Below are 57,671 nucleotides of genomic sequence, written 5' to 3'. Positions count from 1 at the left end.
TGAAAGGATCCTTGCTCCAGCCCCCCTCATCGAACGGCACCGTATCGGTGTGACCCGCCAGCAGCAGACCGCCCTCCCCCTGACCGATCGTCGCCACCAGATTGAACTTGCCCGGCAGATCGGGGAGTGCCGTCACCTCGCACTGAAAACCGAGCTGACCGAACCAGTCGGCCAGCAGCCGGATCACCGCCTCGTTGCTCTGATCCCACTTGGGATCCGTGCTGCTGATAGAGGGGATCGCAATAATATTCTTGTAGAGTGAAAAAAAATTCAGATTGGCCATCCGCTCCTCCTTGCTTCCCCAAAACGTTTCTGTTAGAAAATACAAATGCAATGCGAATGCATGAATATTCTGCCTTTTTGCCAGGATAAGCAGCTCGCCAACAAAGGCTTCTAGTTGTAAGGGAAAGTTAATGTTCTGTCACCTGATCTATAACCGACGACACACACCCGCCTGAATTGCCCCTCCGCACTTGTGCACAGGGGCGATCGAACACCCTTGTGCACCGCAGCACCACGCTGTGAATCTCGAACTCTGATTTGGAATATTCAAACATGCTCAACACCGTTATCGTCGGTGCCAGTGGCTACGCGGGAGCCGAACTGGCTGCACTGGTACAGAACCATCCACAACTCAAACTGTTCGGCCTCTATGTCTCCGCCGGCAGTCAGGATGCCCACAAGCGCTTCTCATCCCTGCATCCCCAGTGGGTCGGCGCCCTCGATCAGCCGCTGCTGCCACTGGACGAGGATGGCATGACCCGGATCCTGACCCAGGCTGATCTGGTGCTGCTGGCCACCGCCCACGAGGTGAGCGCCGAGCTCGCCCCCAAGTTTCTCGCCAAGGGGCTGCCGGTGTTCGATCTCTCCGGCGCCTTCCGGGTCAAGGATCAGGGCTTTTACGACAGCTTCTACGGCTTCACCCACCAGAGCGAACAGTGGCTGGATCAGGCCGCCTACGGTCTGGCCGAGTGGAATGCCGATGCCATCGCCAGCGCCCAGCTGATCGCCGTGCCCGGTTGCTACCCGACCGCCTCCCTCTGCGCTCTCAAGCCGCTGCAGCAGGATGGCCTGATTGCCAAAGGGTGGCAGCCCATCATCAACGCCGTCTCCGGGGTCTCCGGTGCCGGGCGCAAGGCAGCCATCAACACCAGCTTCTGCGAAGTGAGCCTCAATCCCTACGGCACCTTCAATCACAGACACCAGCCGGAGATCAGCCATCACCTCGGCAAGGAGGTGCTGTTCCAGCCCCACCTTGGCAACTATGTGCGCGGCATTCTGGCCACCATCTATGTACAGCTGGCGGACGGCGTCACCCCCACTCAGGTGGATCAGGCATTCCTCAAGGCTTATGAAGGCAAGCCGCTGGTGCGCCTCACCGGCCAGATGCCCTCTATTCGCGGTGTGGCAAACACCCCTTACTGCGACATCGCCTGGCAACAGCAGGGCAACATGCTGGTGGTGGTCTCGGCCATCGACAACCTGCTCAAGGGCGCGGCCTCGCAAGCCATGCAGTGCATAAATATCAAATTTGGTTTTGAACCGGCCACCGGCCTGATTTAAGGACTTAGGAAGGATCTCGAACATGGACAAACAGACGTTGGTAATCAAGCTGGGCGGCGCCCTTATCGAGAACGACGAGGCGCTGACCGCCCTGTTCGCCACCCTCAAAACCTTTCTCGACGATCAGCACCGTCCGCTGGTGCTGGTACACGGCGGTGGCTGTCTGGTGGATGACCTGCTCAAGGGGCTGGGTCTCACCTCCACCAAGAAGAATGGCCTGCGGGTAACCCCGTTCGAACAGATCCCCTTCATTGCCGGGGCGCTGGCGGGCACTGCCAACAAGCAGATGATGGCCAAGGCGATCGCCACCGGCATTCCGGCGGTGGGGCTCTGTCTGGCAGATGGCGGCCTGTGTCAGGTGACCCAGCTCGACCCGGATCTCGGCGCGGTCGGCGAGTGCAAGCCGGGCAACCCGGCACTGGTGGCGGGCATCCTCGGTCAGGGCTTCCTGCCGGTGGTGAGCTCCATCGGCATCACAGCCGAGGGGCAGCTGATGAACGTCAACGCGGATCAGGCGGCCACCGCCATTGCCGAGGCGCTCGGTGCCGATCTGGTGATGCTCTCCGATGTGAGCGGTATCCTCGATGGCAAGGGCAAGCTGGTGCCCCAGCTCGACAAGCTGACCGCACTGGATTTGATGGAGAAAGGGGTGATCCGCGATGGCATGGCGGTCAAGGTAGAAGCGGCCCTGCACGCAGCACAGACCCTCGGCAAGCCGGTCTGTGTCGCCAGCTGGCGTTACCCGGATCAGCTGCTCAAACTGCTGGCTGGCGGCGCGGTCGGCACCCAGGTAGCTATTTGATCTCCACCGGAACAAGGAACATCCGATGCAACATCTTCTGAAAGACAGTGATCTGAACAAAGCCCAGATTGAAGCGCTGATTGCGCTGGGCAAAGCAGTGAAAGCCGACCCGAAGAAGTACAGCCAAGCGCTGGCCGGCAAGAGCGTGGTCACCCTGTTCGAGAAGCCCTCCCTGCGTACCCGGGTCACCTTCGACATCGGCATCGCCAAACTGGGCGGCCACAGCGTCTATCTGGATCAGCAGAACGGCGCGCTGGGCAAGCGGGAGTCGGTGAAAGATTTCGCCGCCAACCTGTCGCGCTGGTGTGATGCCATCGTCGCCCGGGTGTTCGATCACCAGACCTTGGTCGACCTGGCGGAGCACGGCTCAGTGCCGGTGGTGAACAGTCTGTGCAACCTCTACCACCCCTGTCAGGGGCTGGCCGACTTTATGACCATTGCCGAGCACTACGACGACCTGTCGAAGGTGAAGCTTGCCTACCTCGGTGATGGCAACAACGTCAGCCACTCTCTGCTGCTGCTGGGGGCCACCCTGGGCACCGATGTCACCCTGATCTGCCCGAAAGGCCACGGCCCGGATACCCAGATCTTCCTGCAAGCGCAGGCGCTGGCAGCCAAGTCGGGGGCGACCATCCACATCAGCGATGACGTGGCAGATATCGAAGGGTTCGATGTGGCCTACACCGACACCTGGGTCTCCATGGGTGACAACACCCCGATGGAGCAGGTCAAAGACCTCTTTATGCCTTACCAGATCAATCAGGCCCTGCTCGACCGCACCGGCATTGCACATGTGCTGCACTGCCAGCCGGCCCACCGCGAGCTGGAGATCACCTCGCAGGTGATGGATGGCCCCACCTCCCTCATCATGGACGAGGCCGAAAACCGGATGCATATCCAGAACGCCGTGTTGCTGACCCTTCTCGGCAACAAGTAACGCGGCACTCAACCTGAATCACGACACCTTTATTGAATCATCATCGAATCATCATGGAGAGAAGTAAAATGAGCGGAATCAACAAGATCGTACTGGCTTACTCGGGTGGACTGGATACCTCGGCCATCATTCCCTGGCTGAAAGAGCACTATGACGCCGAAATCATCGCCTTCGTGGCCGACGTCGGTCAGGAGCGTGACGATCTGGAAGGGATCGAGCAAAAAGCCATCGCCTCCGGCGCTACCAAGTGCATCATCAAGGATCTGCGCGAAGAGTTCGTCAAAGAGTACGTCTATCCGACCCTGAAGACCGGCGCCGTCTATGAAGGCACCTATCTGCTGGGCACCTCCATGGCCCGTCCGGTGATCGCCAAGGCGATGGTCGAAGCGGCACTGGCGGAAGGGGCCGATGCCATCTCCCACGGCTGCACCGGCAAGGGTAACGATCAGGTGCGTTTCGAAGGTGCGGTCGCCGCGCTGGCACCCCAGCTGAAAGTGATCGCCCCGTGGCGGATCTGGGACATGCGCTCCCGGGAAGATCTGCTCTCCTATCTGGAGACCCGCAACATCCCCTGCAAGGCGACTCTGAAGAAGATCTACAGCCGCGATGCCAACGCCTGGCACATCTCCACCGAGGGTGGCGAGCTGGAGAGCACCTGGAACGAGCCCTCCGAAGCGGTCTGGCAGTGGACCGTACCGGCCGAGCAGGCACCGGACCAGCCGGAGTACGTCAAGCTGACCGTGGCGCAGGGTGAAGTGGTGGCCGTTGACGACCAGCCGCTCAGCCCGCACCAGATCCTGATGACCCTGAACGAGCGTGCCGGCAAGCACGGCGTGGGCCGCATCGACATCACCGAAAACCGGATGGTGGGCATGAAGTCCCGCGGCTGCTACGAAACCCCGGGCGGTACCGTGATGGTCGCTGCGCTGCGCGCCGTGGAAGAGCTGGTACTGGATCGCCCGACCCGCGCCTGGCGGGAGAAGCTGGGTGCCGAGTTCTCCCATCTGGTCTATGACGGTCGCTGGTTCACCCCGCTGTGCAAGGCGATCCTCGCCTCTGCCAACGCCATCGCCGAAGATCTGGACGGTGAAGTGGTGCTGAAGATGTACAAGGGTCAGGTCACCGCGGTGCAGAAGAAGTCGCCGAACAGCCTCTACTCCGAAGACTTCGCCACTTTCGGGGCCGATGAAGTGTATGACCAGAGTCATGCCGAAGGCTTTATCCGTCTCTACACCCTGGCCAGCCGGATCCGCGCCATGAAGGAGCAGCATCAAGCTATCGGTGGTGATCACACCCACGGCTAAGCAAGCGAGATAACCCGTTGATTCCGTTGAGGGGGCATGGCCCCCTCTTCTACAAGCCGATGATGGCCCCTGAGCCATCATCGGCGGGTGTGACAAGAGCGGCAGCGCCCCGGCCGCTTCTGTGAGATAACAGGCTCGCAGAAAAACAGGGCACGATTTCAAGCTCGGTGGCCAGGGCGCCGCCGACAACGCATTCAAGGAGAGCAGTATGGCACTTTGGGGTGGACGCTTCAGTCAGGGAGCCGATAGCCGGTTCAAGCAGTTCAACGATTCGCTGCGGTTCGATTACCGCTTGGCGGAGCAGGATATTCAGGGCTCCATGGCCTGGGCCAAAGCGCTGGTCAAGGTGGGGGTCTTGACTGCCGATGAGCAGGCCAAGTTGCAGCAGGCGATGGAGGTGCTGCTCGCCTCGGTGCAGCAGGATCCCCGGCAGATCCTGAGCTCGGACGCCGAAGATATCCACTCCTGGGTCGAGAGCCAACTGATTGCCGCCGTCGGCGATCTCGGCAAGAAACTGCACACCGGCCGCTCGCGCAACGATCAGGTCGCCACCGATCTGAAACTCTGGTGCAAGGCGCAGGGCGAGCTGCTGCTCGGCTCCATCACCGCCCTGCAGCAGGGGCTGATCGCCTCTGCCCGTGCCAATCAGGCCGCCGTGCTGCCCGGTTACACCCACCTGCAGCGGGCCCAGCCGGTCACCTACGCCCACTGGGCGCTGGCCTATGTGGAGATGCTGGAGCGGGACTACTCCCGGCTACAGGATGCCCTCAAGCGCCTCGACACCAGCCCCCTCGGCTGCGGCGCGCTGGCGGGCAACGCCTATGCCATCGACCGTGAAGCGCTGGCGCTCGACATGGGCTTTAGTGGCGCCACCCGCAACAGTCTGGATTCGGTCTCCGATCGGGATCACGTGGTGGAACTGATGCACGTGGCGTCCCTTTCCATGACCCACCTGTCGCGCTTTGCCGAAGACCTCATCTTCTACAACACCGGCGAGGCGGGCTTTGTCGAGCTCTCCGACGCGGTCACTTCCGGCTCCTCCCTGATGCCGCAGAAGAAGAACCCGGATGCGCTGGAGCTTATTCGCGGCAAGACCGGTCGGGTGGTCGGCGCTCAGATGGGCATGCTGATGAGCCTCAAGGCGCTGCCGCTGGCCTACAACAAGGACATGCAGGAAGACAAGGAAGGGCTGTTCGATGCCCTCGATACCTGGCACGACTGCCTCGACATGGCGGCGCTGGTGCTGATCGATCTGAAGGTCAACAGCGAGCGCACCATGGCGGCGGCCCAGGGCGGCTACGCCAACGCCACCGAGCTGGCGGACTATCTGGTGGCCAAAGGGATTCCATTCCGTGAGGCACACCATATCGTCGGCGAAACCGTGGTATTCGCCATCAGCGTGGGCCGCCCGCTGGAGGAGCTCTCCATCGGCGAGTTCCAGCGCTTCAGCCCGGTGATCGAGTTCGACGTCTACCCCAATCTGGAACTGGAAGCGACCCTGGCCAAGCGGGTCGCCAAAGGCGGCGTTGCCCGCGAGCAGGTAGAAGCGGCCCTCACTGCCGCAGAACAGTGGCTGGCCAAGCGGGTGGGTTAATCCACGGTAATAGTCATCAGAAATAGAAAGAAAAACGGCAACCTCGGTTGCCGTTTTTTTTGCTCACCGCCGTTCAGGCGCTGGCATTCAGCAGTTTGCCAACTCCCTCCCCCTTGCCATTGGGCAGGGTCTGTTTAAAGGCACCGAGCAGCTGGTCGAGGTTGAGATGGCTGGCACCGAGGGAATCCTTGAGGGTATCGAGCTCGCTTTGCAGGGCATCGAGGCGGGTGCTCTGGGTACCGCTCGCCAGCTGGTTGCGGGCGCTGTCGATGGCTGCGGGAAGGGATTGGCCACCATTCTCCTGCCCCAGAGTCTGCATCAGCTCCCCCATAAAATGGTTGATGGCCGAGCGGTTCTGCTCGCTGTCGGCATCCTTGATACCAAGTCGCTGGAACACCCCCTGGACGGTCGGGGCAAGGTGCTCCTCCTGTACGGCAGGCTGCACGGGCTGGGGTTTGCTACTGCTGCCAAGCAGCTGGCTGCCCAGCTTGAGGGCGATCGAGGCAAGGGGAAGCAGGCTGCTGATCATGATATCTCTCCGCGACAACGACCCTTGATGGTGTTGCCAGGAGGAGTGCATAAGCGGGGCCAGAATTTAGTGCACAGCGCAGGGCAAAACCAACCCATTGAGCCACCGAGTGATTTGAATCGCCGCCTTGTGTTCGGGCATTGCAACTGAAGTCATAACAAGAGAGCCGGGCGGCCAGCGGCTGCCGCTGTAGATCGAAGCGGCAAAGGAGCATTGCCGCAGCAAACCGGAGGCGGCAGGGCTCCACTTCGCTATATGCCGGTACATGCCCGCCATCCCCTCGATCACGTCATTTTTCATTCATGAAACTTATGGCTATTAAGATCATGTAAATTTTCTTATCTAACATGTTCGCGCAAGATGGCTCTCAAACCGGATTTGCCGTCACCGCTATGCTGGCCGGCAGCCGCCTTCTCCCTGCCTTTTTCGTTTATGGAGTCGCTATGTCCCTGATCACCCCGCATATCTCCCCCGAAGTCAGCCAGTTGGCTCCCGGCTTTCGCGCTTTGAGCATCACGGTGCAGGCCGCCGCCGTGGTCGACCCGAACGTGGGCGCGCGCGCCCTTGATAAAGCCTGCAGCACCATGCTGACCGCCGATGTGCCGTGGGCAGAGGCGCATCTCGCCGCCTGGGGCGATCTGTTCAGAAAGTTCGGCGCCAAGCCGCAGCGGACTCCCTGTTCCGCCGAGGCTCTGAGAAAGCGGGTCGCCCGCGATGGCAACCTGCCGGCCATCGACCCCGTGGTCGATCTCTACAACGCCATCAGCATCCGCTATGCCATTCCGGTGGGGGGCGAAAACCTGCTCGCCTATGAGGGGTTGCCGCGACTGGTGGTGGCCGATGGCTGCGAGCTGTTCGATACCATGAAGGGAGGCGAGCCGACCCACGAACCGGTGGAGCCCGGCGAGGTGGTCTGGCGGGATGACAAGGGGGTCACCTGTCGGCGCTGGAACTGGCGGCAGGGTGTGCGCACCAGATTGAGTATCGATTCGGACCAGATGTGGTTCATTCTGGAGAGCCTGCCCGAGATGCCGCTGGCTGCGCTGCATGAGGCGGGGGAAAAACTGATTGCCGGGCTGCGGGAGATGATGCCGGAGGCGGTGATCGCGCAGAACCTGATCGGCCATAACGAATAGGCGATTTTCGTCAGCAGGATACAGAGAGGGGCGCCGCAGCGCCCCTCTCTCATTTCACTCTGCTCAGCCCAGCAGCATATAAAGCTGGTGCGCTGCCACCCCGGCGCACAGGCCGCCGACCGTGTGGGCGACAATGGCGCGGGAGGTGAGATGGCGATAGCCGAGAGCATCGAGCATGGCGGTGTGGGTGCTCAAAAAGCCGCTCCAGCACATCCCCATGGCGGTAAACACCGCGACCTCGTTGCCGGTGATCCACCCCTTGGCAATAAAGGGGGGCACCAGCGACATGGCGGCACCGACCGCGCCGAGCGAGGTAGCCGGGAAGGCGACCAGCTCCGGCTGCTGGAAGCCAAACAGCAGGTCAAACAGCCAGCTTACCTTGGCAGCCAGCACCGGCAGCAGGGCAACCCCCTGGAACGCTTCGCCGGTATAGCCCTTCTCCCCCGGGCCGAAGGTCAGCAGCATGACGAAGGTGCTGATGATCAGCACCCCCGGGATCACCGCCATCCCCAGCTCCACGCCAGATTTGCCGCCATCGAGCAGAGAGTTGAGGATCCGCAGCCAGCCGGGAGCCGCCTCTTTGGTCACTCCCACCTTGGGGCCGTTGCCCGCAGGCTGGTCATCGATCAGCACTTCCCCCACCAGTGGGCGAATCATCCGCTGCATCAGTCGGGTAGAGACCACCGAGCCCACCAGAGCACCGAGCAGCCCGATCAGCGCCGCGCTGGCGGTGGATTCACCGCTCGGCAGTTGCAGGGTGGCCATAAAGGTGACCACGATCAGCCCCATGCCGAAGGCGGTGCCGAAGTTGGTCAGCGACACTAGCTGCCAGGGGGTGAAGCCCTTGCGAAAGCGGCTGTCCTTGGCGAGGCTGATCACCGCCGGGTTGTCGGAGAAGAAGGTCATCAGGGCCGCCAGCGCGGTGCGACCGGGCAGGCGAAACACCGGCTTCATCAGGGGGGCCAGCAGCACCTCCAGCAGGCGGATCACCCCGAACTCGCTCAAGAGCTGGCTCAGGGCACCGGAGAGCACCGTGATCCCCATAATAAAGAGCACGGTATTGAGCAGCAGCTGGTGGGCGGTATTGAACAGAGTGTTGACCATGGCAGAGAGGCCCATCTGGCTGCCGAGGTAACCGAACAGGCTGCCAAGAATAAGCAGCACCAGCACGGGTTCCATCCAGTTCCTAATGGCGGCAAGTCGCCCCTTTGACTCTATAACTACATGATTTTCCATATCTATCCTGCGGTTCATCTGTGCGTGTGTGGTTGTTTTTATGGTTAAAAAATGGCTGCGCCAAATAGAAAAAAGCCCTTGTCTTGCGACAAGGGCTTTTTGAATTGGCTCCTCCTACTGGACTTGAACCAGTGACATACGGATTAACAGTCCGCCGTTCTACCGACTGAACTAAGGAGGAATTGTAATTGGTGCCCAGAGACGGAATCGAACCGCCGACACGGGGATTTTCAATCCCCTGCTCTACCGACTGAGCTATCTGGGCAAATGGTGCCGGCTACCGGAATCGAACTGGTGACCTACTGATTACAAGTCAGTTGCTCTACCTACTGAGCTAAGCCGGCACACTTTAAACCATTGTGCATGAACAAATTTTTTATTTCATGGCACCAAAATTGGTGCCCAGAGACGGAATCGAACCGCCGACACGGGGATTTTCAATCCCCTGCTCTACCGACTGAGCTATCTGGGCGTGGGCGCTATTAAACGGATTTTAAGGCGGATGGTCAACGGGAAATTTCACTTTTTGTCTCGTTCGTCTCTTTTTTGCGCAACATCGTCCATTTCTGCCACTTCTTCGGCACAGGCCGCGCCTTTTCGCCCCCAGACTCTGGGTTCCTCCCCCTTGAGCAGGCGGGAGATGTTCTCGTGATGGCGGATCAGGATAAGGCAGGAGAGCAACGAGACTGGCAGGGTGTATTCGGGTTTGAGCAGGTAGGTAAAGAGCGGCGTCAGCAGCACGGTAATGATGGAGGCCAGCGAGGAGTAGCCGCTCACCAGCAGCACCAGCAGCCAGGTGCCAATCACGGCGCCCCCCATGGTAAAGCCGATGGGCATCATGGTCCCCAGTGCCGTGGCGACTCCTTTGCCACCACGAAAATGAAAGAAGATGGGGTACATATGGCCGAGGCAGGCGGCGACCCCGATAAAGCCGAGGTAGACGGGTTTGATCTGCAGATACCAGGCGAGATAGACGGGCACAGTGCCCTTGAGTACATCGAGCAGCAGCACCACCAGCGCCGCCATCCGGCCACCGAGGCGCAGCACATTGGTTGCCCCCGGATTGTGGGAGCCATGATCCCGCGGGTCGGGCAGACCGGTGCAGCGAGAGACCAGCACAGCACTGGATAGTGAACCACCCAGGTAAGCCAGAATAATCATCAAAATCGTCAGGGCCGTCATCTTGGTCGTTTTTACCACGATATGAATGGGGTATGATGCGGGCCACATACGCTGGCATGGGCCCATGCCCACCCAGAGCGCCTCGGCAAGCCTGTTGCCCGGCCAGCATCCCTGCGCTGTCATCACAGCCCATCAAGAGTAAAGAAGAAGTACAGTCATGGACAAGGTGTTTATTCGCGGACTCGAAGTTTTGACCACCATCGGTGTATATGAGTGGGAGAAGGGCATTCGCCAAAAGCTCCGTTTTGACCTCGAGATGGGGTTCGACAACCGCCCCGCCGCCGCAACCGACGACATCAATCTGGCACTGGATTATGCCGACCTCTCCAACAAGATCTGCGAGCATGTCACCGGCAAGGTAGTCGAGCTGGTCGAGACCATGGCCGAGCAGGTCGCCATGCTGGTACTCGCCGACGAGCGGGTTCAGTGGGTCAAGGTCACCCTCACCAAGCCGGGCGCCGTACCCAATGCCGCCGGTGTCGGCGTCGAGATCCTGCGCCACCGCACCCCGGCGGCGAGCAGCAACTGATGACTACTATCTATATCAGCCTTGGTTCCAACATCGAGCGGGAGCGCCATATCCGCGCCGGGCTCGATGCATTGCACGCTGCCTTCGGCGAGCTGCGGGTCTCCCGGGTGTTCGAGAGTGAGGCGGTAGGCTTCAATGGCCGTCCTTTCTACAACCTTGTTGCCGCTGCCGAGACCGATCTGCCGCTGGTTACCGTCTGCCAGCTACTGCGCGAGATGGAGTTCGCCCACGGTCGCGAGCCGGATGCCAAGAAGTTCGCCCCGCGCACGCTGGATCTCGACCTGCTGCTCTATGGCGATCTGGTCTGCGAGACGCCGCTGGTGCTGCCGCGCGGCGAGATCCTCACCAACGCCTTCGTGCTCTGGCCGCTGGCCGAGCTGGCCCCCGGACTGCGCCACCCCATCGATGGCAGCACCATGGGCGAGCTGTGGGAGTGCTACGACAAGGCCTCCCAGCAACTCAACCCCATTCCCTTTCACTGGGAAGCGCGGGAGCTGCAGCACTACTGATCGACAAGGGCACCTCGCGGTGCCCTTCTCGTTGATGTGACTTCTTATCCTGTTCTTTCTTATCCTCTGGCCTGAGCCGAAGTCGTGCCCCCGTCTCGCGCCAGTTGGGCGAAGATCAGTGCCGCCAGCATGGAGAGCAGTCCGACACAGAGGTAGGTAAGGTGGAATCCTGCCAGCCACTGGCCGTTGGCGGCTGAGGTGCCCGCCGAGAAGAGCCCCAGCAGGCTGGCGGCAATCGCCACCCCCAAACTCATGGAGAGCTGCATCACCACCGAGAGCAGGCCGTTGCCGCTACTGGCCAGGGTCGGGCTGAGATCTTGCAGCGTGAGAGTGTTCATGGCGGAGAACTGCAGCGAGTTGATAGCGCCGAAGATCGCCAGCCAGCCCAGCAGCACGCCATAGGGAAGCTGGTTGTCGATAAAGTAGAAGCTGGCGATCATGGCGCCGAGCAAGAGGGTGTTGCCAATCAGGATGCGGCGATAACCCACTCTGGGGATGAGTTTGTTCACCAGCGTCTTGGTCAGCATGGCGCCCAGCACCGTCGGGATCATGGTCATCCCCGCCTTGCTCGGGGAGAAGCCGAGCCCCAGTTGCAGAAAGAGCGGGGTGAGGAACGGCATGGCACCGCTGCCGAGTCGGGCAAACAGGTTGCCCCAGACCCCGATGGCGAAGGTGGCGGTCTTGAACAGATTCAGGCTGAAGAGCGGCTGCTCCGCATTGGCGGCATAGAGCCAGTAGCTCGCCATCGCCGCCAGCCCGAAGATCAACGCAAACAGTGCCCAGCCGGTGGAGATGCTGTGCTCCCCCAGCCCCTGCAAACCGACCGATACCAGCACCATGCCGAGGCTGAACAGCACGAAGCCCTGCCAGTCAAAACGGGCGGTCGCCTGACGCAGATCGGGCATGAAGTACCAGCTCGCCATAAAGCCGATCACCCCCACCGGCAGGTTAATCAGAAAGACCCAGTGCCAGCTCGCCACCTCGACCAGCCAGCCACCGAGCGCTGGCCCCATCAGCGGACCGAGCAGCCCCGGAATGGTGACGAACGACATCACCCGCAGCAGCTCCCGCTTGTCATAGACCCGCAGTACAGCCAGTCGTCCCACCGGCATCAGCAGCGCACCGCCAATCCCCTGCAGCACCCGGGCAGCCACCAGCATCGAGAGCGAACCTGAGGCGGCGCAGGCCAGCGAACCGAGGGTGAACAGCGAGATCGCCGCCAGATAGATGCGACGGGTACCGAACCTGTCCGCCAGCCAGCCGGAGGCCGGGATGAGCAGGGCCACCGTCAGCATGTAGGCGATCACCACCGACTGCATCTGCAGCGGGCTCTCCCCCAGCGTCTCGGCCATGCTGGGCAGGGCGGTATTGAGAATGGTGCCATCCAGCGACTGCATGAAAAAGCCGACTGCCGCCAGCATGGGCAGCCACTTGCGCTGGGCCGGGGTCACCCCGAGTGAAACTTCCGCCATAACAGACCACCTCCACTTCAGGAATAAAAAGACCCGCTCTCGTTGTTACGGGCGGGTCATGTCAGACATCAGGCATCCGGCTGGCCAAGCATGGCCTTGAGCTGCTCTTCGAGGCTGGGCTCGGGAGCCTTGAGCGTATCAAGGAACAGCCGCTCTATCCCCGCCTTGTCCTGAGTTTTCACGATAAACACCAGTCGGGACTGGGCCTTGCCCTCCGGCCACTCACCCAGTGCCTGCAGCGGATAGAGCTGGCCGTGGACGCCGTGGATCACCACCGGCTGGCTCTCTCCTTCCAGCTGCAAGATCCCCTTGAGGCGCAGCAGGGCATCGCCGTATTGGGCCTGCACCGCATCGATGGCGGCCAGCAGACGAGAGGGCTTGAGCGGCTCGCCGATGCGCAAAGAGAAACTTTCGATGTTGCCGTGCTCGAAGTGGGTGGGCGCCGCTGTGCCCACCTTGGCGGCGAACGGCTGCATCTTTGGTTGTATCGGTGACGCCAGCCCCTGCCTGGGGGATTCGGTACGCAGCCAGGCCAGCAGCTGGCGTACATCACGCCCAGCCGCTTCGTTGTAGGCACCGAGCTTCTCCAGCACCTTGGGCGAAAGCTCGCCATTGGTCACCAGCTGGAGCGGCGCCGCCGGATTGAGGGCCGCCAGTTGGGCTTCGACCCGAGCCAGCTGCTCGCCATCCACCAGATCGCCCTTGCTCACCACCAGCAGATCCGCCAGCGCCACCTGTTTCACCGCCTCATACTGGGCCGCCAACTGCTGCTCGATATGACCGGCATCCACCACGGTGACGGTGCCATCGAAGCGGTAGCGCTGGGCGATAAAGCCCTCTTCCCTCAACGTGAACAGCACGGGGGCCGGATCGGCGAGGCCAGTGGTCTCGATAATCAGCCGCTTGAACGGTTTGATCTTGCGCTGGATGGCCTTCATAAACAGCCCCTGCAGCGCCTCCACCAGAGAGCCCTGCACCGAGCAGCAGATGCAGCCGGAGTCGAGCAGCATCACCTGCTCATCTACCTGCTGCACCAGATGGTGATCCAGCCCCACCGAGCCGAACTCGTTGATCAGCACCGCGCACTCGCCGAGTTCCGGCTGCTTGACCCAGTGGTTGAGCAAGGTGGTCTTGCCGCTGCCGAGAAAGCCGGTCAGCAGGGTCACTGGGATACGGGTATCTTGCATATCGGTCATGTCGAGTCCTTACCGGTTGGCAAACAGGTCGCTGAGCCAGCGGTTTTCAAAGCGGCCGTGGGGGTCGAGTTCACGCTGCAAGGCCACGAAGTCGTTCCAGCGCGGCAGCAGGGCCGGAAAGTCGTAAAGATCCATCGCCAGATGCTTGCCGAAGTGGGGAATGCCGCCGAGCGGCACCAGCAGTTGCTGCAGCTCGCGCATCTGCTCCATGGAGCCGTTGACGAAGGTGCCGTCCGCCGCCAGATAGACCAGGAAACCGATCCAGCAGACCGGCTGGCCGTAAGCGGCACTGAGCCACGCCTCGGAAGAGCCGGTGCAGCGCAGGATAAAGGGGTAGTGCAACACGCCGGGATTGGCCTGCTGCCACGCTTGCAGGGTCTCCAGCGCCTCGTTCATGCGATGCAGCGGCACCGCCACTTCACAGTTGATCTGGGGCGCCGGGATCCCCTTGCAGAGGATCTGATAGACGTTGCCCACCAGATCGGAGGCATCCTTGAAGCGGCGCACCGTCTCGAAGTGCTCACCGGCCAGCGCCTCATCCTTGGTATCTTTCGCCATCTTCTGCAGGGTGGCATCTATGGTGGCGTTCATGCGGGCGTCGATATCGCCATCCAGCAGCAGCGGCTCGCTGCCACCGGCGCGGTAGCGGGCCACCTCGTCATCGGAGGCGGGATCCACCAGCCAGATGTGGCTCTCGCCGGTCCAGGCAAACCACCAGCTCTTCACGAAGCCGTGCTCGCGGTTGAGCCGCTCGTTGTGCTCCAGGAGGAAGGGGTAATCGGTGGTGAACTTGGTGCAGCGCATGATGCGATTCGGGACTGTGCGCAGGGTGACGTCTAGCAGGATGCCGAGCATCCCCATCCCCATCACGAAGGCGCCGAAACGCGGGTCGGTGCGATCAACCCGGATGATCTCGCCATTGGCCAGCATCACCGTCATCGCCTCTACTGCATCGCACAGGGCAGACTGGTGCAGTCCCTGACCGTGGGTGCCGGTGCTGAGCGCGCCGCCCAGGGTCTGGATACCGATAACCCCGGGGGAAGCAGGCAGCATCCGCTCCATAGCGATCAGCTCGGCATAAACGATATCGAGCGGCGTCCCCGCCTGATAGGTCACGGTATCGGCGGTTTTCGCCAGCTGACCGCGCAGGTGGTGCAAGTCCACCAGCAGCGCCCGACTGCCCTCGGCATAGACGCTGTGAATGGGCTCAAAAGAGAGGCCGGAACCGATAAGGCGCAGCTTGCGCTCGGGGTGTTCCCGCAGCAGCGCCTGCAGCTCGTCGCGGGTTTTCGGGCGCCACACCTGATCCAGCGCCCCGAGGGGATTGGTTCTCGACCAGTTGAACAGCACCTCCCGATTACCAATCGCCTTGATGCTGTGAAATGCCTGGAACTGAACCGTCATACCGCGCCTCATCTCTTGCTGACGTCAAAATGAGCGACGATTCTACCGAAAAGCGGGCGCCAAGGCATGGAAAACAAGACCCTGCCAATCTGGTGGAATTGGCATCCATCACGCTATCACCACATTGTCAGAATCATTTGGTACTGGTCGGCGAGTCTCTCAGACCGTACCCGGGATATCGCCCGCCAGCGCGGTGGCCGACTCTTCCTGCTCCTTTGGCAACAGCTCGTCACAGAACTGGCGCAGCGGCATGGGACGGGCAAACAGGAAGCCCTGCAGATAATCGACCCCCTTGCTTCTGAGGTAGTCAGCCTGCCTGCTGGTTTCTACCCCCTCAGCAACCAGCGCCAACCCGAGGCGAGTCGCCAGATCGATCACGTTGTCCACGATATGCTCCGAGAGCGACTCGGTGCCGATACGGGCGATAAAGGACTGGTCGATCTTGAGGTAGTCGACATGGAACTGCTGCAGATAGATCAGGCTGGAGTGGCCAGTCCCGAAATCGTCGATTGCCAGCTTGACCCCCATCTCGTCCAGCTGACGGAACAGGGAGAGGGTCTTGGGATCCGCCACCAGCAGCTCACGCTCGGTCAGCTCCAGCACCAGTACCACCTTGCCGGGGGCAAAGTGATCGAGGAACAGCCGGCACTCCTGCAGCAGGGCAAAGTCGTGACAGTGAGCGGCGCTGATATTGAAACTGATATGAAAACCATCGGGCAAAGAGCGTTGCACCCAGCTCAGCTGAGCCGCCACATTGCGCATCATCTGGCTGGTCATGGGGACGATCAGCCCCGACTCCTCCGCCTGTGGAATAAAGAGATCGGGGCGGATCACCCCTTCGGTGGCATGGTTCCAGCGCATCAGCACCTCGGCCCCCATCATCCGCCGGGTATCGCTGGCCACCAGAGGCTGCAGATAGGGGACAAACTCTTTCGCCCGCAGTGCCCGACGCAACTCATCTGTCGGAGAGCCAGGTCGCCCCAACACCCACCACACCAGCAGGGAGAGCAACAGGGATGCGCCAACCAGCGACAACAGCGCCGTCTGGCGAGCTTCCCACAGCGAACGCCAGTAGAGTGGCATGGTATAGCCGGCATAGATGGTGAAGGGGTAACGCTGGGAGGAGAGTTCAAGGCTGGTGCTGTGGTGCAGTCTGGGCAGACGTTCGAGATAGCGACCCGATTCGCTGAGCCAGGCCGAACCGACTTGCAGGAACAGCTCGCTCGGCTTGCCACTCAGGGAGAGCATGAAGCTGAGCTGGGTACTGTCGATGGCACTCAGGGCCGCATCAGAACCCTGTTCGAGACGCACCACCAGCAGCGGGTGATTCTTGCGTACCCGGTTGCCGCTCATCAGCAGCAGTTTGCGCCCGGTGTAGATAGTGCTGTCATCTGCATCATTGGCCTCGCCAAACAGGGAGGTACAGTTGATCACCCCGTCGCGCACCAGATTGACCGAACGCAGAAACGGTTCGAGCGCAACCGTCTTTCTCAGGATCAGCAGGTTCTTGGCACAGGGAGCATTGACCAATGGCAACACCTCCCGGTTGGCCTCCTCGGCCCTGTCCAGCATCTCCTCCAGCAGCAGCCTCGCCTTGTGCGCCGAATCGCGAGAGTCAGATTTCAAATCCTGAACATAGGTACTGTGAATGATCCAGCTGCCCACCAGCAGCGGCAGGGAAAATACCAACAAGGCACTGCCAACACGCAGCCTGGTTCGGGAGAGATCGATCCGGAATAGAAACATAGAGAGCCACGCCACAGTTGGTCAGAGCCGCCCGCAGGCAGACATCCACATCATACCGACCAACGCAGGGATCTCCCGACTGGTCATAACCAAACAACATAACGCAAAGCACTTATAAAACGAACAGCGAAAAATGTGGTTGGATCACAGCCCGCAGCAATAAGCCTCGAAAGAGGCTCAATAATAGAAAGCCGCAAAATAGAAATGCCGCGTATTACGCGGCATTTCTCGTTACAGCTGTGCAGTGAGGCGTTAGACCGCCTGCTGCAGGATCACCGCATCGGCCTTCTTGGTGTAGGAGGCGATCTCGTTGAAGTTGAGATAGCGGTAGGTATCTGCCGCCGTGGCATCGAGCGCCTTGGCGTATTGCAGATACTCTGCCACGGTCGGGATCTTGCCGAGAATGGCGGCAACCGCTGCCAGCTCCGCAGAGGCCAGATAGACGTTGGCACCTTTACCCAGACGGTTCGGGAAGTTACGGGTGGAGGTGGAGACCACCGAGGCCCCTTCCGCTACCCGCGCCTGGTTGCCCATGCAGAGGGAACAACCCGGGATCTCGATGCGGGCACCGACGCGACCAAAGATGCCGTAGTAGCCCTCTTCGGTCAGCTGATCCTTGTCCATCTTGGTGGGCGGCGCGATCCACATGCGGGTCGGCAGCTCGCCCTGATACTTCTCGAGCAGTTTGCCGGCGGCGCGGAAGTGGCCGATGTTGGTCATGCAGGAACCGATGAACACCTCGTCGATCTTGTCGCCAGCCACGTCGCTCAGCAGACGGGCATCGTCCGGATCGTTCGGCGCACACAGGATTGGCTCCTTGATGGTGGCCAGATCGATCTCGATGATTTCGGCGTACTCGGCATCCTTGTCCGCTTCCATCAGGGTCGGGTTGGCCAGCCACTCTTCCATCCCCTTGATGCGGCGGGTGATGGTGCGCGGGTCACCGTAGCCTTCGGAGAGCATCCATTTCAGCATCACGATGTTGGACTTCAGATACTCGATGATCGGCTCTTTATCCAGCTTGATAGTGCAACCGGCAGCGGAGCGCTCGGCACTGGCATCAGCCAGTTCGAACGCCTGCTCTACCTTCAGGGTCGGCAGACCTTCGATCTCGAGGATACGGCCGGAGAAGATGTTCTTCTTGCCCGCTTTCTCGACGGTCAGCAGCCCTTTCTGAATGGCGGCGTAGGGGATGGCATGGACCAGATCACGCAAGGTGATGCCAGATTGCAGCTCGCCCTTGAAGCGCACCAGCACAGATTCCGGCATGTCCAGCGGCATCACGCCGGTGGCGGCAGCGAAAGCCACCAGACCGGAGCCCGCCGGGAAGGAGATGCCGATGGGGAAACGGGTGTGGGAGTCACCACCGGTACCCACGGTATCCGGCAGCAGCATGCGGTTCAGCCAGGAGTGGATGACGCCGTCACCCGGACGCAAGCTCACACCGCCGCGGTTCATGATGAAGTCCGGCAGGGTGTGGTGGGTCTGTACGTCGATGGGCTTCGGATAGGCGGCAGTGTGGCAGAAGGACTGCATGGTCAGATCGGCGGAGAAGCCGAGGCAGGCCAGATCTTTGAGCTCGTCGCGGGTCATCGGGCCCGTGGTGTCCTGGGAGCCGACCGTGGTCATCTTGGGTTCGCAGTAGGTGCCGGGGCGAATGCCCTTCACGCCACACGCCTTGCCCACCATCTTCTGGGCCAGGGTGAAGCCTTTGCCGGTATCGGCCACCGGCTGCGGGCGACGGAATACGGTGGAGAACGGCAGACCCAGCGCCTCGCGGGCCTTGTCAGTCAGGCCGCGACCGATGATCAGCGGGATACGGCCACCGGCGCGTACTTCGTCGATCAGTACGTCGGTTTTCAGTTCAAACTGTGCCAGCACCTGGTCGGTGCCGTGCTTGCAGATCTTGCCGGTAAACGGGTAGATGTCGATCACATCGCCCATCGCAAGCCCGGAGACGTCCACCTCGATGGGCAGGGCGCCGGCATCTTCCATGGTGTTGAAGAAGATCGGGGCAATCTTGCCACCCAGCACCACGCCACCGGCGCGCTTGTTCGGCACGAACGGAATGTCGTCGCCCATAAACCAGAGCACCGAGTTGGTGGCAGATTTACGGGAAGAGCCGGTACCAACCACGTCACCCACGTAAGCCAGCGGGAAACCCTTCTCTTTCAGGGCATCGATGGTCTTGATCGGGCCAATGGCGCCATCCTTGTCGGGGGTGATGCCGGGACGGGCGTTTTTCAGCATCGCCAGCGCGTGCAACGGAATATCGGGGCGGGACCAGGCGTCCGGCGCAGGAGAGAGGTCGTCAGTGTTGGTTTCGCCGGTCACCTTGAACACGGTGACGGTGATCTTCTCGGCCAGCTCCGGGCGTGAGAGGAACCACTCGGCATCGGCCCATGACTGCATCACCTGCTTGGCGTGGGCATTGCCCGCCTTGGCCTTCTCCTCCACGTCGTGGAAGGAGTCGAACATCAGCAGGGTGTGGGAGAGACCCTTGGCAGCAAGAGGAGCCAGGGTCGCATCATCCAGCAGGTCGATCAGCGGCTGAATGTTGTAACCACCCTGCATGGTGCCTAGCAGTTCAACGGCTTCGGCGGCAGTCAGGATGGGAGAGTGGGCTTCGCCCTTGGCGACGGCGGTGAGGAAACCGGCTTTGACATAGGCCGCTTCATCAACACCGGGGGGAATTCGGGAGGACAACAGCTCTTTCAGAAAGTCTTGTTCGCCGGCGGGCGGGTTCTTGAGCAGCTCGACCAGGGCGGCGACCTGTTCTGCGTCCAGAGGTTTGGCAACCACGCCCTCGGCAGCACGTTCTGCGACGTGTTTACGGTATGTTTCAAGCACGACTAATTCCTCTTTGGTCTTTTTTTGGGGTTCGCCCACGCTCGCGGCGATCGTCCTTGCGGGACACCCCGTAGGGTGCTCCCCACTATATAAGTTTTAACGACCAATTAAAATCCAAACCCTGTTAACCAATTCAACACAAAACCGTAACCAATTAAACAGGCTGGCATTTTTTGAAAATTAAATGCCAGCCCGGATGCAGAGTTAACAAATACGCATCATTTATCCATTATTGGAACGTAGTGCCCAATTGCAGATAGAAGACGCCATTCCCCTCCTCCGCCATGCCGTAGCCGAGGAACACCGGGCCAAGGAAGCTCTCGACCCCCACATAGACGGAGCCGGCGGTGAAGGAGCTGTCAAAGCTGATATCTTCACCCTTGTCCCACACCCCGCCCTGCTCGAGGGAGCCGCCCAGATAGAGCGGCATCTTGAGGGCACCGAAGTCGTTGTCTGCTACCCGGTAGATGTAGCGCAACCCGCCAAACAGGCTGTAGCGACCGCTCAGCTGATAACGCTGGAAGCCGGAAAGACGGAACAGCCCCCCCAAATCCTGGATATAGAGCGGCAGCGCCTCCTGACTGCTGGAACCACCGCCCTCAAACATCAGGTTGAGGCTGTGACGCCCCCATGACCAGGGCTTGATCATGGAAAAGTTGTAGTTCCACCCCTCGTCGCGGCTGCTCTGATCCTGCTCTCCGCCGGAGAGATTGACGTGGGAATAACCCAGCTTCATATCCCACTTCTCGCCCGAGTAGGGGAAATAGAGGCTATCCAGGGTATCGTGCTCAAAACGGATGAAGGGCCCCCATGCGGTGGCATCCACACTGGTATTCTTGAAGTTTTTCAGATCGATATTGCCCACCCTTCCCTCCAGCCCCGTGTAGATGCGGCTCCATGGCTGGCTGTTCCAGCCAACGGCCAGATCGGAACTGAAGAAGGAGTAGTCGCTGTCGAGGTAGTTGAATGTATCCGGCTCGGAGCTGAAGATACGGCGCTGGGTCTTGTCATAGGCCAGACTTGCCTCGCCAAAGAAGGTCTGGGAGGGCTCCAGCGGGGTATAGAAGTCGGTCTTGATATGTTTGGCCGTACCAAGCGACGCTTCGGTCAGCCACTCCCCGCCCCAGTTGTTAACGTTGGTGAGGGTGTAGGACATGCCGACGTTGTAGTTAGAGGTGTTCTCGAAATCGTCGGAAAAGCCGAACTGGAAGTTGAGGTAACCCGGCCCCCAGTTCTTCTCGCTGGCATCGACCACCAGTACGTTCTCACCATCGCGCTCATCCACCTCGTAGGTGATGCGGTCAAAGGACTCCAGCGCATAGAGGCGGCGAATGCCCGCCTCCAGACTCTCGTTGGTCTGGATCTTGTCCGGTCGCACATCCAGCATGGCGCGCACCGTCTCGTCGGAGAGGCGCGACTTGTTGATGATCTCCACCTTGTCGATGTAGTAGGCGGGCAGGCCGCTGCGTTCGGCACGGCGACTCAGCTTGCGGTTGCGGTACTCGTTGTAGCGCTCCTTGCTCAGGGAGAGCTTGTCGAGTTCCAGCGACACCTTCTCGGCCGCCGCCTCGCCTATCTTGATCCCCTCCGGCATCCGGGCGAAATCAGCGATCCCCATGTCGCCAAACTCGGGAGTGAGCAGGATATCCTTGGGCCCCAGCAGCGCCTTCTGCTTGTCGGTGCCGACCTGGGTCATGTAGGTAGTGAGCTGGTCGATCATGGCAAGGCCGGACTTGAGGGACTCGCGGGTGCGCAACTTGGCACTGATATCCACCGCGATCACCACATCGGCTCCCATCGCCTTGGCCACGTCCACTGGCATGTTGTTGACCGCACCGCCATCGGCCAGAATCCGGCCATCCCACTCCACCGGCTTGAGCGCCCCCGGAATAGACATGGAAGCCTGCATCGCCTTGGCCAGACTGCCGTGATCGAGCACGTAAGGGGTGACCGTCTCCATATCGGTTGCCATGGCACGATAAGGAATCGGCAGATCATCGAAGCTCTTCAGCGCCGGCAGGTTGGAGGTGGCAGTCCGCAGCAAGCTGGCCATGGATTGGCCCTGAAAGAAACCATCCGGCAGCTGAATGGTGTCGCCATTGACGCCGATATCGGTGCGCAGCTGATACTTCTCGGTCTGCTGCTTCTTGCGCAGGGAGAGCTCATCACGGCCCACCTTGTCCTGATAACCCTTGTTCCAGTCGATGGCCAGCGTCGTGCGCTCCACCTCCTCGGCGCTGAGCCCCATGGCGTACATGCCCGCCACATAGGAGCCCATGCTGGTGCCCACTATGATGTCGACCGGGATGCGCTTCTGCTCCAGTACCTTGAGGATACCGATATGGGCCGAGCCCTTGGCGCCACCACCACTGAGCACCAGTGCCACCTTGGGGCGGCCACCATCAGCGGCCTGCACCAGCAGCGGCATGGCCGCCAGCATAATCAAAAGCAGTCGGGTCCATCCCGCACGAACGCTGCGCATCATATTTTCCATCTTGTTCAGGAAGCCGGTCACCAGAGATGGCCTCTACTATAAGGGGCCGGAGCACAAGCGCAACCGGCATTCCGGCCAATTCAGCCTCTCCCGGATCTATTCGTCCGCCAGCCCCTTGTGAGCGCAAACGCAATCCATAAATAAAGGGCCGAAAGGCTCATGGGTGCCCCCTCTCTGCCGCTAATATGAGAGTCGTCAATCTCTACCTTTCGGGCACTTATATGCTGGCAACCCTGACCCTCAAACAGAAAATTCTGGCCACCGTCACCCTGGCCGTCGTTATCTCCTGCCTGCTGGTGGGCTACTTCAGTCAGCGCGCAGCTCAGCAACTGATAGAAAAGCGCATGTTCGAGCAGGAGCTGCCCAACCTGACCCAGCGCATCAGCAAGGAGATCGAGCAGGATCTCAACGGTATCGCCCGTGCGGCACAGCAGCTGGCCACCGACCGCTTTATTCTCGACTGGGTGGATCGGGGCATGCCCAAGGAGCAGGAACCACTGCTCATCAACCAGCTCAAGGATGTGGCCAACCAGTACGGGCTGGTCACCGCCTCCTTTGCCGATCGCCAGACCGCGGCCTACTACAACCAGGATGGCTTTCTGCGCAACCTCACTCCGGCTCAGGATGCCTGGTTCTATGACTACACCAAGAGCCAGAAGGAGATGACTCTCAGCATCTTCCGCGAGAGCACCGGCGAGATGAAGCTGTTCGTCAACTTCCAGCAGCTCAATGGTCGCGGACTGGCCGGCTTTGCCAAATCTCTCGACTCCATGGTTGCCATGGTGTCCAACTTCCGGCTGGAAGATAGCGGCATCGTCTTTATGGTCGATGGCAGCGGCAAGGTGAAATTGCACCCCGATGCCAGCCGGATAGAGCGTGACAACCTGAGCCAGCTGGCAGGCAGCGACAGTGGCAACCTGCTGGCCAAGCGCCCCTTTGCCGTGATCAGCGCCGAAGTGAATGGCGAGCCCATGGTGCTGGCCAGCAGCTATATCCCGCTGCTCGACTGGTATCTGGTCGTCCAGGTACCAGAAGCAGAGATCTACGCCGAGCTGGATCAGAACCGCAACCAGATCCTGATGATCTCGCTGGTCATCGCACTCGCCATGGGGGCCATGGGTATGCTGCTGGCGGGCTCTGTCAGCCGCCCGCTCAACGAACTGGCACGTCTGTTCAAGGAGCTGGGCAGCGGTGATGGCGATCTGACCCAGCGCCTCAAAGTGGAGGGCCGTGACGAGCTGAGCCAGGTTGCGACTGGCTTCAACAACTTCGTCGCCAAGATCCACGGCTCCATCGAGCAGGTGGCAAGCAACTCCCGCCAGCTGGCCACAACGGCCAACGAGGTGGCTAGCAAGGCCCAGCTGACCCAGCACAACTGTACCGCCCAGCGTGACCGTACCGTACAGGTGGCTACCGCCATCCACGAGATGGGGGCCACCGTGGGCGAGATTGCCGGCAACGCCTCACTGGCGGCGGATGTCGCCAAGCAGGCCAATGATCAGGCGGATGCCGGTGCCCACGTCGTGGCACAGGCCCGCCACGGCATCGTCGGCCTCTCCGGGGAGATCGAGCAGGTCGCCGGTGTGATTGAGTCGCTGGCCAGCCAGACCGACTCCATCGGCAGCATCCTCGAGACCATCCGCAGTATCTCGGAGCAGACCAACCTGCTGGCGCTCAACGCCGCCATCGAAGCGGCTCGCGCTGGCGAACAGGGCCGCGGCTTCGCCGTGGTGGCCGACGAGGTGCGCAACCTCGCCAACCGCTCCGCCGCCTCTACCGCCGAGATCCAGGAGATGATCAACCGGCTGCAGGATCAGAGCGCCCGCGCCGTCAGTGCCATGGCCCAGGGCCGCAACCAGAGTCTGGAAGTGGTGGCACAGGCCGATGAAGCCAACGCCGCGCTCGGCCATATCACCGCCCACATCACCCAGATCAACGACATGAACATCCAGGTCGCCACCGCGACCGAGGAGCAGTCGAGCGTGGTCGGCGAGATCAACCGCAACGTGGAAGATATCAACCAGCTCACCATGGAGACGGCCGATATCGCCCACCAGCTCACCGAATCGAGCCGCAGCCTGCAGCAGCTCTCTGCCCAGCTGGATAAACTGGTTGGCAACTTCCGGCTATAAACAGGGCCATCAGGCACGATAAAAAGGGCGCTGCGGCGCCCTTTCTCATCTGCGCGCCATGTCGTGACGCACAGCCTTCGCCGCCTCTGCGCAGCCATAGAGCAATGAGCCAACAGCGGGAGGCATGATGGGCAAACAGGTAGTCGTGGGGTTGCTGATGAGCCTGCTCTGCGCCTGCAGCAGTGGTGGCAGTGGTACCTTCTGCCCACCGGGACAGGCCAAGAAGGGACGCTGCTAATTCCCTTTGCCCGGCGATCTAAAACAAAAAGCCGCTCGATTGAGCGGCTTTTTCATGAAGCGGACAGAAGATTACTTTTTCTTCTTGGCCTTGGCGTTCGGCAGGTCGGTGATGGAGCCTTCGAACACTTCGGCTGCCAGACCCACTGACTCGTGCAGAGTCGGGTGAGCGTGGATGGTCAGCGCGATGTCTTCGGCGTCGGCACCCATCTCGATGGCCAGACCGATTTCACCCAGCAGTTCACCACCGTTGGTACCGACGATGGCACCACCGATGACGCGGCCGCTCTCCTTGTCGAAGATCAGCTTGGTCATGCCGTCGGAGCAGTCGGACGCAATGGCGCGACCGGAAGCAGCCCACGGGAAGGTGGCGACTTCGAAGTTCAGGCCCTGTTGCTTGGCTTCCTTCTCGGTCAGACCAACCCATGCCATCTCCGGCTCGGTGTAGGCGATGGACGGGATCACTTTCGGGTCGAAGTAGTGCTTCTTGCCGGCGATCACTTCGGCGGCAACGTGACCTTCGTGCACACCTTTGTGGGCCAGCATCGGCTGACCAACGATGTCACCGATGGCGTGGATGTGGGCCACGTTGGTACGTAGCTGCTTGTCCACCTCGATGAAACCGCGCTCGTTGACGGCAACGCCAGCCTTCTCGGCATCCAGCATCTTGCCGTTCGGCACACGGCCTACGGCAACCAGCACGTTGTCGTAGCGAACCGGCTCGGCCGGCGCGTGCTTGCCTTCGTAGGAGACGTACAGGCCGTCTTCACGGGCTTCAACTGCGGTGACCTTGGTCTCCAGCATGATGTTGAACTTCTTGGCAACGCGCTTGGTGTAGATCTTGACGATATCTTTGTCGGCAGCCGGAACCAGCTGGTCGGCAAATTCCACCACGTCGATCTCGGAACCCAGAGAGGAGTATACGGTACCCATCTCCAGACCGATGATGCCGCCACCGATAACCAGCAGTTTGCCAGGAACGGTTTTCAGCTCCAGCGCATCGGTAGAGTCCCATACGCGGGGATCGTCGTGCGGAATGAACGGCAGCTTCACCGGACGGGAACCGGCCGCGATGATGGCGTTGTCGAAGGTCACAGTGGTCTTGCCATCAGCGCCTTCAACTTCGATGGTGTTCGGGCCGGTGAACTTGCCGAAGCCGTTCACAACCTGAACTTTACGCATCTTGGCCATGCCAGCCAGACCGCCGGTCAGCTGGTTGATAACCTTCTCTTTCCACAGACGGATCTTGTCGATGTCGGTCTGCGGTGCACCGAAGACGATGCCGTGCTCGGCCAGCGCCTTGGCTTCTTCAATCACTTTGGCTACGTGCAGCAGGGCCTTGGAGGGAATGCAACCCACGTTCAGGCAGACGCCACCCAGGGTGGAGTAACGCTCGACGATAATGGTATCCAGACCCAAATCGGCCGCACGGAAAGCAGCGGAATAACCGGCAGGGCCAGCACCCAGTACTACGACCTGGGTTTTGATTTCTTTACTCATCATGACCTCTTTGTCGTTCTTGTATCCCCGGACAGCGCAGTCTTATGCCTTCTTTTCCTTGCAAAACAAGAGGCCGCTGCAGCCGTGAAAAAAACGGGGCAAGTTTACGATCATGTTAATGAAATGAGAAGTAAAAAGGGCAGGCTCTGGGCCCGCCCTCTCACTTACAGGACCAGTCGACGAATGTCGGACAGCACGCCATTCATGGTGGTGATGAAGCGAGCTCCATCGGCACCATCGATCACGCGGTGGTCGTAGCTCAGAGCCAGCGGCAGCATCAGGCGCGGAGCGAACTCTTTGCCGTTCCACTTCGGCTTCATCTCGGACTTGGAGACTCCGAGGATGGCCACTTCCGGCGCGTTGACGATCGGGGTAAAGCTGGTACCGCCGATGCCACCCAGGCTGGAGATGGTGAAGCAACCGCCCTGCATGTCGGCAGCGGTCAGCTTGCCGGCACGGGCCTTCTTGGAGATCTCGGCCAGATCGCGAGACAGCTCCATGATGCCCTTCTTGTTAACATCGCGTACCACGGGGACAACCAGACCGTTGGGGGTATCAACCGCCACACCGATGTGGATGTACTTCTTCATGATCAGCTTGCTGCCATCTTCGGACAGGGAGCTGCAGAAGCGCGGGTGAGCTTCCAGCGCCTTGGCGGCGGCTTTCAGGATGAACACCAGCGGGGTGATCTTCACGTCGGCCTTCTGCTTCTCGAGCATCGCGTTCTGCTCTTTGCGGAACGCTTCCAGCTCGGTGGTATCGGCTTCGTCGAACTGGGTGACATGAGGGATCATGACCCAGTTGCGGTGCAGGTTCGGACCGGAGATCTTCTGGATGCGGGTCAGCTCGACCTCTTCCACATCACCGAACTTGCTGAAGTCTACTTTCGGCCACGGCAGTACGCCCAGACCGTTGCCACCGGCTACGCCGGCAGAGGCAGGAGCGGACTCGGCACGCTTGATGGCATCCTTCACGTAGGCTTGCACGTCTTCTTTGACGATACGGCCCTTGCGACCGGAGGCTTTCACCTTGGCCAGGTTGACACCGAACTCACGCGCCAAACGGCGTACCGCCGGAGAGGCGTGTACGTAAGCGTCGTTGGCAACGAAATCGGAAGAGGCAGCAGCCTGAGCAACCGGAGCCGGAGCCGCAGCAACAGGGGCAGCAGCGACCGGAGCGGCAGCTTGAGCAACCGGAGCGGCGACAGGCGCAGCGCCAGCCACTTCGAATACCATGATCAGGGAACCGGTGGAGACCTTGTCACCCGCCTTCACCTTGATCTCTTTGACCACACCGGCGAACGGCGCAGGCACTTCCATGGAGGCCTTGTCACCTTCCACAGCGATCAGGGACTGGTCGGCTTCAACCTTGTCACCCACGGCAACCATGATCTCGGTGACTTCGACTTCATCGCCACCGATATCCGGTACGTTGACATCTTTCGCGCCAGCAGCAACCGGGGCGGCGGCAGGAGCGGCAGACTGAGCCGGTGCAGCAGCAACGGCAGGAGCCGCGCCAGCCACTTCAAATACCATTACCAGAGAGCCGGTAGAAACCTTGGCGCCAGCGGCAACCTTGATCTCGACCACGCGACCGGCGAACGGCGCCGGCACTTCCATGGAGGCCTTGTCACCTTCCACGGCGATGATGGACTGGTCGGCTTCAACCATGTCGCCCACAGCAACCATGATCTCGGTGACTTCAACTTCGTCACCACCGATGTCCGGTACGTTGACATCTTTGCGAGCGGCAGTGACCGGTGCGGCGGCCGGAGCTACAGCAACAGGAGCGGCCACTTCTGCAGGAGCAGCAGCTCCTTCTGCTTCGAAGATCATGATCTGGGAACCGGTGGCGACCTTGTCGCCCACCTTGATCAGGATCTCTTTGACGATACCGGCAGACGGAGCCGGTACTTCCATGGAGGCCTTGTCGCCTTCTACCGCGATGATGGACTGGTCCAGCTCGACCTTGTCACCCACGGCCACCATGATCTCGGTGACTTCAACTTCATCGGCGCCGATATCCGGCACCATAATCTGTTTGGACATTGTGCTTTATCCTCTTGCGTCGATCCGCGTGACTGGCTGATGCCGCCACGCACATCTCGCGTTAACCGTTTTAAACCCTGGCAGGGTCGCACCGCATGACGGCGCGACCCTTGATCCACTTACGCGTACAGCGGGTTGACCTTGTCGGCATCGATGCCGTACTTGGCGATGGCATCGGCCACAACCTGCTTGTCGATCTCGCCGCGCTTGGCCAGTTCGGTCAGGGCAGCAACCACCACGTAGAACTCGTTCACTTCGAAGTGACGACGCAGGTTGGCACGGCTGTCGGAACGGCCGTAACCGTCGGTACCCAGCACGCGGTAGTTCTCGGTTGGAACGAAGGCGCGAACCTGGTCGGCGAAGGACTTCATGTAGTCGGTCGCAGCGATGGTGACTTCGGAACCCAGTACCTGAGCGATGTACGGTACGCGAGCTTCGGCTGTCGGATGCAGCATGTTCCAGCGATCCGCGTCCTGACCATCACGAGCCAGCTCGTTGAAGGAGGTGACGCTGAACACATCGGAGCCCACGCCATATTCGCTTGCCAGGATCTGGGCGGCAGTGCGCACGTGACCCAGGATGGAACCACAACCCAGCAGCTGCACTTTCGCCTTGGCACCGGCTACGGATTCCAGCTTGTAGATACCCTTACGGATGCCTTCCTCGGCGCCTTCCGGCATGGCCGGCATGGCGTAGTTCTCGTTCAGGGTGGTGATGTAGTAGAACACGTTCTCCGGGTTCTCACCGTACATGCGGCGCAGGCCGTCCTGTACGATCACCGCCACTTCATAGGCGTAGGACGGGTCGTAGGAGATGCAGTTCGGGATGGTGCCGGCCAGGATATGGCTGTGACCATCTTCGTGCTGCAGACCTTCGCCGTTCAGGGTAGTACGACCGGAGGTTGCACCCAGCAGGAAGCCACGGGCTTGCTGGTCACCGGCTGCCCACGCCATGTCGCCGATCCGCTGGAAGCCGAACATGGAGTAGTAGATGTAGAACGGGATCATCGGGCAGTCGTTGGTGCTGTAAGAGGTCGCAGCAGCCAGCCAGGAGGACATGGCGCCCAGCTCGTTGATGCCGTCTTGCAGAACCTGACCCTGCTTGTCTTCCTTGTAGTAGGAGACGATGTCGCGGTCTTGCGGGGTGTACTGCTGACCGTGCGGGCTGTAGATACCGATCTGGCGGAACAGACCTTCCATACCGAAGGTACGGGCTTCGTCAGCCAGGATCGGAACGATGCGCTTGCCGATGGACTTGTCTTTCAGCATCACATTCAGGGAACGCACGAACGCCATGGTGGTGGAGATTTCGCGCGCCTGTTCACCCAGCAGCGGAGCGAAGGCATCCAGCGCCGGGATTTCCAGCTTGTCGGTGCTCTCGCGCAGACGGGTCGGCAGGTAGCCTTTCAGGGCCGCACGACGAGCGTGCAGGTATTTGTGCTCTTCGCTGCCGGCTTCGATCTTCAGGTAAGGCAGGTCGGCCAGCTGCTCGTCGGCCACCGGCAGGTTGAAGCGGTCACGCAGGTGACGCACGGAGTCCAGCTCCATCTTCTTGACCTGGTGAGCGATGTTCTTGCCTTCGGCCGCTTCGCCCATGCCGTACCCCTTGATGGTCTTGGCCAGGATAACAGTCGGCTTGCCCTTGGTCTGGGTCGCTTTGTTGAAGGCAGCGAACAGTTTGCGAGGATCGTGACCACCGCGGTTCAGGGCGAAGATCTCCTCGTCGGTCATGTCTTTGACCAGCGCGGCAGTTTCCGGGTAACGGTTGAAGAAGTTCTCGCGGATGTAGGCACCGTCGCGGGACTTCATGGTCTGGTAGTCACCGTCCACGGTCTCGTTCATCAGCTGGATCAGCTTGCCAGAGGTATCCTTGCGCAGCAGCTCATCCCACTTGCGACCCCAGATAACCTTGGTAACGTCCCAGCCGGCGCCGGCGAACAGGCCTTCCAGCTCGTTGATAACCTTGCCGTTACCAACAACCGGGCCATCCAGACGCTGCAGGTTGCAGTTGACCACGAACACCAGGTTGTCGAGCTTTTCACGCACGGCAACAGTCAGGGCACCTTTGGCTTCCGGCTCGTCCATCTCGCCGTCACCCAGGAAGGCGTAAACGGTCTGCTCGGAGCAATCCTTGATGCCACGGTCGGTCAGGTACTTCAGGAAGCGAGCCTGATAGATGGCAGCGATGGGGCCCAGCCCCATGGATACGGTCGGGAACTGCCAGAAGTCCGGCATCAGTTTCGGGTGCGGGTAGGAAGGGATACCCTTGCCATCCACTTCCTGACGGAAGTTGTCCAGCTGCTCTTCGGTCAGACGACCTTCGGCGAAGGCACGGGCATAGATACCCGGGGAGATGTGACCCTGGAAGTAAACCAGGTCACCACCATCCTTCTCGTTGCGAGCACGGAAGAAGTGGTTGAAGCAGACATCATAGATGGTCGCAGAAGAAGCGAAGGAAGACATGTGACCGCCCAGGTCCAGGTCTTTCTTGGAGGCGCGCAGCACGATCATCATGGCATTCCAGCGGATGATGGCGCGAATGCGGCGCTCCATCTCCAGATCGCCCGGGTAGTCCGGCTCTTCGCTGGACGGAATGGTGTTGATGTAATCGCGGTTTGCCTTGGCAGCCACGTCCACACCGCTTGCGCGGGCTTTCTCGGCCAACTGTTCAAGGATGAACTGAGCGCGTTGGGGACCCTCTTCACGCAGCAGGGATTCCAGAGAGGCAAGCCACTCCAGCGTTTCTATCGGGTCCACATCGTTCTTCAGGATATCAGACATGGCTGGTTCCTATTTTGTTGTGATTGCACGGCATTGCACGGCGAAGGGCGCAAGCATTCGACAATAAAGCCTTGTGGGATTAGTTTTCCTGCTGACGGATCCGACGCATGGATCGCTGGATCCGGCTGTCTTCCCTCTGCATATCCAACAAGGTGTCCTCGATAAAGGCCAGATGCTCATGACAAGCTGTTCTGGCCCGCTCCGGAGCCCCCGACAGGATGGCTTCGATCAGATTCGCGCGATGGCGTCGGATCTTGGCTACCACTCCCGGGCGGCGATTCAAAATCTCGTTATTTCTCAGAATGTTCTGCTCAAGCATCGGGCTCATGGCCCGCAGCAGATGCAGCAGCACCACGTTGTGGGACGCCTCGGCCACCGCCAGATAGAACTGGGTAACGGCTGCCGATTCGGCCACCAGCGAACCTAACTGGCCCGCCTCTTCGATGGTGGTCTGCACCTGACGAATGCGCTCGAAATCAGCAGCGGTACCCCGCAACGCAGCATAGTAGGCGCAGATGCCTTCCAGTGCGTGGCGAAACTCCAGCAGGTCATACTGGGCTTCCGGGTGAGTGCTGAGCAGTTCGAACAGGGGATCGGCGATCCCCTTGCTCAGGGCATTCTGCACATAAGTGCCACCGCCCTGGCGGCGATAGAGCAACCCGCGAGCTTCAAGTCGCTGGATGGCTTCGCGCAGGGATGGGCGCGATACCTGAAACTGGATGGCGAGTTCGCGTTCGGGAGGCAATTTCTGCCCCGGCTGCAAACTTCCTTCCAGAATCATCTGTTCCAGCTCGGCGACAATGGAGTCGGCCAACTTGGGTTGCGTAATCTTGCGATAGGGCATGAGGCTACTTTGTTAAATTGGTATTACCAATTTCATGAATGGGGCGAAAATTAGCAGAGGCCTTGTCAAAAGTCCACTCAAAAGATGATCTGAATCAAGAATCACCACCACCCAATAAGAGGTAAAGCGGGGTAAACATGATTTGGCTCATAGAAATTGGTCTTACCAATATTCTTGAGCAGGCTCACAAATAACATTTGCGCAACCACAAACAAAAATGGCCTGCCATAGAGGCAAACCATTGATTTTAAAACCCAAACTAAATTTGAATATTTACTTTAGCTATTGAGCATCTCGCGGAAGCGTGACCACTGAAAACTCTCCCCCGGATCCGTTTTACGCCCAGGTGCGATATCGCAATGGCCGACAATTTTTTCCATGGTGACCGCCGGGTAACGGGCGGAGATGGCTCGGGTGAGCCCCGCCAGTGCGAAATATTGCGCATCTGTATAGGGGGTTTCGTCCGTCCCCTCCAGCTCGATGCCGATGGAGAAATCATTGCACGCCTCCCTCCCCTGCCAACTCGATACCCCGGCGTGCCAGGCGCGCGCGCCAAACGGCACATACTGCACCAGCTCGCCATCGCGGCGGATCAGGCAGTGGGCCGAGACCCGCAGCTGATGGATACCGGCAAAATAGGGGTGAGCCTCGGGATCAAGGCGTCCCATAAAGAGATCGTCGATAAAGGGGCCGCCAAACTCCCCCGGCGGCAGGCTGATACCATGCACCACCAGCAGGGAGATATCGTCCGGCGCAGTCCGTTCGTTGTGATGGGGAGATGGAACCCGGCGCGCCTGCTGGCACCAGCCGGCATCATCGATGGAAAAAATGGGGTCAGAATGGGTCATCGGCTACTCGATACGAGTTGAACAGAAAAGCGCGATCCGGGCAGGCATCTTGTCACCAAGCCGCTGAATCAGTGGAAAATTGTGTGTTAGGCTGAGTCATCTTCCGCTCGCAATGGATTGGATATGCAGCACACGGCACGCTGGATGTGGTTACTGGCATGGCTCTCTCTGATGGGTCTGCTGACCCTCTATTTTCACTCCCGCAGCCAACCCAGCGTCACCGCCAGCGGCGAACTGTTGCTGCAAGCCGACCAGAGCGGCCACTATCGTCTGGAGGGTGCCATCAACGGCCACCCGGTGCAACTGCTGCTCGATACCGGCGCCACCCGTGTCACCATCCCGCAGCAGGTTGCCGAGCGGCTGGGTCTGACAGCCCGCGGCTGCAGCCAGGTCAACACGGCTGCGGGTCAGATCCGGGTCGGCAACGGCACCATCGAAACGCTGGCGATGGGGCCATTGACCTTGTACGATTTGGCCATCTTTATCAATCCGGCGGCTGAGGGCGACGAGGTGCTGGTTGGCATGAACGCCCTGGGCCGGCTGGAGCTGGTTCAAAAGGAGCGGCAACTGCTGCTCAGACCCTTGCAGGAATAAGGCATGTTTCAACAGGATGTCAGCCGCGCCGTACGCGCCGCACTACTCGAAGATCTGGGCGATGCCCTCACTACACTGAACCAACCGGATGCCAGTGCCGATATCACGGCCCAGCTGATCCCCGCCGACCGGATGGCCGGCGCCCGGGTGATCACCCGTGAAGCAGGAGTATTCTGCGGCCAACCATGGGTCGACGAGGTGTTCGTACAACTCGGCGGCGAGGTGAAGGTGGAGTGGAAGGTGCAGGATGGCGAGGTGATCTCTCCCAATCAGGAGCTGTTCCGCCTCCACGGCCCAGCCCGCTTGCTGCTGACCGGCGAGCGCAATGCGCTCAACTTCGTCCAGACCCTCTCCGGCGTTGCAACCCTCACCGCTCGCTATGTGGCTGAACTGGAGGAGACCGACTGCCGGCTGCTCGACACCCGCAAGACTATCCCAGGCCTGCGCACGGCCCAGAAGTACGCCGTCACCTGTGGCGGCGGCAAGAACCACCGCATCGGTCTCTATGACGCCTACCTGATCAAGGAAAACCACATTCTCGCCTGCGGCGGCATCGCCGAAGCGATTAATGAAGCTCGTCATCTCAATCCGGGCAAACCGGTAGAGGTAGAGGTCGAATCGCTGGCCGAGCTGGAACAGGCACTGGCGGCCAACGCCGATATCGTGATGCTGGACAACTTCGATATTGCCATGATGCGTGAAGCAGTTGCCATCAATCAGGGGCGAGCCAAGCTGGAAGTATCCGGTAATGTCACCCTCGATACCCTGGCCGAATTTGCCGCCACCGGCGTCGATTTTATCTCGGTCGGGGCGCTGACCAAACATGTGCGGGCGCTCGACCTCTCGATGCGTTTTATCTGACAGGAAGATGCACGCCATCCCGTCGTAAACGGGAAGATAGATAACAGATCATGGACTTGCAAAAGGCGCCTCCGGCGCCTTTTCTTTATGGCAGGAACCCTCTGCATAAGGAGTGTAATGGCGGGCCCTTTACAACCGGTAAAAAGAGTCGATAGAAACTGCTTGCTATATGATTTTCATCATGTTTTTAGCAAATGACAGAAAAGTGGTTAACAAAGGCAGCGATCTCTGTTGCCACCCTTGATAGCTCGGATAAGATACTGACGTGTGGATGATTTTCCATCGGCACTTCCCAGGAACCAAGGACAAAAGGATATTTGAAATGAAGAAACAATCAGGTTTTACCCTTATCGAACTGATGATCGTGGTCGCGATCGTGGCGATTCTGGCGGCGGTAGCGCTGCCGGCGTATCAAAGCTATACAAATAAAGCAAAATTTTCAGAGGTCATTTCTGCAACAGGCCCAGCAAAGACAGCAATAGAAGTGTGTTATCAAACAACTGACGGAAGTAATTGTGCTGCAGCTGCAGCTGCTGCTGTATCTGGCGCATTTAACACAGCAAAAGTCGCAAGTGTCACAGCCTCCGTTTCAGGCGGAGCACCAACTATTACAGCCGTTGGCACCTCCGCAGCAGCCGGAACTTACACAATGACAGGCACAGTCAATGCGACTACCAAGCAAGTAACATGGGCAGGGACCTGCACTCCTGCAGACCTCTGCTAACGCATGACATCTAGCCCCAATAGCGGCCTGGCATTAAGCCTGGCCGCCTCTTCACTGATAAGTGAGGAGGACTCCCAGCGCTATCTGAGCCAGGCCAAGGCCCAGCGTAAACCCTTTGTAACCTTCCTGATCGAAAACGAGATCCTTGAGAGCAAAGCTCTCGCCGATTTTTGCGAGCTGGAGTATGGGGTACCTCTGCTGGATCTTGCTGCCTTCGATTTGGCCGAGATCCCGCAGAAGTACCTCAATCAGAAGCTGATTGAGAAGCATCATGTGCTTCCCATATACACCCAAGGGCACACTCTCTATATCGCCATGTCGGATCCGACCAATGTGTCGGCACTGGAAGATTTCGGCTTCAGCTTTGGCCTGCATACCGAAGCGCTGCTGGTCGAAGAGAACAAGCTCACAGCGGCAATAGGAAAATTGCTGGAGAGCGAAAGCGATGCCCTCGGAATGGAGGATATCGATGAATCTGAAATCTCCGACCTCGAAGTATCCGATGAGAGCAGTCGACTGGATGAAAGCGTCAACACCGCTGATGATGATGCCCCAATAGTCAAATACATCAACAAGATCATGATGGATGCCATCAAGCGTGGCGCCTCCGACCTGCACTTTGAGCCCTACGAACAAAAATACCGCATTCGCTTTCGTATCGACGGCATCCTCCATGAAGTGGCAACCCCGCCAGTCAATCTGGCAAATCGTTTCTCCGCACGCCTCAAGGTCATGGCACGGCTCGATATCGCCGAGAGGCGCCTGCCACAGGATGGTCGTATCAAGCTCAAACTGTCGCGTAACAAGTCGATGGATATGCGGGTCAATACCTTGCCCACCATGTGGGGCGAGAAGATCGTTATCCGCCTGCTCGACTCTTCGGCTGCCCGCCTCAATATCGAGCAGCTCGGCTTTGATGACCGGCAAAAAGCGCAATATCTTCGTGCACTTTCGAAACCTCAAGGCATGATCTTGGTCACCGGCCCGACCGGCTCGGGCAAAACGGTCTCGCTATATACCGGCCTCAATATTCTCAACACTACCGAGGTGAACATCTCCACCGCCGAAGATCCTGTGGAGATCAACTTGCCCGGCGTCAATCAGGTGCAAGTCAACCCCAAGGCTGGTCTCACCTTTGCCAGCGCCCTGCGCTCCTTCTTGCGGCAAGACCCGGATGTGGTGATGGTGGGGGAGATCCGCGATCTGGAGACGGCAGAAATAGCTATCAAGGCCGCCCAGACTGGTCACCTGGTGCTCTCTACCTTGCACACCAACTCAGCCGCCGAAACCCTCACCCGGATGATGAACATGGGGGTGCCAGCCTTTAATATCGCCTCCTCGGTGACCCTGATCATGGCCCAGCGGCTGGCACGCAAACTGTGTGACCACTGCAAGGCTCCCGAAGTAGTGCCGGAAGCAGAATTACTGGAGCTTGGTTTTACTCAGCAGCAACTGGCAGCGGGGCTGCGACTGTTCAAACCGGTCGGCTGCAAGGAGTGCTCTGGTGGATACAAGGGGCGGGTCGGTATCTACGAGATCATGCTGATGTCGGAAAACATCGCAAAACTGATCATGCAGGGGGCCAACTCGCTACAAATAGCGGCCATAGCCCAGAAAGAGGGGATGCGTACCTTGCGTATGTCAGGATTGGAAAAGGCTCGCCTTGGCGTCACCAGTCTGGCGGAGGTCAACCGGGTGACAACGAATTGATTGCTCATCCCGATAGCAGGCATCAGAGTGCATAAACACGGGTAAAGATATTGACCGGGTAGCTGTCAGCCGCTTAGGCAAGACATCAGATCCGACGGTTCAGGGGTTATCCTCTTCCCTCCAGTCCATTTGCAGGATGCATCGATGGCAACGCTGACCAAGAAAACCAATGCCCCGAAAAAAGTCTTCGCCTTTCGCTGGCAAGGGGTAAACCGTAAAGGACAAAAAGTCTCTGGCGAGCTTCAAGCTGAGAACATAGCCACAGTGAAGGCAGAGCTGCGCAAGCAGGGCGTCAATGTCACCAAGGTTGCCAAGAAGAGTCAGGGGCTCTTCTCCAAGGGAGGCGCCAAGATCAAACCGATGGATATTGCCATCGTCTCGCGCCAGATCACTACCATGCTCTCCGCCGGCGTTCCTCTGGTACAAAGCCTGCAAATCATCGCCCGCAGCCACGAAAAGGCATCCATGCGCGAACTGATGGGAGAAATAGCCGCGGATGTCGAAACCGGTACTCCCATGTCGGAAGCGCTGCGCCGTCATCCTCTCTATTTCGATGACCTCTATTGCGATTTGGTTGAAGCTGGCGAGCAGTCCGGCGCACTGGAAACCATCTATGACCGCATCGCTACCTACCGCGAGAAATCAGAAGCACTCAAGTCGAAGATCAAGAAGGCGATGTTCTACCCAACCATGGTTATCCTGGTTGCGATTGTCGTTACCTCCATCCTGTTGCTGTTCGTCATCCCGCAATTCGAAGATATTTTCAAAAGCTTCGGTGCCGAGCTGCCTGCATTTACGCAGTTTGTTATCGGCATCTCCCGCTTTATGCAGAACTGGTGGTACGTTTTCTTCGGTGGAATCGCGCTGGCCATCTTTCTCTATGTCCGTGCCTGGCGAGCCTCCCAGAAGGTAAAAGATAATACCGACAAGTTTGTGCTCACGATTCCGGTAGTCGGGATGATCCTGCATAAAGCCGCCATGGCCCGTTTCGCCCGCACCCTCTCCACCACCTTCTCGGCGGGGATTCCGCTGGTCGATGCCTTGGTTTCAGCTGCTGGAGCTTCCGGTAACTACGTCTATCGCACCGCAGTGATGGCCATTCGCAACGAGGTAGTCGCCGGCATGCAGATTAACGTGGCGATGCGCACTGTCGATCTCTTCCCCGACATGGTGATTCAGATGGTGATGATCGGCGAGGAGTCCGGCGCCATCGATGATATGCTTTCCAAGGTCGCCACCATCTTCGAACAGGAGGTCGACGATCTGGTCGATGGCCTCACCAGCCTGCTGGAACCTCTTATCATGGTGGTACTGGGGGTGCTGGTTGGCGGTATGGTGGTTGCCATGTATCTGCCCATCTTTAAACTGGGGTCAGTTATCCACTGACCTTCAACCAATCCGAGACACCATGTTGTTGATCACTGATGTTTTCCATAGCCTCCCCTGGCTCTACTTCTCGCTGGTTTTTATCTTTTCCCTGATGATCGGCAGCTTTCTCAACGTGGTGATCCACCGCCTGCCCATCATGTTGGAACGAGAATGGCAGGCTGAATATCGCAGTTACTTCACCCCCAATGAAGAGCAAGCAACCGAACCGCGCTACAACCTGATGGTGCCGCGCTCGGCCTGCCCCCATTGCGGCCATGCCATCACCGCACTGGAAAACATCCCGCTGTTAAGCTGGCTCTGGCTCAAGGGGCGCTGCAGTGAGTGCCAAGCCCCTATCTTGGCCCGCTATCCGCTGGTTGAACTGCTGACAGCGCTGCTCTCGGTGGCCGTAGCCATGGTGATCTCACCGGGTTGGGGAGCCCTTGCCGCCCTGCTGCTGACCTGGGTATTGGTGGCCCTCACCTTTATCGATCTCGACAAGATGTTGCTGCCAGATCAGCTGACCCTGCCGCTATTGTGGGGCGGTTTGCTGTTCAACCTGAGCGGTGGTTTTGCACCGCTTGCTGATGCTGTGATCGGTGCCATGGCAGGATATCTGGTGCTCTGGAGCCTCTACTGGGCTTTCAAACTGCTGACCGGCAAGGAAGGGATGGGCTATGGCGACTTCAAGTTGCTGGCGGCACTGGGAGCCTGGCTCGGTTGGCAGGCACTGCCGATCATACTGCTGCTCTCATCTTTGGTTGGTGCCATCATCGGCATCTCGCTCATAGCCCTGCGCAAACACCATCAGGGCAACCCCATCCCCTTTGGCCCCTACCTCGCCATCGCAGGCTGGATTGCGCTGCTATGGGGCGATACCATCACCCGCTGGTATCTCACAACCATCCTCTGAAACAGGCGCTCTGACTAATGTATGTAGTTGCAATAACCGGCGGCATCGGCAGCGGCAAGACAACAATTGCCAACCAGTTTGCCGAGCTGGGCATCGACGTCGTGGATGCCGATGTGATTGCCCGCGAGGTCGTTGAGTCCGGCACCCCGGCTCTCGCAGCCATTGCCGACCACTTTGGCCCTGATGTCATAACCCCCGACGGTCAACTGGATCGCCGCCGCCTGCGCGAACAGGTCTTCAGTGATCCGTCGGCCAAGACATGGCTCAACTCCCTGCTCCACCCGCTCATTCGCAGCGAGATGCAGCGCCAGTGTGCCGCAGCCCGCTCCCCCTACTGCCTGCTGGTCGTGCCGCTACTGGTGGAAAACAAGCTCACCGGCCTGGCCAATAGGGTACTGGTAGTCGATGTGGACGAGGCGACCCAAATCGAGCGCACCTGCCGCCGGGATGGCGTTACCGCCGAACAGGCCAAGGCCATCATCGCCGCACAGGCGAGCCGGTCGGAGCGCCTGGCAGCGGCAGATGATGTCATCGAGAACGCCAATTACAGCGAAATGGCGATAAAAGCGCGGATTTTAACGCTGCACGAAACATATCTGGCATTTGCCTCTCAACAAGCTGGTTAACAGTGAGTACACTAGGCCGGATTTATGGCTGGCCAGGATTAGGCATGATTTACGATTTCCCCCTCAATGAAAAAAGCCGGACCTATCTTCGTCTGGAATCCCTGTTTTCCCAGATCCGCGACAATCTGGAGAACGACCAGCCCTGGGCTCATATCGCCTTCTTCAAAGGGTTGTTCGATCTGCAGGAGTTGCTGGAGCGTGGTGACCTGCGTGCCGACCTGATCAAGGATCTCGAGCGTCTCGGCCAGCGCCTGAGCCACTGGGCAAGCCTGCCCGACGTCGATCTGGAGCAGATCAAGCAGATGCAGCACGAGAGCAGTCAGCTCTCCCGCAGCCTGCTCAACTCCCCGCGTCCCGGCGCGCGCCTGAAAGAGGATCGCCTGCTCGGCTCAATCCGTCAGCGCTTCTCCATCCCGGGTGGCCTGTGTGCCTTCGACGTACCGCAGTTGCACCACTGGCTCGGTACGCCAGCCATTACCCGCCATCAGCAAATGCAGCTGTGGCTTAGCGACATCACCCTGCTGATGAATGCCATCACCCTGTTGCTGCGCCTGTGGCGCGAATCAGGCAGTTTCAGCGAGCAGGTAGCGACCAATGGTTTCTTTCAGGACACCGCCGAGAGCGCCGAGCTTATCCGCATCAAGCTGCCGGGCAACCTCTGCTGCTACCCCACCCTGAGCGGCCACAAGAACCGCTTTGCGCTGCGCTTCCTGCCAACCGGCGAACAGCCGATTGGCGATGTGCCATTCCAGCTCGCCTGCTGCTAGGGATTGCTTATGGTCACCAAGGTAAAGTGCCCGACCTGCCAGAGCGAAGTGGAATGGGGCCCGCAGAGCCCGTTTCGCCCCTTCTGCAGCAAGCGCTGCCAGCTGATCGATCTCGGCGAGTGGGCCGATGAGGAGAAGCGGATCCCCGGAGAGATCAACCCGGATCTGCTGCCGGAGCCAGAAGAGGGCGACCAGTGGCTATAAGCCAGAGCTCGCTCAATTCTGCAAAGTAAGAAGGGCCATACGGCCCTTTTTTCATAGCTAGATAACGGCAGGTTACGCTTGAGCCGCCTGCAGACGCGCCACAATCGGGCCGTTGGCATCGGGGAAGTGGTAATTGTGCAATTCGACGACCGGCACCCATAAACACTCCTGACCCTCTTTACCAAATGGTTCACCGCTGAAACGGGTCACCTTCCAGATATCGAGCAGTACCTGCTTCTCTGGATAGTCGTGATGCAGCTCCATGAAGGGAGCACAATCCTGCACCCGGATCCCGATCTCTTCCCACAGCTCCCGATCCAGCGCTGTCAGCAGATCCTCACCGGACTCCACCTTGCCGCCGGGAAACTCCCAGCGATCGCCCTGATGACGGTCGGAAGAGCGCTTGGCAATGAAGATATCGCCCCGTTCGTTCTCGATGACGCCAACGGCCACCCAGATCCGTTTTTTCTGTTCCATCAATTACCTCTGTTCGCTTGTTGCCACCAATAACAAGGCGGGCACTGGGCCCGCCTTTTATGGCATCGGGTCGATCAGGTCAACTGACCGTGGCAATGCTTGTACTTCTTGCCGGAGCCACACGGGCAGGGATCGTTACGGCCGATCTTCTGCTCGTCGCGCACGAAGGTGGTGTGACCCTCGGCAGCACTTTCCTCTTCGTCCGCCAGCTGGTTCTCGGCAGCCGCGTGGGTGTAGGTACGGGGGGCAGACTCGGCCTGCTGGCGCTGCTGCTCTTCCATCGCTTCCACATCGCGCTCCTGCACCTGAACTCGGCTCAGGATGCTGACCACATCGCGCTTGAGAGTTTCCAGCATCTGGGTGAACAGATCGAAGGATTCGCGCTTGTACTCCTGCTTGGGGTTCTTCTGGGCGTAGCCGCGCAGATGGATGCCCTGACGCAGGTGATCCATGGCCGCCAGATGCTCTTTCCAGAGGCCATCCAGAGTCTGCAGCATCACCGCTTTCTCGAAGTTGCGCAGCACCTCTTTACCGACCAGCTCCTCCTTGTGGGCATAGAGCTTGGTCGCTTCGTCCAGAATGCGCTCGCGCAGCTTCTCTTCGTACAGCTTGTCATCTTCTGCCAGCCACTGCTGCAGCGGCAGGTCGAGGGCGAAGTCGGACTTCAGGCGAGCTTCCAGACCCGGTACATCCCACATCTCCTCCAGAGACTGGGGCGGAATGTACTCATCGATGATGGCGCCATAAACGTCATCACGGATAACGTGAATGGTCTCGGAGATGTCGTTGGTATCCAGCAACTCGTTGCGCTGCTCGTAAACTACCTTGCGCTGGTCGTTGGCAACGTCATCAAACTCCAGCAAGCTCTTGCGGATGTCGAAGTTGCGACCTTCCACCTTGCGCTGGGCGTTTTCAATCGCCTTGGTGACCCACGGGTGCTCGATGGCCTCACCCTCTTCCATGCCCAGCTTCTTCATCATGCCGGTCACGCGATCGGAGGCGAAGATCCGCATCAGGGTATCTTCCATGGAGAGATAGAAACGGGAGGAGCCCGGGTCACCCTGACGACCGGAACGGCCGCGCAGCTGGTTGTCGATACGACGGGATTCGTGACGCTCGGTACCTATGATATGCAGACCGCCGGCAGCCAGCACCGCATCGTGACGCACCTGCCATGCCGCTTTCAGCTCGGCAACCTGTGCCTCGGTCGGATTCTCCAGCTTGGCGATCTCCGCCTGCCAGTTGCCCCCGAGCACTATGTCGGTACCACGACCCGCCATGTTGGTGGCGATGGTGACCGCGCCAGTCTGGCCAGCCTGGGCGACGATCTCCGCTTCCATGGCGTGGAACTTGGCGTTCAGCACCTGGTGCGGGATCTTCTCCTTGTTGAGAATGCCGGAGAGCAGTTCGGAGTTTTCGATGGAAACGGTACCTACCAGTACTGGCTGGCCACGCTCCACGCACTCGCGGATGTCCTTGACGATGGCGGCATACTTCTCGTTGGCGGTCAGGTAGACCAGATCGCCCATGTCTTTGCGCACCATCGGCTTGTTGGTCGGGATAACTACGGTATCCAGGCCATAAATTTGCTGGAATTCAAAAGCTTCGGTATCAGCTGTACCGGTCATGCCCGCCAGCTTGTTGTAGAGACGGAAGTAGTTCTGGAAGGTGATGGAAGCCAGAGTCTGGTTCTCGTTCTGGATCTTGACCCCTTCCTTCGCCTCGACCGCCTGATGCAGACCATCGGACCAGCGACGGCCCGGCATGGTACGGCCGGTATGCTCGTCGACGATGACGATCTCGTCCTTCTGCACGATGTAGTCGACGTTGCGCTCAAACAGGGTATGGGCGCGCAGACCGGCGTTGACGTGGTGCAGCAGGCTGATGTTGGTGGCGGAGAACAGAGAGTCGTTCTCATCGAGCAGCCCCTCTTTCTTGAGCAGCTCTTCCACAAAGATCTGGCCGTTTTCGGTCAGCAAGGCCTGACGGTTCTTCTCGTCTACCGTGTAGTGACCGTCGCCGGTGTACTCCTCGGTATCTTCCTTGTCCTGCTTGACCAGCAGCGGGATCAGCTTGTTGACGCGAATATAGAGCTCGGAGCTGTCTTCCGCCGGGCCGGAGATGATGAGCGGGGTACGGGCTTCGTCGATAAGCACCGAGTCCACCTCATCCACCAGCGCGTAGTTGAGCGGACGCTGGACGCGCTGCTCGGGCGAGAACGCCATGTTGTCGCGCAGGTAGTCGAAACCGAATTCGTTGTTGGTACCGTAGGTGATATCGGCCGCATAGGCGTCACGCTTCTGGGACGCATCCATGCCCGGCACGTTGCACGCCACGGTCATGCCGAGGAAGGAGAACAGCGGGCGGTTTGCCTCGGCGTCACGCTTGGCCAGGTAGTCGTTCACGGTCACGACGTGGACGCCGCGGCCGCTCAGGGCATTCAAGTAAGCCGGCAGGGTCGCGGTCAGGGTCTTACCCTCACCGGTCTTCATTTCCGCGATGCGGTTGGAGTTCAGCACCATGCCGCCGATCAGCTGCACGTCAAAGTGACGCATGCCAAATACCCGCTTGGAGGCTTCGCGCACAGTAGCGAAGGCTTCCGGCAGCAGCTGCTCCAGGGTCTCGCCCTGCTCCAGACGCTGACGGTACTCGGCCGTCTTGGCCTGCAGCTCGGCATCCGAGAGAGCCTCGAACTGCGGCTCCATGGCATTGATCTGTTTTACAATTTTGCGCAAAGCCTTGAGCGTTCTGTCGTTCCGGCTGCCGATAATCTTGGTAAGCAGTGTGCTAATCATGGGTACCAACTATTTCTGGTTATATAAAGCGTTCCGTCACTGGAACCTGAAGAAAAAACCTAACCCCGGCTGGCACTGAGAAAGCGTGCGGGGTTTACCTGACGACCATCTTTCAACACTTCGTAATGCAAATGGACCCCGGTCGCGCGACCGGTGCGTCCCATCAAGGCAATCTTCTGCCCCTGATCAACCAGGGTACCCACCTCGACCAGCAACTTGGAGTTGTGGGCATAGCGGGTGACCAGACCATTGCCGTGATTAATCTCCACCATGTTGCCAAATTCCGGATGACGGCCGGCCCAGCTGACAATGCCGGGTCCTGTGGCCAGAATGGGGGTCCCGGGTTTGCCACGGTAATCCACCCCTTTGTGCATCTTGGCACGCCCGTTGAACGGATCGACCCGTCCGCCAAAGCCGGACGAGACCCAGACTCGCTCCTGCTTGACCGGCGTGCCGGAAATAAAACCGGCATCGGTGATATGGTGATTCATGATGAAAGATTCAAGTACCGACAGCTGCTCTTCACGACTGCTGAGCTGTTGGCTGAGATGTTTCATGGAGGCTTGCAGCTCGTTGAGGCTCACTTCCAGATCTTCATCGTAAGAGGGGCCACCCATCGGGGGCAGCTCTTTGAAATTGAACTCTTCGGGATCGAGATCGGCCTGCTCGGTCAGCCGTTCGCCAAGGGCATTCAGGCGGCCAAGCTGGCCCTGCATGGTGCCCACCTGGGCTGCCAGCATCGCCAGCTGCTCGCGGGCTTCATCGCCGCTCTGGTCTACGGAACGCTGTTCTGCCATGGCCAGCGCCACTTCAAGCGCATCCATCTTCTTCTGCCAGCTCTGCCAGAGCCAGCCGCCCCCAAGGGCCAACAGGGAGAAAACAATACCGCCGACCCATGCCAGACGTTGTTTTGGTAAGTGCAACCTGCGTCGCTGCTTGCCGTGGAGGATCAGGGTAATGCTCATAGAAATCAGTCTGCTCGGTCAGGTGCGGCCATGGGCCTGCACGGGAAATAAAACCGGGAGATAGTCGGTATTAAAGGATGGAGTAAACAAATGACGGAACGTCGGTGCGGAGAGGGGACCGACGTTCCGTTGCACAGCTATCAGGCCAGAACCAGACCGTTATCGTAGTAAGCGATAGGCGCTTTGTCGCCCTCACCCTCGAAGGTCACCAGTTCCCATGCCTCCTGCTCGGCCAGCAGGGCACGCAGCAGTTTGTTGTTCAGGGCATGCCCTGTCTTGTAAGCGCGGAACTCACCGATAATGCTGCGGTTGCACATATAGAGGTCACCGATTGCATCCAGCATCTTGTGCTTGACGAACTCGTCCTCGTAACGCAGACCATCTTCGTTCAGTACCCGGTAGTCATCCAGTACCACGGCGTTTTCCAGGCTTCCGCCCAGCGCCAGATTCTGGGAACGCAGGTACTCGATATCACGCATGAACCCGAAAGTACGGGCACGGCTGATCTCTTTCACGAAGGAGGCACCGGAGAAATCCAGTACACAACGCTGGTTGCGCCCTTCAAAGACCGGATGCTGGAAATCGATCTCGAGATCCATCTTGAAGCCGTTGCGATAAGGGTGGAATTCCGCCCACTTGTCGCCATCTTCAACCCGGATGCTCTTCTTGATCCGCACAAACTGCTTGGCAGCATTTTGCTCACGGATCCCGACTTCCTGCAGCAGGTAGATAAAGGGATGCGCACTGCCGTCCATCACCGGGATCTCGGGCGCGTCAACCTCGACGTAGAGGTTGTCGATCCCCATCCCGGCCAACGCGGCGGAGAGGTGCTCAATGGTAGAGACACGCACGCCGGCTTCGTTGACCAGAGCGGTACAGAGCACGGTATCACGCACCTGATCGGCATTGGCTGGCAGCTCCACCACAGGATTCAGGTCGGTACGCAAGTAAACGATCCCTGTATTCACAGGGGCCGGACGGAATGTCATGGTGACTTTCCGGCCCGAATGCAGGCCGACGCCAGTCGCCTGAACACTCGTTTTCAAGGTTCTTTGTCTAATCATGGGTGTACCCTAAACAGCTTAAAATCCGGACCAGATGGTCGTTGGCAGGCCATCTTAGCACATTCCTTAAGCAACAGACAAACACGCCTCATAAGAGACTTAGTCTGCCTGCTTGCGCAGGAACGCCGGAATATCTAGATAATCCGGTTCACGACGGGCTTGCGGCTCGGCGTTAACCACCTTGGCCGGGGCTTCGTCCATCACGCGACCCTGCATCATATCGCTGACCAGCGGCTGACGTACCGGGCGCTCTTGCACCTGGCTGCTCTTGACCAGAGTTATGTCCGGCTTGCGCTCGGCACCGATACCGGTAGCAACCACTGTCACACGCAGTTCGTCGTGCATTTCCGGATCGATTACGGTACCCACTACTACAGTGGCGTTCTCGGAAGCGAAGGCCTTGACCGCGTTACCGACGGTTTCGAACTCTTCGATGGTCATGTCCATGCCGGCAGTGATGTTGACCAGAATGCCGCGGGCACCGGCCAGATCCACATCTTCCAGCAGCGGGCTGGAGATAGCCTTCTCGGCAGCTTCTTCGGCACGGTCATCACCGGAAGCGGAACCGGTACCCATCATGGCGGTACCCATTTCGCGCATAACGGTACGCACGTCAGCGAAGTCGACGTTGATCAGGCCCGGACGGGTGATCAGCTCGGCAATGCCCTGTACCGCGCCAAGCAGCACATCGTTGGCCGCCTTGAAGGCGTCCAGCAGGGAGATGCCACGACCCAGCACCTTCAGCAACTTGTCGTTGGGGATGGTGATCAGGGAGTCGACGTTCTTGGAGAGCTCTTCGATACCGTGCGCAGCGAAGCCCATCCGCTTCTTCCCTTCGAAGGAGAACGGCTTGGTCACCACAGCAACGGTCAGGATGCCCATCTCGCGGGCCACTTCGGCCACGATCGGCGCAGCACCGGTACCGGTACCACCGCCCATACCGGCAGCGATGAACACCATGTCGGAGCCGGTCAGCAGCTCACGCAGCGCTTCGCGATCTTCCATGGCCGCATCACGACCCACTTCCGGGTTGGCGCCAGCACCCAGACCTTTGGTGATGCCACCGCCGATCTGCAGAGTGGTGTTGGCACTGGAGTTACGCAGTGCCTGGGCGTCGGTGTTGACGGTAATGAACTCGACACCTTCGATGTTTTGACGAACCATGTGTTCGACAGCGTTGCCGCCGCCGCCACCTACACCGATCACTTTAATGACGGCTTCGTCAGTGTGGCTATCCATAAATTCAAACATGTTGTCTCTCCGCTTTATTTGCCTGACTCAGCAAAATTCTTAAAACTCGCCACGCAGCCAGTTGCTGACCCGTTTGACCAGACCACCGACGCTTGCCTTGGCGGCATATTCTTTGTTGCTACCTGTTGCCTGATGTGTACGGCCGTACTGCAGCAACCCGACCGCAGTCGAGTAAACCGGCGCCTGCACATAATCACTCAAGCCACGAATATTCATGGGCTCCCCTACCCGAACCTGGCTCTGGAAGATCTGCTCTGCACACTCCACAATGCCTTCGATCTGGGCAGCGCCGCCGGTCAAGACCACACCGGCTGCCAGCTGATGCTTGACCCCCTGCGCTTTCAATTCGCTTTGTACCCGCACCAGCTCATCATTCACCATGGAGAGCAACTCGGTGTAGCGGGGCTCGATTACTTCAGCCAGTGTCTGCCGCTGCAGGCTGCGCGCCGGACGACCGCCGACACTGGGCACTTCAATATTGTCTTCCTTGCTGACCAGACGACCGAGGGCGCAGCCGTAGCGCACCTTGATCGCTTCTGCGTCGAGCGGCGGCGTGCCGAAGGCGTAGGCGATGTCGCTGGTAACAGTGCTGCCAGCGTACGGGATCACCTTGGTGTGGCGCAGGGCGCCGCCGGTAAACAGCGACATATCCATGGTGCCACCACCGATGTCCACCACGCAGACACCCAGCTCTTTCTCGTCTTCGGTCAGCACCGCATAGCTGGAGGCCAGCGCGGAGAAGATCAGCTGATCGACTCGCAGACCCACTTTTTCGACACACTTCTCGATGTTGCGAGCCATGTCGTTATGGCAGGTGATGAGATGCACCTTGGCCGCCATCCGTACACCGGAGAGACCGACCGGATTCTTGATCCCTTCCTGATAGTCGATGGCAAACTCTTGCGGCAGCACGTGCAACACCCGCAGTTCATCCGAGAGGCGAACCGACTTGGCGGTGTGGATCACGTTGTCCACATCTTCCTGAGTCACCTCTTCGTCGGAGATGGGTACCATGCCGGTCTCGTTGCGGCAGTCGATATGCTTGCCGGACAAGCCGAGGTAGACCGAGCTGATCTGGCAATCCGCCATCATCTCGGCCTCTTCCACCGCACGGCGCAGTGACTTGACCACGGAGTCGAGGTCGTTGACCCCGCCCTTCTCCATCCCGCGGGAAGCGTGACTGCCCATACCGATGACGTTCAGTTCACCGTCCGGCAATACTTCACCGACCAGAACCGCCACTTTGGTTGTGCCGATATCCAGTCCGACAATCAAATTCCTATCTGCGGTGTTGGTCATGCACTTTCTCTTCGCTCTTCTTCCAGCCAACTGCCACTCCGGTATCGTATCGAAGATCCACGTACGCAACCTGCGCACGGGGTTCGATAGCCGGGAAGGCATCGATAAACCGCTGCAACCGGAGTGCTATGTCGTTGCGCCCCAGAAACAGCTTGATATTGCCATCCAGGGTCAGTTCCCAGGCATGGCGGGGGGTCAGATTCACCCCCAGCAACTTGTATCCCTTGGCAGCCAGTTGCGCTTCGTACTGCCGACTCTCTTTCAACACCATGGCGGCTTGGTCATCCGGCCCCGACAACTGCAACAGCGGTGTCTTGACCCGATCCGGTGCACTGAACACCTTGCCCTTGGTGTTGACGAAGCGGTTGCCGTTCCAGCGCGCCGCCACGTCCTGTTCTGTCAGGTAGACCTTGATCTTGTTCGGCCACTTCTTGCGTACCGATACCGAGGCTACCCATGGCAAGGCATTAAGCCGTGCCTGCAATTCGTTAACATCCAACTCGAAGAAGTTGCGTGACTCGGCGCCATCCAGCACGGCCAGTCGCAGCTCTTCGGTTTCCAGATACTGGTGTTGCCCCTGCAGCAACAGCTCGCTCATGGGCAACCGGTTGGCATCCGTCAGCCAACCTTTAACATCCAGCGCAGTCCGGTAGCAGCCCCATATCACCAGCAGGAAAAACATCACGCCTGCGATGAAGCCGCCCTTGGTGCGCCCCTGTGCCCTTGCCTCCACCCGCTCGATCCCCGTGTAACGCGCTAAACCGGCCTTTTGACAGACCGGTTCGCCATTATATAGGCCCCGGCTTGGCGGTCAAAATACTCATTGGGCCCTCAGGCACCAGATTTCATGCTATCTATGCTCAATTTCATCTCGCCGAGACGACGGGCCAGTGCTCCGACGTTCCCCGCCCCCTGAGTCAGCACCAGATCCCCTTCACCAACCAGGTCGGCCAACACGGCCGGCACGTCATCGGGCGTAGCCACAAAGATGGGTTCCAGGTTGCCGCGCGAACGGATGGAGCGGCACAGCGCACGACCATCCGCCCCCGGGATCGGATCCTCGCCGGCAGAATAAACCTCCAGCATTACCAGCACGTCTACCTTGGAGAGCACGTCAGCGAAGTCTTCGTAAAGGTCGCGAGTGCGGGTGTAGCGATGCGGCTGGAACACCATGACCAGACGCTTCTCCGGCCAGCCAGCCCGAGCGGCATTGATGGTCACCTTCACTTCGCTCGGATGGTGACCATAATCGTCCACCAGCATGGCCTTACCGCGACCGGTTTCGAACTCACCATACTGCTGGAAGCGGCGGCCTACCCCTTCAAACTTGGCCAGCGCACGGATGATGGCATCGTCGCTGACTCCGTCTTCCGTCGCGACAGCAATCGCCGCGGCAGCGTTCAAGGCGTTGTGGATCCCCGGCAAGTTGAGGGTTACCTGCAGCTCACCCGCATCTTTGCGGCGCACCCGGAAGCAGCTGTGGTTGGTGGTCTGGACAAAATCCAGCACCTGCACATCCGCATCGTCAGAGAGACCGTAAGTCAGGGTCGGACGCGCAATCTCGGGCAACATGCCACGAATCACCGGATCATCGATGCAGACCACCGCCAGACCGTAGAAAGGCAGGTTGTGCAGAAACTCGATGAAGGTGGCCTTCAGCTTGGAGAAATCACCGCCGTAGGTGTCCATGTGATCCGCTTCGATGTTGGTCACGATAGAGACCATCGGCTGCAGATGCAGGAAGGAGGCGTCGCTCTCGTCCGCCTCGGCGATCAGATAACGGCTGCTGCCCAGACGGGCATTGGTGCCAGCGCTGTTGAGCAGGCCACCTATAACGAAAGTCGGATCGCGGTCGGCTTCGGCATAGATGCTCGCCACCAGACTGGTAGTGGTTGTCTTGCCGTGAGTACCGGCGATGGCGATACCGTGCCGGAAACGCATCAGCTCGGCCAGCATCTCGGCACGGCGTACTACCGGGATCCGCAGTTCGCGGGCAGCCAGCAGCTCCGGGTTGTCCTGCTTGATGGCAGTGGAGACCACGACCACGCTGGCGCCGTTGACATGCTCGGCGCTGTGGCCGGTAAAGATATGGGCGCCCAGAGCCTCAAGCCGCTCGGTAACCGCATTGCGAGCCAGATCAGAACCCGTTACCTGATACCCTTCGTTGGCAAGCACTTCGGCGATCCCGCCCATACCGGCACCACCGATACCGATAAAATGGATGCGACGCACGCGGCGCATTTCGGGGATCACAGTACGCAGTTTTGCCAGTTCAACCTTGGTCATAATCGTCTCTTTAGTCTGCCGCAAGCCGTTTGCTCTCAAACGGCCTCATTTCAACGGCATCAATCTACAAAGGGGTGAGGCTGCACGGCGTGGCCAGTGCAATCCCATCCTTACTCTTTATTTGTCTGCCCTGCGGCGAGTCGCTTGCACTCGTCAGCAACCCGCTCTGCCGCATCGGTAATAGCGACGCGACGGGCGGCCTTGGCCATGTTAAACAGCGTCTCCCTGCGCCCGGCGAGCCAGGAGAGACGCGCAGCCAGCGAGGCGGTGGTCAACTCGGACTGGGGCAGGAACTCGGCCGCACCGCCATCGACCAGCGTCAGAGCGTTGCGGGTCTGGTGATCATCCACGGCATGGGGCAGCGGCACGAAGATGGCGGCCACACCGGCAGCAGCCACTTCGGAGACGGTCAGGGCTCCTGCCCGGCAGACCACCAGGTCGGCCCAGGCATAGGCTCCCGCCATATCCTTGATAAATTCGCTTACCTCGGCATTGATACCGTGCTGGGCATAGGCCGCGCTGACAGTGTCGCCATTGCCCTTGCCACACTGGTGACGCACCTCGATAGGCACACCAGCCGCAGCGACCGCTGCTGGCACCTGCTCGTTGAGCACACGAGCCCCCAGACTTCCGCCCACGATCAGCAGATGCAACGGCTCGCTGCTGCTACGCAGTTGCGGATCCGGCAGTGCGACCACTTCGGGACGAACCGGGTTACCCACTACAGCAGTGCGGCGACTCGGCGCAAACGCCCCCGGGAATGCCATCAACACTCGCTTGGCGATACGCGCCAGCAGCTTGTTGGTCATACCGGCAGCTGCATTCTGTTCGTGCAGCAGCAACGGGATGCCGGAGAACCAGGCCGCCACGCCACCCGGGCCGGAGGCAAAGCCGCCCATGCCGAGCACTACATCCGGGCGAATAGTTTTGAGCACCTGACGCGCCTGCAGCACGGATTTCACGATGCGATAAGGCGCCGCCAGCAGCCGCTTGATGCCGTTGCCACGCACCCCCTGAATATCGATAAAGGAGATGGGATAGCCATGAGCTGGTACCAGCTCGGCTTCCATCCGATCGGCGGTGCCCAGCCAGTGGACAGTCCAGCCCTGCTCCTTCAATCGATCGGCTACGGCCAGACCCGGGAAGACATGTCCCCCGGTACCACCTGCCATCACCAACAGCGTCTTGCTCACTAAACCTCCCGCACCCGCGCCTGGGCTGTCGCCTGACGCAACTCAAAATCGATTCGAATCAACATGCTCACTGCCACCGTCATGATGATGAGACTGGAGCCACCGTAACTCACGAGCGGCAAGGTCAACCCTTTGGTCGGCATCATGCCGCTAGCCGCGCCAACGTTAACGAAGGTCTGGAAACTGAACCAGATCCCGATACCGATGGCCAGATAACCGTCATAGAGGCGATCGGCAGCAAGAGCCTTGTGGCCCAGCTTCAACGCCTTGACCGCCAGTGCGAAGATCAGGAACAGGGCACCCAGCACACCGGCGTAGCCGAGCTCTTCACCGAGGATCGCAAAGACGAAGTCGGTATGCGCTTCCGGCAGGTACTCCATCTTCTGGATCGAGTTGCCCAGCCCTTCGCCGAACCAGCTGCCGCGGCCAAACGCCATCAGCGACTGGGTCAGCTGGTAGCCACTGCCAAATGGATCAGCCCAGGGATCCATAAAGGAGGTAACCCGCCGCATCCGGTAAGGCTCGACGATGATCAGCATCACCACGGCACCAACGCCAGCACCGATCAGGGTCAGGAACTGGCCGAGCCGGGCCCCCGCCAGAAAAAGCATGCCGAACGAGGTCACGAACATCACCACGGTGGAACCCAGGTCAGGCTGCAGCAGCAACAGGACGGCCAGCACCCCGAATACCGCCAGCGGCTTGAGGAAGCCAATCCAGGCTTCACGCACCTCGTTCTGGCGCCGCACCAGATAACCGGCCAGATAGACAAAGAGCGCCAGCTTGCCGAATTCGGCAGGCTGCAGGTTGAACGGGCCGAGCGGCAACCAGCGCACCGCACCGTTGACGTTGCGCCCCACCAGCAGCACCAGCACCAGCATCAAAATGGCCAGCAGCAGCATGGGGCCATTGTGTTCCTGCCAGCGTGCCATCGGCACCTGCAGTACGAACCAGGAGATGCCGAGCGCCATCACCAGAAACATGGCGTGACGTTTCACGAACATGAAGGGATCGTCACCCAGAGAGATCCCCTCGGGGATCGAGGCTGATGCCACGATCACTACCCCGAGCGCCATCAACGCAAGCGCCAGCACGACCAGCTGCCGATCATAGAGACCGGCGGGACGCGCCGGTAACAACCAGCGCTGGAAAAGACCTGCTGCTGCGCGAAGGGCGTTCATAGCGCCATCACCATCTCGGTGAAGCGATCGCCGCGCACCTCGAACGACTTGAACTGATCCAGGCTGGCACAGGCGGGCGCCAGCAGCACCCAGTCACCGGGCCTGGCATCGGCAGCCGCCTTGGCAACGGCGGCAGCAAGGTCGGCAACCCGTTCGGTCTGCTCACCCAATGCCAGCAGCACCTCGGCATCCTGGCCGAAGCAGTACATGTGATCGATCTGGTTGCCCAGCAGCGCCTGAATGGGGCCAAAATCCTGCCCCTTGCCCTGACCACCGGCCAGCAGCAACAGACGCCCCCTGACCGACTCGCGCACACCGGCCACGGCAGCCAGCGTCGCCCCCACGTTGGTGGCCTTGGAGTCGTTGATCCAGCGTACCCCGTTTACCTCACGCACGAAGCGGGCACGGTGCGGCAGACCTTCAAAACGGCGCAGCACGGTGAGTTGCGCCGAGCGGGGAATGCCAACCGCATCGCACAGCGCCATGGCGGCAAGGGCGTTGGCCTGATTGTGGGCGCCGACGATCTTCATCTCGTCCACCGCGATCAGGGGCTCGCCATGCAGGGTCAGCCAGTAGCGGCCATCCAGCAAACAACGGCCGTAACCATTGCAGTCGAGACCAAAGCTTTGCCACACCTGACCCACATCGGGCAGGGTCTGGGCATCGTCACGGTTGACCAGAATGTGTTTGGAGTTCTGATGGATCTCCATCTTGGCTGCGCGGTAATCGGCCATGCCCTGATAGCGATCCATATGATCTTCGGAGAGGTTGAGCACCACGGAGGCGGCAGCACGCAGGCTATAGGTGGTCTCCAGCTGGAAGCTGGAGAGCTCCAGCACGCAGAGATCCATCGGCTGCTTGAGCAGATCGAGCGCCGGCGTCCCTATGTTGCCACCCACACCGACATTGAGTCCGGCTTCGGCAATCATCTCGCCCACCAGCGTGGTCACTGTGCTCTTGCCGTTGGAGCCGGTGATGGCGATGACCGGTGTCTGGGTCTCGCGCACAAACAGCTCGATATCCCCGATGATCTGCACACCACGCTCGGCAGCCGCTTTCAATTCGGGGGTCGCCAAGGCAATGCCCGGGCTCGCTACGATCATGTGTGCCTGCTTGAGCAGCTCTTCATCCAGCCCGTGGATAAGCTCCACTTCTGGCGGCAGCTGATCCTTGCCGGGCGGGTTGGCACGGGTATCCATCACCAGCGGCGTGACGCCACGGCCGAGGAAGTAGTCGACGCAGGAGAGTCCGGTTTTACCCAATCCGATGATGATGACCATGGCCTTACCTCACCTTCAGGGTGGCAAGACCCAGCAGCACCAGCACGAGGGTGATGATCCAGAAGCGCACGATAACGCGCGGCTCCGGCCAGCCCTTCTTCTCGTAGTGGTGATGGATCGGCGCCATACGGAAGATCCGCACGCCGCGCAGCTTGTATGACCCCACCTGCAGGATCACCGAGACGGTCTCCATCACGAAGACACCGCCCATGATCACCAGCAGAAACTCCTGACGCACCAGTACGGCGATGGTACCGAGCGCGCCGCCTAGCGCCAGCGAGCCGACGTCGCCCATGAAGACCTGTGCCGGATAGGTGTTGAACCAGAGGAAGCCCAGACCCGCACCGACGATGGCAGTACAGACGATCACCAGCTCGGAGGTATAGGGAACATAGGGAATATGCAGGTAGCTGGCGAAGTTGACGTTGCCGGTTGCCCAGGCGATAAACGCAAAGCCGCCCGCCACCATCACGGTCGGCATGATGGCCAAGCCATCCAGACCATCGGTCAGGTTGACCGCGTTGGAGGTACCGACGATGACAAAGTAGGTCAGCAGGATAAACATCAGGCCAAGCTGCGGCATCACATCCTTGAGGAAGGGTACCACCAGCTGGGTCTGACCATCGTGGGTGGCAGTAGCATAGAGGAATACCGCTACTCCCAGCGCAACGGCGGATTGCCAGAAGTACTTCCAGCGGGCGATCAGACCGTCAGTGTTCTTGCGCACCACCTTGAGGTAGTCATCGGCAAAGCCGATGGCACCATAGGCCCCCAGCACAAACAGCACCAGCCAGACATAGGGGTTGTCGAGGCGGCACCAGAGCAACACGGAAGTGAAGATGGCGGCAATGATCATCAGCCCCCCCATGGTCGGGGTACCCCGCTTGCTGAGGTGAGACTCGGGACCATCGTTGCGGATCACCTGACCGAACTTCAGGATCTGCAGGCGACGAATGAGGCGAGGCCCCATCCAGAGCGCGACACCCAGACCGGTAATAATCGACAGGATGGCGCGAAACGTCAGGTAGGAGAAGACGTTGAAGAAGGTGAAGTGCGGGGTGAGCAGTTCAGCCAGCCAGACTAGCATGCAGCTGACTCCTGATGGTCGACGACCATCTTGACGATATCTTCCATGCGGGAGCCACGGGCACCTTTGACCAGAATCGAAATTTCCTGATGTGTATTAATCATTTGCGCAAGCACTTCAAACAACGACGCCTTGTTATCGAAATGTCGGCCAGCCGCGGCATCTGCGGTATGGCGACTCTCTTCCCCCACTGTCAGCACGGCATCCAGACCGCACTCGCGGGCATGATGGCCAACCCGGGCATGTTGCTCGGCAGACTCCTCACCCAGTTCCCGCATATCACCGAACACCAGCACTTTGAAGCCGCTCATGGCGGTCAGGGCATCGATGCCCGCCAGCACGGACTCCACGCTGGCGTTGTAGGTATCGTCCACCAGGGTCAGACCGCCCCAGCGCTGAACGCAGAAGCGTCCCTTGACCGGAGCCATCAGCTCCAGACCGGCTTTGACCGAGGCCAGAGAAGCACCGAGCGCCAGGGTACCAGCGGCAGCAGCCAGCGCATTGGCCACGTTATGGCGGCCGGGGATCGCCAGAGTCAGGCTCACCTCGCCCTGCGGGGTCACCATAACGAACTCGGCACAACCCTGAGCGTTGAGAACCACTTCGCGAGCATGGAACGGCTGGCTCTGATCTTCGATGGAGAAGGCGCAGCGAATGCCACGCTCACGCCACTTAGGCCAGAATTCGTTGTCGGCGTTGACGATGGCGCAGCCGCCTTCGCTCAAGCCCTCAAAAATCTCGCTCTTGGCGTGGAAGACCCCTTCCAGCGAGCCGAAACCCTCAAGATGGGCAGCTGCGACGTTGTTGATGATGGCGGCATCGGGCTTGGCCAGCGAGGTAGTCCAGGCGATTTCGCCCGGATGGTTGGCACCCAGCTCCATCACCGCAAACTTGTGTTGCGGCTCGAGGCGCAGCAGGGTAAGCGGCACCCCCACCTCATTGTTGAAGTTGCCAGCGGTGGCCAGCACCTCTCCTTCATGACGCAGGATGGCGGTCGCCATCTCCTTCACCGTGGTCTTGCCGCAGCTGCCGGTGATAGCCAGCACTTTCGGGTTGATGCGCTCACGCACCAGTTTGCCGAGATGGCCCAGCCCCTTGAGGGTATCGGCTACCACCAGTTGGGGAATGGCCAGCGGCAATTCGCGCTCGACCAGCAGGGCTGAGGCCCCCGCCGCCAGCGCCTGCTCGCAAAAGTCGTGGGCATCGAAGCGCTCGCCGCGCAGTGCAACAAACAGAGCGCCAGCACCCAGAGTACGGGTATCGGTGCTGACCGCAGTAATCTCGCCATCTTCACCAATCAGACGGGCATCGAGCACCTGCGCCAGGTCGGCAAGCCTGAGGGTCATCATTTGAATGACTCCATTAATGTGTGCAAAGCAGCAGCGACGGTTTCCCGGTCGCTATAGTGCCGCTTGTCGGTTCCAATGATTTGATAATCCTCGTGGCCTTTGCCGGCCACCAGAATGATGTCCTGTTTGCTCGCCTGACCGATAGCCAGGTTGATCGCCTTGACCCGATCGTGCTCGACCTGCACCGCAGCAGGATCGCGAAGCCCCGCCACCATGTCGGCCATGATCCGGGCCGGCTCCTCGGTACGGGGATTGTCGTCGGTCAGGATCACGCGATCCGCATACTGTTCAGCCATGGCTGCCATCATGGGGCGCTTGCCGCGATCCCGATCACCACCACAACCGACCAGACACCAGAGCTGGCCTTTGCAGTGCACGCGCAGTGCCTGCAGCGCCTTGTCCAGCGCGTCCGGAGTGTGGGCATAATCGACCACGGCAAGGGGCGCATCACCACCGCCAAAGCACTCCATGCGACCGGTCACCGGCTGCAATTTCGGGGCAGTTGCCAGCAGCTCGTCGAAGTCATAGCCGAGTACCAGCATGACACCCATCGCCGCCAGCACATTGCTGACGTTGAAGCGCCCGAGTAAGGGGGCGGATAATACACCATTCCCCCAGCTGGAGTTAATCTGCGCGCGAAAACCTTGCTGGTGAAAATCGAGTTGCTGCGCCGTTAACTGACGGCCGGAATGGTTTTCAATCGGGCCATTAACGCTGAACGCCACCGCTGAGGAATATTTTTCGAGCCACTTGGAGCCCAGCTCGTCATCGCGGTTGATCACTGCGTTCGTTTCGTCGACCAGCT

At 59.7% G+C, this 57,671-nt stretch carries 47 protein-coding genes and 4 tRNA genes (2 of these 51 cut by a window edge); 18 read left to right on the top strand and 33 right to left on the bottom strand.

The genetic code is table 11. The features are described 5' to 3' along the window. Positions 1-283: the 5' end (the start) of an acetylornithine deacetylase gene (gene argE / locus I6L40_RS04715; protein ID WP_216995055.1), read on the bottom strand. Its footprint begins 863 nt before the window's first position; 283 of the gene's 1,146 nt are visible here — the first part of the coding sequence; it begins with the start codon at positions 281-283; its stop codon lies off the left edge, out of view. A gap of 272 nt (positions 284-555) precedes the next feature. On the opposite strand from argE, the gene argC reads away from it, so the two are divergent. The 5 genes from argC to argH all read left to right on the top strand — a co-directional run bounded on the left by argC (position 556) and on the right by argH (position 6,200). Beyond that, complete coding sequence (argC, locus tag I6L40_RS04710; protein WP_064339283.1) at positions 556-1,563, top strand: N-acetyl-gamma-glutamyl-phosphate reductase; 1,008 nt, start codon at positions 556-558, stop codon at positions 1,561-1,563. Between the two features lie 22 nt (positions 1,564-1,585). After that, the gene (gene argB, locus I6L40_RS04705) at positions 1,586-2,365 is read left to right on the top strand and encodes an acetylglutamate kinase (protein ID WP_033115912.1); all 780 of its coding nucleotides are present in this window, start codon (positions 1,586-1,588) and stop codon (positions 2,363-2,365) included. A 25-nt stretch (positions 2,366-2,390) separates the two neighbouring features. Then, positions 2,391-3,302, top strand: a complete 912-nt coding sequence (locus I6L40_RS04700) for an ornithine carbamoyltransferase (protein ID WP_216995054.1) — start codon at positions 2,391-2,393, stop codon at positions 3,300-3,302. Between the two features lie 68 nt (positions 3,303-3,370). Next, on the top strand, positions 3,371-4,606 hold the full coding sequence (locus I6L40_RS04695; protein WP_033115910.1) for an argininosuccinate synthase: 1,236 nt from the start codon (positions 3,371-3,373) through the stop codon (positions 4,604-4,606). Positions 4,607-4,814: 208 nt separating this feature from the next. Beyond that, positions 4,815-6,200 (top strand): argininosuccinate lyase, encoded by a 1,386-nt coding sequence (gene argH, locus I6L40_RS04690; RefSeq protein WP_216995053.1) that lies wholly within the window; start codon positions 4,815-4,817, stop codon positions 6,198-6,200. 73 nt (positions 6,201-6,273) lie between these two features. Here the strand turns inward: argH and I6L40_RS04685 are convergent, their stop codons facing one another. Next, entirely contained in the window at positions 6,274-6,729 is a 456-nt protein-coding gene (locus tag I6L40_RS04685; RefSeq protein ID WP_216995052.1) for a hypothetical protein, read from the bottom strand. A 443-nt stretch (positions 6,730-7,172) separates the two neighbouring features. Here I6L40_RS04685 and I6L40_RS04680 point away from each other — a divergent pair, with 443 nt between their 5' ends. After that, on the top strand, positions 7,173-7,865 hold the full coding sequence (locus I6L40_RS04680) for a B3/4 domain-containing protein (protein ID WP_216995051.1): 693 nt from the start codon (positions 7,173-7,175) through the stop codon (positions 7,863-7,865). A gap of 63 nt (positions 7,866-7,928) precedes the next feature. Here I6L40_RS04680 and I6L40_RS04675 read toward each other — a convergent pair whose 3' ends face one another. The 6 genes from I6L40_RS04675 to plsY all read right to left on the bottom strand — a co-directional run bounded on the left by I6L40_RS04675 (position 7,929) and on the right by plsY (position 10,283). Beyond that, positions 7,929-9,101 carry a nucleoside recognition domain-containing protein gene (locus tag I6L40_RS04675; protein WP_071914885.1) on the bottom strand — a complete coding sequence of 391 codons (1,173 nt, stop codon included), beginning with the start codon at positions 9,099-9,101 and terminating at the stop codon, positions 7,929-7,931. A 105-nt stretch (positions 9,102-9,206) separates the two neighbouring features. Next, positions 9,207-9,282 (bottom strand) — tRNA-Asn (locus tag I6L40_RS04670). Positions 9,283-9,290: 8 nt separating this feature from the next. Continuing rightward, positions 9,291-9,366, bottom strand: a tRNA-Phe gene (locus I6L40_RS04665). 3 nt (positions 9,367-9,369) lie between these two features. Beyond that, positions 9,370-9,445: transfer RNA gene (locus I6L40_RS04660), tRNA-Thr, on the bottom strand. 52 nt (positions 9,446-9,497) lie between these two features. Next, a tRNA-Phe gene (locus I6L40_RS04655) sits at positions 9,498-9,573 on the bottom strand. A gap of 47 nt (positions 9,574-9,620) precedes the next feature. Next, positions 9,621-10,283, bottom strand: coding sequence for a glycerol-3-phosphate 1-O-acyltransferase PlsY (plsY, locus tag I6L40_RS04650; protein WP_042053596.1), 663 nt, complete (start codon positions 10,281-10,283; stop codon positions 9,621-9,623). Between the two features lie 157 nt (positions 10,284-10,440). Between plsY and folB the strand changes: the two genes are divergently transcribed. Next, positions 10,441-10,812, top strand: coding sequence for a dihydroneopterin aldolase (gene folB / locus I6L40_RS04645; protein ID WP_005356584.1), 372 nt, complete (start codon positions 10,441-10,443; stop codon positions 10,810-10,812). Next, complete coding sequence (gene folK / locus I6L40_RS04640; protein WP_071913434.1) at positions 10,812-11,321, top strand: 2-amino-4-hydroxy-6-hydroxymethyldihydropteridine diphosphokinase; 510 nt, start codon at positions 10,812-10,814, stop codon at positions 11,319-11,321. Before folB ends, folK begins: the two co-directional genes overlap by 1 nt. A 59-nt stretch (positions 11,322-11,380) precedes the next feature. On the opposite strand, the gene mdtD is transcribed toward folK, so the two are convergent. The 6 genes from mdtD to I6L40_RS04610 form a co-directional block, all read right to left on the bottom strand. Further along, complete coding sequence (gene mdtD / locus I6L40_RS04635; RefSeq protein WP_216995050.1) at positions 11,381-12,793, bottom strand: multidrug transporter subunit MdtD; 1,413 nt, start codon at positions 12,791-12,793, stop codon at positions 11,381-11,383. A 68-nt stretch (positions 12,794-12,861) separates the two neighbouring features. Further along, positions 12,862-13,989 carry a GTP-binding protein gene (locus I6L40_RS04630; protein WP_216995049.1) on the bottom strand — a complete coding sequence of 376 codons (1,128 nt, stop codon included), beginning with the start codon at positions 13,987-13,989 and terminating at the stop codon, positions 12,862-12,864. A 9-nt stretch (positions 13,990-13,998) separates the two neighbouring features. After that, positions 13,999-15,393 carry a D-arabinono-1,4-lactone oxidase gene (locus I6L40_RS04625; protein ID WP_216995048.1) on the bottom strand — a complete coding sequence of 465 codons (1,395 nt, stop codon included), beginning with the start codon at positions 15,391-15,393 and terminating at the stop codon, positions 13,999-14,001. A gap of 159 nt (positions 15,394-15,552) precedes the next feature. Beyond that, positions 15,553-17,139, bottom strand: a complete 1,587-nt coding sequence (locus I6L40_RS04620) for an EAL domain-containing protein (protein ID WP_208737264.1) — start codon at positions 17,137-17,139, stop codon at positions 15,553-15,555. 252 nt (positions 17,140-17,391) lie between these two features. After that, positions 17,392-19,989, bottom strand: a complete 2,598-nt coding sequence (gene acnB, locus I6L40_RS04615; RefSeq protein ID WP_216995047.1) for a bifunctional aconitate hydratase 2/2-methylisocitrate dehydratase — start codon at positions 19,987-19,989, stop codon at positions 17,392-17,394. 229 nt (positions 19,990-20,218) lie between these two features. Further along, positions 20,219-22,471, bottom strand: coding sequence for a patatin-like phospholipase family protein (locus tag I6L40_RS04610; RefSeq protein WP_071913449.1), 2,253 nt, complete (start codon positions 22,469-22,471; stop codon positions 20,219-20,221). Positions 22,472-22,704: 233 nt separating this feature from the next. Here I6L40_RS04610 and I6L40_RS04605 point away from each other — a divergent pair, with 233 nt between their 5' ends. Then, positions 22,705-24,615, top strand: coding sequence for a methyl-accepting chemotaxis protein (locus I6L40_RS04605; protein ID WP_071913423.1), 1,911 nt, complete (start codon positions 22,705-22,707; stop codon positions 24,613-24,615). A gap of 309 nt (positions 24,616-24,924) precedes the next feature. Here I6L40_RS04605 and lpdA read toward each other — a convergent pair whose 3' ends face one another. The 5 genes from lpdA to ampD form a co-directional block, all read right to left on the bottom strand. After that, entirely contained in the window at positions 24,925-26,352 is a 1,428-nt protein-coding gene (lpdA, locus tag I6L40_RS04600) for a dihydrolipoyl dehydrogenase (RefSeq protein WP_033115370.1), read from the bottom strand. 164 nt (positions 26,353-26,516) lie between these two features. After that, positions 26,517-28,400 carry a pyruvate dehydrogenase complex dihydrolipoyllysine-residue acetyltransferase gene (aceF, locus tag I6L40_RS04595; protein ID WP_071913421.1) on the bottom strand — a complete coding sequence of 628 codons (1,884 nt, stop codon included), beginning with the start codon at positions 28,398-28,400 and terminating at the stop codon, positions 26,517-26,519. A gap of 119 nt (positions 28,401-28,519) precedes the next feature. After that, positions 28,520-31,180, bottom strand: a complete 2,661-nt coding sequence (gene aceE / locus I6L40_RS04590) for a pyruvate dehydrogenase (acetyl-transferring), homodimeric type (RefSeq protein WP_071913419.1) — start codon at positions 31,178-31,180, stop codon at positions 28,520-28,522. A 79-nt stretch (positions 31,181-31,259) separates the two neighbouring features. Next, on the bottom strand, positions 31,260-32,024 hold the full coding sequence (pdhR, locus tag I6L40_RS04585; RefSeq protein ID WP_139394041.1) for a pyruvate dehydrogenase complex transcriptional repressor PdhR: 765 nt from the start codon (positions 32,022-32,024) through the stop codon (positions 31,260-31,262). 278 nt (positions 32,025-32,302) lie between these two features. Further along, positions 32,303-32,872: a 1,6-anhydro-N-acetylmuramyl-L-alanine amidase AmpD gene (gene ampD / locus I6L40_RS04580; protein WP_216995046.1), complete on the bottom strand. Its 570-nt coding sequence runs from the start codon at positions 32,870-32,872 to the stop codon at positions 32,303-32,305. 123 nt (positions 32,873-32,995) lie between these two features. On the opposite strand from ampD, the gene I6L40_RS04575 reads away from it, so the two are divergent. From I6L40_RS04575 to yacG, 9 genes are all read left to right on the top strand, one after another. Next, positions 32,996-33,466: a TIGR02281 family clan AA aspartic protease gene (locus tag I6L40_RS04575; protein ID WP_216995045.1), complete on the top strand. Its 471-nt coding sequence runs from the start codon at positions 32,996-32,998 to the stop codon at positions 33,464-33,466. A 3-nt stretch (positions 33,467-33,469) separates the two neighbouring features. Next, positions 33,470-34,327 carry a carboxylating nicotinate-nucleotide diphosphorylase gene (gene nadC / locus I6L40_RS04570; protein WP_216995044.1) on the top strand — a complete coding sequence of 286 codons (858 nt, stop codon included), beginning with the start codon at positions 33,470-33,472 and terminating at the stop codon, positions 34,325-34,327. 322 nt (positions 34,328-34,649) lie between these two features. Then, complete coding sequence (locus I6L40_RS21140) at positions 34,650-35,051, top strand: prepilin-type N-terminal cleavage/methylation domain-containing protein (RefSeq protein ID WP_071913411.1); 402 nt, start codon at positions 34,650-34,652, stop codon at positions 35,049-35,051. Positions 35,052-35,054: 3 nt separating this feature from the next. Then, entirely contained in the window at positions 35,055-36,761 is a 1,707-nt protein-coding gene (gene tapB, locus I6L40_RS04560) for a PilB family type IVa pilus assembly ATPase TapB (protein WP_041210692.1), read from the top strand. Between the two features lie 144 nt (positions 36,762-36,905). Further along, positions 36,906-38,147, top strand: coding sequence for a type II secretion system F family protein (locus I6L40_RS04555; RefSeq protein WP_042033196.1), 1,242 nt, complete (start codon positions 36,906-36,908; stop codon positions 38,145-38,147). Between the two features lie 22 nt (positions 38,148-38,169). Continuing rightward, positions 38,170-39,042, top strand: a complete 873-nt coding sequence (locus I6L40_RS04550; RefSeq protein WP_216995043.1) for an A24 family peptidase — start codon at positions 38,170-38,172, stop codon at positions 39,040-39,042. A 17-nt stretch (positions 39,043-39,059) separates the two neighbouring features. Beyond that, entirely contained in the window at positions 39,060-39,668 is a 609-nt protein-coding gene (gene coaE, locus I6L40_RS04545; protein ID WP_216995042.1) for a dephospho-CoA kinase, read from the top strand. A gap of 44 nt (positions 39,669-39,712) precedes the next feature. Next, positions 39,713-40,435 carry a cell division protein ZapD gene (zapD, locus tag I6L40_RS04540; RefSeq protein ID WP_041210678.1) on the top strand — a complete coding sequence of 241 codons (723 nt, stop codon included), beginning with the start codon at positions 39,713-39,715 and terminating at the stop codon, positions 40,433-40,435. A 9-nt stretch (positions 40,436-40,444) separates the two neighbouring features. Next, the gene (gene yacG / locus I6L40_RS04535) at positions 40,445-40,639 is read left to right on the top strand and encodes a DNA gyrase inhibitor YacG (protein WP_005336142.1); all 195 of its coding nucleotides are present in this window, start codon (positions 40,445-40,447) and stop codon (positions 40,637-40,639) included. 72 nt (positions 40,640-40,711) lie between these two features. Here the strand turns inward: yacG and mutT are convergent, their stop codons facing one another. The 14 genes from mutT to murE all read right to left on the bottom strand — a co-directional run. Next, positions 40,712-41,116 (bottom strand): 8-oxo-dGTP diphosphatase MutT, encoded by a 405-nt coding sequence (mutT, locus tag I6L40_RS04530; RefSeq protein WP_216995041.1) that lies wholly within the window; start codon positions 41,114-41,116, stop codon positions 40,712-40,714. A 74-nt stretch (positions 41,117-41,190) separates the two neighbouring features. Continuing rightward, positions 41,191-43,911 (bottom strand): preprotein translocase subunit SecA, encoded by a 2,721-nt coding sequence (gene secA, locus I6L40_RS04525; protein WP_071913397.1) that lies wholly within the window; start codon positions 43,909-43,911, stop codon positions 41,191-41,193. A gap of 59 nt (positions 43,912-43,970) precedes the next feature. Next, complete coding sequence (locus I6L40_RS04520) at positions 43,971-44,876, bottom strand: M23 family metallopeptidase (RefSeq protein ID WP_043851602.1); 906 nt, start codon at positions 44,874-44,876, stop codon at positions 43,971-43,973. Positions 44,877-45,016: 140 nt separating this feature from the next. After that, positions 45,017-45,940 (bottom strand): UDP-3-O-acyl-N-acetylglucosamine deacetylase, encoded by a 924-nt coding sequence (lpxC, locus tag I6L40_RS04515; RefSeq protein ID WP_005336146.1) that lies wholly within the window; start codon positions 45,938-45,940, stop codon positions 45,017-45,019. 99 nt (positions 45,941-46,039) lie between these two features. Beyond that, complete coding sequence (gene ftsZ / locus I6L40_RS04510) at positions 46,040-47,191, bottom strand: cell division protein FtsZ (protein WP_005336147.1); 1,152 nt, start codon at positions 47,189-47,191, stop codon at positions 46,040-46,042. A 39-nt stretch (positions 47,192-47,230) separates the two neighbouring features. Further along, positions 47,231-48,490: a cell division protein FtsA gene (gene ftsA / locus I6L40_RS04505; protein ID WP_005336148.1), complete on the bottom strand. Its 1,260-nt coding sequence runs from the start codon at positions 48,488-48,490 to the stop codon at positions 47,231-47,233. Next, a complete protein-coding gene (locus tag I6L40_RS04500; protein ID WP_033115385.1) occupies positions 48,471-49,223 on the bottom strand; it encodes a cell division protein FtsQ/DivIB in 753 nt (250 codons plus the stop codon). Before I6L40_RS04500 ends, ftsA begins: the two co-directional genes overlap by 20 nt. A 98-nt stretch (positions 49,224-49,321) precedes the next feature. After that, the gene (gene murC, locus I6L40_RS04495) at positions 49,322-50,776 is read right to left on the bottom strand and encodes a UDP-N-acetylmuramate--L-alanine ligase (protein WP_216995040.1); all 1,455 of its coding nucleotides are present in this window, start codon (positions 50,774-50,776) and stop codon (positions 49,322-49,324) included. A gap of 110 nt (positions 50,777-50,886) precedes the next feature. Next, a complete protein-coding gene (murG, locus tag I6L40_RS04490; RefSeq protein WP_043851605.1) occupies positions 50,887-51,969 on the bottom strand; it encodes an undecaprenyldiphospho-muramoylpentapeptide beta-N-acetylglucosaminyltransferase in 1,083 nt (360 codons plus the stop codon). Then, a complete protein-coding gene (ftsW, locus tag I6L40_RS04485) occupies positions 51,969-53,150 on the bottom strand; it encodes a cell division protein FtsW (RefSeq protein ID WP_041210684.1) in 1,182 nt (393 codons plus the stop codon). The genes murG and ftsW overlap by 1 nt, the downstream gene beginning before the upstream one ends. Then, the gene (murD, locus tag I6L40_RS04480; RefSeq protein WP_201930676.1) at positions 53,147-54,430 is read right to left on the bottom strand and encodes a UDP-N-acetylmuramoyl-L-alanine--D-glutamate ligase; all 1,284 of its coding nucleotides are present in this window, start codon (positions 54,428-54,430) and stop codon (positions 53,147-53,149) included. The genes ftsW and murD overlap by 4 nt, the downstream gene beginning before the upstream one ends. A gap of 4 nt (positions 54,431-54,434) precedes the next feature. Beyond that, the gene (mraY, locus tag I6L40_RS04475) at positions 54,435-55,517 is read right to left on the bottom strand and encodes a phospho-N-acetylmuramoyl-pentapeptide-transferase (protein ID WP_005341701.1); all 1,083 of its coding nucleotides are present in this window, start codon (positions 55,515-55,517) and stop codon (positions 54,435-54,437) included. Next, complete coding sequence (murF, locus tag I6L40_RS04470; protein ID WP_216995039.1) at positions 55,511-56,866, bottom strand: UDP-N-acetylmuramoyl-tripeptide--D-alanyl-D-alanine ligase; 1,356 nt, start codon at positions 56,864-56,866, stop codon at positions 55,511-55,513. The genes mraY and murF overlap by 7 nt, the downstream gene beginning before the upstream one ends. After that, positions 56,863-57,671 carry the 3' portion of a UDP-N-acetylmuramoyl-L-alanyl-D-glutamate--2,6-diaminopimelate ligase gene (gene murE / locus I6L40_RS04465; protein WP_216995408.1) on the bottom strand. The gene runs 676 nt beyond the window's last position, so the window shows 809 of its 1,485 coding nt (coding positions 677-1,485); its start codon lies beyond the right edge, outside the window; the stop codon is at positions 56,863-56,865. Before murE ends, murF begins: the two co-directional genes overlap by 4 nt.

Source organism: Aeromonas sp. FDAARGOS 1410 (genome assembly GCF_019048745.1).
GTDB lineage: Bacteria > Pseudomonadota > Gammaproteobacteria > Enterobacterales > Aeromonadaceae > Aeromonas > Aeromonas jandaei.
The sequence above is the reverse complement of the archived record's forward strand: the minus strand, read 5'-3'. Positions and strand labels throughout refer to the sequence as shown.

What these genes read in the sequence shown, in the direction of transcription:
- argC (WP_064339283.1), top strand. Translation starts at nt 556, where the DNA reads ATGCTCAACACCGTTATCGTCGGTGCCAGTGGCTACGCGGGAGCCGAA.
- argB (WP_033115912.1), top strand. Translation starts at nt 1,586, where the DNA reads ATGGACAAACAGACGTTGGTAATCAAGCTGGGCGGCGCCCTTATCGAG.
- I6L40_RS04700 (WP_216995054.1), top strand. Translation starts at nt 2,391, where the DNA reads ATGCAACATCTTCTGAAAGACAGTGATCTGAACAAAGCCCAGATTGAA.
- I6L40_RS04695 (WP_033115910.1), top strand. Translation starts at nt 3,371, where the DNA reads ATGAGCGGAATCAACAAGATCGTACTGGCTTACTCGGGTGGACTGGAT.
- argH (WP_216995053.1), top strand. Translation starts at nt 4,815, where the DNA reads ATGGCACTTTGGGGTGGACGCTTCAGTCAGGGAGCCGATAGCCGGTTC.
- I6L40_RS04685 (WP_216995052.1), bottom strand. Translation starts at nt 6,729, where the DNA reads ATGATCAGCAGCCTGCTTCCCCTTGCCTCGATCGCCCTCAAGCTGGGC.
- I6L40_RS04680 (WP_216995051.1), top strand. Translation starts at nt 7,173, where the DNA reads ATGTCCCTGATCACCCCGCATATCTCCCCCGAAGTCAGCCAGTTGGCT.
- I6L40_RS04675 (WP_071914885.1), bottom strand. Translation starts at nt 9,101, where the DNA reads ATGGAAAATCATGTAGTTATAGAGTCAAAGGGGCGACTTGCCGCCATT.
- plsY (WP_042053596.1), bottom strand. Translation starts at nt 10,283, where the DNA reads ATGACGGCCCTGACGATTTTGATGATTATTCTGGCTTACCTGGGTGGT.
- folB (WP_005356584.1), top strand. Translation starts at nt 10,441, where the DNA reads ATGGACAAGGTGTTTATTCGCGGACTCGAAGTTTTGACCACCATCGGT.
- folK (WP_071913434.1), top strand. Translation starts at nt 10,812, where the DNA reads ATGACTACTATCTATATCAGCCTTGGTTCCAACATCGAGCGGGAGCGC.
- mdtD (WP_216995050.1), bottom strand. Translation starts at nt 12,793, where the DNA reads ATGGCGGAAGTTTCACTCGGGGTGACCCCGGCCCAGCGCAAGTGGCTG.
- I6L40_RS04630 (WP_216995049.1), bottom strand. Translation starts at nt 13,989, where the DNA reads ATGACCGATATGCAAGATACCCGTATCCCAGTGACCCTGCTGACCGGC.
- I6L40_RS04625 (WP_216995048.1), bottom strand. Translation starts at nt 15,393, where the DNA reads ATGACGGTTCAGTTCCAGGCATTTCACAGCATCAAGGCGATTGGTAAT.
- I6L40_RS04620 (WP_208737264.1), bottom strand. Translation starts at nt 17,139, where the DNA reads ATGTTTCTATTCCGGATCGATCTCTCCCGAACCAGGCTGCGTGTTGGC.
- I6L40_RS04610 (WP_071913449.1), bottom strand. Translation starts at nt 22,471, where the DNA reads ATGCGCAGCGTTCGTGCGGGATGGACCCGACTGCTTTTGATTATGCTG.
- I6L40_RS04605 (WP_071913423.1), top strand. Translation starts at nt 22,705, where the DNA reads ATGCTGGCAACCCTGACCCTCAAACAGAAAATTCTGGCCACCGTCACC.
- lpdA (WP_033115370.1), bottom strand. Translation starts at nt 26,352, where the DNA reads ATGAGTAAAGAAATCAAAACCCAGGTCGTAGTACTGGGTGCTGGCCCT.
- aceF (WP_071913421.1), bottom strand. Translation starts at nt 28,400, where the DNA reads ATGTCCAAACAGATTATGGTGCCGGATATCGGCGCCGATGAAGTTGAA.
- aceE (WP_071913419.1), bottom strand. Translation starts at nt 31,180, where the DNA reads ATGTCTGATATCCTGAAGAACGATGTGGACCCGATAGAAACGCTGGAG.
- pdhR (WP_139394041.1), bottom strand. Translation starts at nt 32,024, where the DNA reads ATGCCCTATCGCAAGATTACGCAACCCAAGTTGGCCGACTCCATTGTC.
- ampD (WP_216995046.1), bottom strand. Translation starts at nt 32,872, where the DNA reads ATGACCCATTCTGACCCCATTTTTTCCATCGATGATGCCGGCTGGTGC.
- I6L40_RS04575 (WP_216995045.1), top strand. Translation starts at nt 32,996, where the DNA reads ATGCAGCACACGGCACGCTGGATGTGGTTACTGGCATGGCTCTCTCTG.
- nadC (WP_216995044.1), top strand. Translation starts at nt 33,470, where the DNA reads ATGTTTCAACAGGATGTCAGCCGCGCCGTACGCGCCGCACTACTCGAA.
- I6L40_RS21140 (WP_071913411.1), top strand. Translation starts at nt 34,650, where the DNA reads ATGAAGAAACAATCAGGTTTTACCCTTATCGAACTGATGATCGTGGTC.
- tapB (WP_041210692.1), top strand. Translation starts at nt 35,055, where the DNA reads ATGACATCTAGCCCCAATAGCGGCCTGGCATTAAGCCTGGCCGCCTCT.
- I6L40_RS04555 (WP_042033196.1), top strand. Translation starts at nt 36,906, where the DNA reads ATGGCAACGCTGACCAAGAAAACCAATGCCCCGAAAAAAGTCTTCGCC.
- I6L40_RS04550 (WP_216995043.1), top strand. Translation starts at nt 38,170, where the DNA reads ATGTTGTTGATCACTGATGTTTTCCATAGCCTCCCCTGGCTCTACTTC.
- coaE (WP_216995042.1), top strand. Translation starts at nt 39,060, where the DNA reads ATGTATGTAGTTGCAATAACCGGCGGCATCGGCAGCGGCAAGACAACA.
- zapD (WP_041210678.1), top strand. Translation starts at nt 39,713, where the DNA reads ATGATTTACGATTTCCCCCTCAATGAAAAAAGCCGGACCTATCTTCGT.
- yacG (WP_005336142.1), top strand. Translation starts at nt 40,445, where the DNA reads ATGGTCACCAAGGTAAAGTGCCCGACCTGCCAGAGCGAAGTGGAATGG.
- mutT (WP_216995041.1), bottom strand. Translation starts at nt 41,116, where the DNA reads ATGGAACAGAAAAAACGGATCTGGGTGGCCGTTGGCGTCATCGAGAAC.
- secA (WP_071913397.1), bottom strand. Translation starts at nt 43,911, where the DNA reads ATGATTAGCACACTGCTTACCAAGATTATCGGCAGCCGGAACGACAGA.
- I6L40_RS04520 (WP_043851602.1), bottom strand. Translation starts at nt 44,876, where the DNA reads ATGAGCATTACCCTGATCCTCCACGGCAAGCAGCGACGCAGGTTGCAC.
- lpxC (WP_005336146.1), bottom strand. Translation starts at nt 45,940, where the DNA reads ATGATTAGACAAAGAACCTTGAAAACGAGTGTTCAGGCGACTGGCGTC.
- ftsZ (WP_005336147.1), bottom strand. Translation starts at nt 47,191, where the DNA reads ATGTTTGAATTTATGGATAGCCACACTGACGAAGCCGTCATTAAAGTG.
- ftsA (WP_005336148.1), bottom strand. Translation starts at nt 48,490, where the DNA reads ATGACCAACACCGCAGATAGGAATTTGATTGTCGGACTGGATATCGGC.
- murC (WP_216995040.1), bottom strand. Translation starts at nt 50,776, where the DNA reads ATGACCAAGGTTGAACTGGCAAAACTGCGTACTGTGATCCCCGAAATG.
- ftsW (WP_041210684.1), bottom strand. Translation starts at nt 53,150, where the DNA reads ATGAACGCCCTTCGCGCAGCAGCAGGTCTTTTCCAGCGCTGGTTGTTA.
- murD (WP_201930676.1), bottom strand. Translation starts at nt 54,430, where the DNA reads ATGGTCATCATCATCGGATTGGGTAAAACCGGACTCTCCTGCGTCGAC.
- mraY (WP_005341701.1), bottom strand. Translation starts at nt 55,517, where the DNA reads ATGCTAGTCTGGCTGGCTGAACTGCTCACCCCGCACTTCACCTTCTTC.
- murF (WP_216995039.1), bottom strand. Translation starts at nt 56,866, where the DNA reads ATGATGACCCTCAGGCTTGCCGACCTGGCGCAGGTGCTCGATGCCCGT.